Source organism: Sporosalibacterium faouarense (genome assembly GCF_016765695.1).
Lineage (GTDB): Bacteria > Bacillota > Clostridia > Tissierellales > VENL01 > Sporosalibacterium > Sporosalibacterium faouarense.
This window is the reverse complement of sequence record NZ_JAETGO010000043.1, coordinates 57,672-115,342: the sequence shown is the minus strand read 5'-3', so window position 1 is coordinate 115,342 and position 57,671 is coordinate 57,672. Positions and strand designations below refer to the sequence as shown.

54 protein-coding genes and 1 riboswitch (2 of these 55 cut by a window edge) are annotated in these 57,671 nt (G+C 31.2%); of the genes, 52 read left to right on the top strand and 2 right to left on the bottom strand.

Features of this window, described 5'->3' with window-relative positions:
- The 43 genes from yfmH to ltaE all read left to right on the top strand — a co-directional run.
- Positions 1-831: the 3' portion of an EF-P 5-aminopentanol modification-associated protein YfmH gene (yfmH, locus tag JMO20_RS08425; protein WP_202709130.1), read on the top strand. The gene continues 459 nt to the left of window position 1, outside the view; only the last 831 of its 1,290 coding nucleotides appear in the window; the start codon falls outside the window, past its left edge; its stop codon occupies positions 829-831.
- Between the two features lie 106 nt (positions 832-937).
- On the top strand, positions 938-1,693 hold the full coding sequence (lgt, locus tag JMO20_RS08420) for a prolipoprotein diacylglyceryl transferase (protein ID WP_341534013.1): 756 nt from the start codon (positions 938-940) through the stop codon (positions 1,691-1,693).
- Between the two features lie 178 nt (positions 1,694-1,871).
- Positions 1,872-2,015, top strand: a complete 144-nt coding sequence (locus JMO20_RS08415) for an aspartyl-phosphate phosphatase Spo0E family protein (protein WP_202709128.1) — start codon at positions 1,872-1,874, stop codon at positions 2,013-2,015.
- A gap of 230 nt (positions 2,016-2,245) precedes the next feature.
- A complete protein-coding gene (gene mraZ / locus JMO20_RS08410; RefSeq protein WP_202709127.1) occupies positions 2,246-2,677 on the top strand; it encodes a division/cell wall cluster transcriptional repressor MraZ in 432 nt (143 codons plus the stop codon).
- Between the two features lie 57 nt (positions 2,678-2,734).
- A complete protein-coding gene (rsmH, locus tag JMO20_RS08405; protein ID WP_202709126.1) occupies positions 2,735-3,667 on the top strand; it encodes a 16S rRNA (cytosine(1402)-N(4))-methyltransferase RsmH in 933 nt (310 codons plus the stop codon).
- 30 nt (positions 3,668-3,697) lie between these two features.
- Positions 3,698-4,180 carry a cell division protein FtsL gene (gene ftsL / locus JMO20_RS08400; RefSeq protein WP_202709125.1) on the top strand — a complete coding sequence of 161 codons (483 nt, stop codon included), beginning with the start codon at positions 3,698-3,700 and terminating at the stop codon, positions 4,178-4,180.
- Between the two features lie 12 nt (positions 4,181-4,192).
- Entirely contained in the window at positions 4,193-5,959 is a 1,767-nt protein-coding gene (locus JMO20_RS08395; protein WP_202709124.1) for a peptidoglycan D,D-transpeptidase FtsI family protein, read from the top strand.
- 128 nt (positions 5,960-6,087) lie between these two features.
- Positions 6,088-8,265 carry a stage V sporulation protein D gene (locus JMO20_RS08390; protein WP_202709123.1) on the top strand — a complete coding sequence of 726 codons (2,178 nt, stop codon included), beginning with the start codon at positions 6,088-6,090 and terminating at the stop codon, positions 8,263-8,265.
- Positions 8,266-8,366: 101 nt separating this feature from the next.
- Positions 8,367-9,845, top strand: coding sequence for a UDP-N-acetylmuramoyl-L-alanyl-D-glutamate--2,6-diaminopimelate ligase (locus tag JMO20_RS08385; RefSeq protein ID WP_202709122.1), 1,479 nt, complete (start codon positions 8,367-8,369; stop codon positions 9,843-9,845).
- Between the two features lie 35 nt (positions 9,846-9,880).
- Positions 9,881-10,840, top strand: coding sequence for a phospho-N-acetylmuramoyl-pentapeptide-transferase (gene mraY / locus JMO20_RS08380; protein ID WP_202709121.1), 960 nt, complete (start codon positions 9,881-9,883; stop codon positions 10,838-10,840).
- 97 nt (positions 10,841-10,937) lie between these two features.
- Positions 10,938-12,296 (top strand): UDP-N-acetylmuramoyl-L-alanine--D-glutamate ligase, encoded by a 1,359-nt coding sequence (gene murD, locus JMO20_RS08375; protein ID WP_202709120.1) that lies wholly within the window; start codon positions 10,938-10,940, stop codon positions 12,294-12,296.
- Position 12,297: 1 nt separating this feature from the next.
- Positions 12,298-13,401 (top strand): stage V sporulation protein E, encoded by a 1,104-nt coding sequence (gene spoVE, locus JMO20_RS08370; RefSeq protein ID WP_202709119.1) that lies wholly within the window; start codon positions 12,298-12,300, stop codon positions 13,399-13,401.
- A 7-nt stretch (positions 13,402-13,408) separates the two neighbouring features.
- Positions 13,409-14,527, top strand: a complete 1,119-nt coding sequence (gene murG / locus JMO20_RS08365; RefSeq protein ID WP_202709118.1) for an undecaprenyldiphospho-muramoylpentapeptide beta-N-acetylglucosaminyltransferase — start codon at positions 13,409-13,411, stop codon at positions 14,525-14,527.
- Positions 14,528-14,629: 102 nt separating this feature from the next.
- Positions 14,630-15,880, top strand: coding sequence for a UDP-N-acetylglucosamine 1-carboxyvinyltransferase (gene murA / locus JMO20_RS08360; RefSeq protein WP_202709117.1), 1,251 nt, complete (start codon positions 14,630-14,632; stop codon positions 15,878-15,880).
- 54 nt (positions 15,881-15,934) lie between these two features.
- The gene (locus JMO20_RS08355) at positions 15,935-16,720 is read left to right on the top strand and encodes a cell division protein FtsQ/DivIB (protein WP_202709116.1); all 786 of its coding nucleotides are present in this window, start codon (positions 15,935-15,937) and stop codon (positions 16,718-16,720) included.
- Positions 16,721-16,732: 12 nt separating this feature from the next.
- On the top strand, positions 16,733-17,473 hold the full coding sequence (locus JMO20_RS08350) for a DUF881 domain-containing protein (RefSeq protein WP_202709115.1): 741 nt from the start codon (positions 16,733-16,735) through the stop codon (positions 17,471-17,473).
- A 19-nt stretch (positions 17,474-17,492) separates the two neighbouring features.
- Positions 17,493-18,221 (top strand): DUF881 domain-containing protein, encoded by a 729-nt coding sequence (locus JMO20_RS08345; protein WP_202709114.1) that lies wholly within the window; start codon positions 17,493-17,495, stop codon positions 18,219-18,221.
- Position 18,222: 1 nt separating this feature from the next.
- Positions 18,223-18,555 carry a small basic family protein gene (locus JMO20_RS08340; protein WP_202709113.1) on the top strand — a complete coding sequence of 111 codons (333 nt, stop codon included), beginning with the start codon at positions 18,223-18,225 and terminating at the stop codon, positions 18,553-18,555.
- Positions 18,556-18,612: 57 nt separating this feature from the next.
- Positions 18,613-19,860, top strand: coding sequence for a cell division protein FtsA (gene ftsA / locus JMO20_RS08335; protein ID WP_202709112.1), 1,248 nt, complete (start codon positions 18,613-18,615; stop codon positions 19,858-19,860).
- 18 nt (positions 19,861-19,878) lie between these two features.
- Entirely contained in the window at positions 19,879-20,967 is a 1,089-nt protein-coding gene (ftsZ, locus tag JMO20_RS08330; RefSeq protein ID WP_202709111.1) for a cell division protein FtsZ, read from the top strand.
- A gap of 282 nt (positions 20,968-21,249) precedes the next feature.
- Complete coding sequence (gene spoIIGA / locus JMO20_RS08325) at positions 21,250-22,146, top strand: sigma-E processing peptidase SpoIIGA (RefSeq protein ID WP_243414685.1); 897 nt, start codon at positions 21,250-21,252, stop codon at positions 22,144-22,146.
- A 14-nt stretch (positions 22,147-22,160) separates the two neighbouring features.
- Positions 22,161-22,892, top strand: coding sequence for an RNA polymerase sporulation sigma factor SigE (sigE, locus tag JMO20_RS08320; protein WP_279380083.1), 732 nt, complete (start codon positions 22,161-22,163; stop codon positions 22,890-22,892).
- 257 nt (positions 22,893-23,149) lie between these two features.
- On the top strand, positions 23,150-23,935 hold the full coding sequence (sigG, locus tag JMO20_RS08315) for an RNA polymerase sporulation sigma factor SigG (protein ID WP_341534010.1): 786 nt from the start codon (positions 23,150-23,152) through the stop codon (positions 23,933-23,935).
- A 189-nt stretch (positions 23,936-24,124) separates the two neighbouring features.
- Positions 24,125-24,403: a YlmC/YmxH family sporulation protein gene (locus tag JMO20_RS08310; RefSeq protein ID WP_202709109.1), complete on the top strand. Its 279-nt coding sequence runs from the start codon at positions 24,125-24,127 to the stop codon at positions 24,401-24,403.
- Between the two features lie 104 nt (positions 24,404-24,507).
- On the top strand, positions 24,508-24,963 hold the full coding sequence (nrdR, locus tag JMO20_RS08305; protein ID WP_202709107.1) for a transcriptional regulator NrdR: 456 nt from the start codon (positions 24,508-24,510) through the stop codon (positions 24,961-24,963).
- Between the two features lie 58 nt (positions 24,964-25,021).
- Complete coding sequence (pgeF, locus tag JMO20_RS08300) at positions 25,022-25,843, top strand: peptidoglycan editing factor PgeF (RefSeq protein ID WP_202709097.1); 822 nt, start codon at positions 25,022-25,024, stop codon at positions 25,841-25,843.
- Between the two features lie 18 nt (positions 25,844-25,861).
- Positions 25,862-26,554, top strand: coding sequence for a winged helix-turn-helix domain-containing protein (locus JMO20_RS08295; protein WP_202709095.1), 693 nt, complete (start codon positions 25,862-25,864; stop codon positions 26,552-26,554).
- 11 nt (positions 26,555-26,565) lie between these two features.
- Complete coding sequence (gene pnpS, locus JMO20_RS08290) at positions 26,566-28,341, top strand: two-component system histidine kinase PnpS (protein WP_202709094.1); 1,776 nt, start codon at positions 26,566-26,568, stop codon at positions 28,339-28,341.
- Positions 28,342-28,546: 205 nt separating this feature from the next.
- On the top strand, positions 28,547-29,950 hold the full coding sequence (locus JMO20_RS08285; RefSeq protein WP_243414684.1) for a sigma-54 interaction domain-containing protein: 1,404 nt from the start codon (positions 28,547-28,549) through the stop codon (positions 29,948-29,950).
- Positions 29,951-30,328: 378 nt separating this feature from the next.
- Entirely contained in the window at positions 30,329-32,107 is a 1,779-nt protein-coding gene (locus tag JMO20_RS08280; RefSeq protein ID WP_202709092.1) for an ABC transporter ATP-binding protein, read from the top strand.
- An 86-nt stretch (positions 32,108-32,193) separates the two neighbouring features.
- Positions 32,194-33,612, top strand: a complete 1,419-nt coding sequence (locus JMO20_RS08275) for a radical SAM/SPASM domain-containing protein (protein ID WP_202709090.1) — start codon at positions 32,194-32,196, stop codon at positions 33,610-33,612.
- Between the two features lie 4 nt (positions 33,613-33,616).
- Positions 33,617-34,657: a P-loop NTPase family protein gene (locus JMO20_RS08270; RefSeq protein WP_202709088.1), complete on the top strand. Its 1,041-nt coding sequence runs from the start codon at positions 33,617-33,619 to the stop codon at positions 34,655-34,657.
- Between the two features lie 74 nt (positions 34,658-34,731).
- Positions 34,732-34,911 carry a hypothetical protein gene (locus tag JMO20_RS08265; protein ID WP_202709087.1) on the top strand — a complete coding sequence of 60 codons (180 nt, stop codon included), beginning with the start codon at positions 34,732-34,734 and terminating at the stop codon, positions 34,909-34,911.
- Between the two features lie 628 nt (positions 34,912-35,539).
- Complete coding sequence (gene ord / locus JMO20_RS08260; RefSeq protein WP_202709085.1) at positions 35,540-36,586, top strand: 2,4-diaminopentanoate dehydrogenase; 1,047 nt, start codon at positions 35,540-35,542, stop codon at positions 36,584-36,586.
- 9 nt (positions 36,587-36,595) lie between these two features.
- Entirely contained in the window at positions 36,596-36,910 is a 315-nt protein-coding gene (gene ortA / locus JMO20_RS08255) for a 2-amino-4-oxopentanoate thiolase subunit OrtA (protein ID WP_207753464.1), read from the top strand.
- On the top strand, positions 36,903-38,318 hold the full coding sequence (gene ortB, locus JMO20_RS08250) for a 2-amino-4-oxopentanoate thiolase subunit OrtB (protein ID WP_279380082.1): 1,416 nt from the start codon (positions 36,903-36,905) through the stop codon (positions 38,316-38,318). Before ortA ends, ortB begins: the two co-directional genes overlap by 8 nt.
- A gap of 53 nt (positions 38,319-38,371) precedes the next feature.
- On the top strand, positions 38,372-38,737 hold the full coding sequence (locus JMO20_RS08245) for an ornithine aminomutase subunit alpha (RefSeq protein WP_202709082.1): 366 nt from the start codon (positions 38,372-38,374) through the stop codon (positions 38,735-38,737).
- A complete protein-coding gene (gene oraE / locus JMO20_RS08240) occupies positions 38,737-40,947 on the top strand; it encodes a D-ornithine 4,5-aminomutase subunit OraE (RefSeq protein ID WP_202709080.1) in 2,211 nt (736 codons plus the stop codon). The genes JMO20_RS08245 and oraE overlap by 1 nt, the downstream gene beginning before the upstream one ends.
- Positions 40,947-42,314: a GlmL-related ornithine degradation protein gene (locus tag JMO20_RS08235; protein WP_202709074.1), complete on the top strand. Its 1,368-nt coding sequence runs from the start codon at positions 40,947-40,949 to the stop codon at positions 42,312-42,314. Before oraE ends, JMO20_RS08235 begins: the two co-directional genes overlap by 1 nt.
- A gap of 145 nt (positions 42,315-42,459) precedes the next feature.
- Positions 42,460-43,524 carry an ornithine racemase Orr gene (gene orr / locus JMO20_RS08230; RefSeq protein ID WP_202709072.1) on the top strand — a complete coding sequence of 355 codons (1,065 nt, stop codon included), beginning with the start codon at positions 42,460-42,462 and terminating at the stop codon, positions 43,522-43,524.
- Between the two features lie 166 nt (positions 43,525-43,690).
- Positions 43,691-44,020, top strand: a complete 330-nt coding sequence (locus tag JMO20_RS08225; protein WP_202709071.1) for a DUF4870 domain-containing protein — start codon at positions 43,691-43,693, stop codon at positions 44,018-44,020.
- A 73-nt stretch (positions 44,021-44,093) separates the two neighbouring features.
- On the top strand, positions 44,094-45,050 hold the full coding sequence (locus JMO20_RS08220; protein ID WP_202709069.1) for an NAD-dependent epimerase/dehydratase family protein: 957 nt from the start codon (positions 44,094-44,096) through the stop codon (positions 45,048-45,050).
- A 366-nt stretch (positions 45,051-45,416) separates the two neighbouring features.
- A complete protein-coding gene (gene ltaE, locus JMO20_RS08215) occupies positions 45,417-46,454 on the top strand; it encodes a low-specificity L-threonine aldolase (RefSeq protein ID WP_202709068.1) in 1,038 nt (345 codons plus the stop codon).
- 38 nt (positions 46,455-46,492) lie between these two features.
- Here the strand turns inward: ltaE and JMO20_RS08210 are convergent, their stop codons facing one another.
- Both JMO20_RS08210 and JMO20_RS08205 read right to left on the bottom strand, forming a co-directional pair.
- Positions 46,493-46,741, bottom strand: a complete 249-nt coding sequence (locus JMO20_RS08210; RefSeq protein ID WP_202709067.1) for a hypothetical protein — start codon at positions 46,739-46,741, stop codon at positions 46,493-46,495.
- 32 nt (positions 46,742-46,773) lie between these two features.
- Positions 46,774-48,042, bottom strand: coding sequence for a replication-associated recombination protein A (locus JMO20_RS08205; protein ID WP_202709066.1), 1,269 nt, complete (start codon positions 48,040-48,042; stop codon positions 46,774-46,776).
- Positions 48,043-48,397: 355 nt separating this feature from the next.
- A riboswitch (TPP riboswitch) is annotated at positions 48,398-48,495 on the top strand.
- Positions 48,496-48,619: 124 nt separating this feature from the next.
- Between JMO20_RS08205 and thiS the strand changes: the two genes are divergently transcribed.
- The 9 genes from thiS to JMO20_RS08160 all read left to right on the top strand — a co-directional run.
- Entirely contained in the window at positions 48,620-48,814 is a 195-nt protein-coding gene (thiS, locus tag JMO20_RS08200; RefSeq protein WP_202709065.1) for a sulfur carrier protein ThiS, read from the top strand.
- A gap of 115 nt (positions 48,815-48,929) precedes the next feature.
- Positions 48,930-49,736 carry a sulfur carrier protein ThiS adenylyltransferase ThiF gene (gene thiF, locus JMO20_RS08195; protein WP_202709064.1) on the top strand — a complete coding sequence of 269 codons (807 nt, stop codon included), beginning with the start codon at positions 48,930-48,932 and terminating at the stop codon, positions 49,734-49,736.
- 15 nt (positions 49,737-49,751) lie between these two features.
- On the top strand, positions 49,752-50,528 hold the full coding sequence (locus JMO20_RS08190; RefSeq protein WP_202709063.1) for a thiazole synthase: 777 nt from the start codon (positions 49,752-49,754) through the stop codon (positions 50,526-50,528).
- The gene (thiH, locus tag JMO20_RS08185) at positions 50,528-51,631 is read left to right on the top strand and encodes a 2-iminoacetate synthase ThiH (protein WP_202709062.1); all 1,104 of its coding nucleotides are present in this window, start codon (positions 50,528-50,530) and stop codon (positions 51,629-51,631) included. Before JMO20_RS08190 ends, thiH begins: the two co-directional genes overlap by 1 nt.
- Positions 51,632-51,829: 198 nt before the next feature.
- Positions 51,830-53,143, top strand: coding sequence for a phosphomethylpyrimidine synthase ThiC (gene thiC, locus JMO20_RS08180; protein WP_202709060.1), 1,314 nt, complete (start codon positions 51,830-51,832; stop codon positions 53,141-53,143).
- Positions 53,144-53,154: 11 nt separating this feature from the next.
- Entirely contained in the window at positions 53,155-53,772 is a 618-nt protein-coding gene (locus tag JMO20_RS08175; protein WP_202709059.1) for a thiamine phosphate synthase, read from the top strand.
- A gap of 280 nt (positions 53,773-54,052) precedes the next feature.
- Positions 54,053-54,850, top strand: a complete 798-nt coding sequence (locus JMO20_RS08170) for a GNAT family N-acetyltransferase (protein ID WP_202709058.1) — start codon at positions 54,053-54,055, stop codon at positions 54,848-54,850.
- 75 nt (positions 54,851-54,925) lie between these two features.
- Entirely contained in the window at positions 54,926-57,421 is a 2,496-nt protein-coding gene (locus JMO20_RS08165) for an ABC transporter substrate-binding protein (RefSeq protein ID WP_202709057.1), read from the top strand.
- 113 nt (positions 57,422-57,534) lie between these two features.
- On the top strand, positions 57,535-57,671 hold the beginning of the coding sequence (locus tag JMO20_RS08160) for an amidase domain-containing protein (protein ID WP_202709056.1). It continues 967 nt past the right edge of the window; only the first 137 of its 1,104 coding nucleotides appear in the window; it begins with the start codon at positions 57,535-57,537; the stop codon falls past the right edge of the window.

The following is a 57,671-nucleotide window of genomic DNA, read 5'->3' as shown; positions in this document are numbered from 1 at the left end:
TGGAAAGTGTTTTTTAACTGTTTAGATGGGTTATATCATAAGCATCCTGTTAAAGTCGATATAGCTGGAACTGTTGAGAGTATTTATAAAATTACAAAGGAAGATTTATATAACTGCTACAATACGTTCTATCATCCATCTAATATGATTTTATTTATGATAGGGGATATTGAGTTTGATAAAGCTTTTAGTATTATTAAAAATAATCAAAGAGATGATTTGAAGAGTATTGAAGGCGAAATAGTTAAAGAATATCCTGAAGAACCTGAATCAATAAATAAACTAAAGGTTGAAGAAAGCTTATCAGTCTCAACACCTTTATTTAATATAGGATTCAAGGATCTAGATATAGGGTTTGGAGGAGAAGACCTAGTTCGTAAACAGCTAGTAACTAGCATTCTTCTTGAGATGCTTATGGGAGAAAGCTCAGAATTTTATCAGAAATTATACGACGAAGGATTGATAAATAATTCCTTTGGAACACAATATGTTGGTCATAAAAATTATGGACATTCAATAATTGGTGGAGAGTCTGAAAAAGCTGAAAAAGTTTTATCAGAGATATTAAGTTATTTGGAAGAAAAACAGAAAAGTGGACTTAATAAAGAAAACTTTCAAAGGATAAAGCAGAAGTATATAGGCTATTACTTTATGGATTTTAATTCAATTGAGTATATTGCCACAACATTTGTTAATCAATATTTTAATGGATCGTCCTTAATGAAGTATCTAGATATCTTAGAAGGTATAAAATTTAAAGATGTAGAAAAAAGGTTTAATCAGCATCTTACATCAGATAACTACACCTTATCATTAATTACTCCAAAGTAATTAATTGACAAGATACTTTTAGAAAAATATAATTTTAATGTATAAGTATATAAAGCTACTAGATATTCCTAGTAGCTAATTTACATATTGAGGAGGACAGCTGATGATAGATCCAGTTGCATTTGAGATATTCGGGTTACCGGTGAGATGGTATGGCATTTTAATATCATTTGGGATGCTCATAGCTACTGTAGTAGCACTAAGAGAAGCTAAAAGGGTTAATTTCAAAGAAGATAATATTATTGATTTACTTATATTTGCAATACCAGCAGGTATAATTGGAGCAAGAATATACTATGTTATTTTTACTTGGGATTATTACAATGGTGATTTTCTAGAGATGATAAATATTAGAGGTGGAGGATTGGCAATACATGGAGGTATCATAGGAAGTGTTATTGCAGCAATTATATTTACAAAAGTAAAGAAAATTAATTTTTGGCGTCTTGCAGATATTTGTGCACCAAGTATAATTTTAGCTCAATCCATTGGTAGATGGGGTAACTTTATAAATCAAGAAGCCCATGGTGGTCCAACAAACTTACCTTGGGGAATAATGGTTAATGGTCAAAAAGTACATCCTACTTTTCTTTATGAATCTCTTTGGAACTTTGGAGTTTTCCTTTTTTTACTATGGTATAGTAGAAATAAAAAGAAAGTTCATGGAGAAACGTTTTTGCTTTATTTAATGCTATATTCCTTTGCTAGACTCTTTATAGAGGGTTTGAGAACAGATAAGTTAATGCTAGGCTCTATACCTATAGCCCAATTAATGAGTATTTTATTAATCTTATTAGCAGGATATGTTTTCTATAGACGAAAGAAGAAATTTGATGATAATAGTAGTAATAATGTAGAATAAAGGAAGTTTTAATTGAAAGTGGAGTGATTTAAAATCAAAATCCTGTAAAAGATGGAATAAAATGAAGATATTTATTGTCAAATCCAAAAAATAAATGTAGATAGCCTTCAAGACTTATTGACAGAAAAGAGTTTTTTGTAATAAAATGGAATCACCTCAAAAAAAAGGTGGGATTGCTATGACACTGTCAGATAAAATTATTAATTTAAGGGACAAGCTTAACAAGTCTCTAGATGAAAACAGAAAATATGAGTATATTTATAACTTAAGTGTCGAGTTAGACCAATTAATTGCAGAATATTATAGGCAGACCACAAGATAAATAGGGATAAAAGTTACTTTTTTAGATAACTTAAAATATTAAAGTTTTAAGAGTGAAGACCATGAGTAGGTTGGTCTTCACTCTTGTTTTTTTGAAAATTAGATGAAAGATAAAAAAATTAAATTTTATTAAAAAAATAAAGGATTTTAGTAATTAGCATAGAAGTAAATAAAAAGTGGTATAAAGTGGTGGGAAGTGGAGGAGTATTCCATAAAAATGGGGTGTAGGAAATGTTTATTGGTGAATATTATCATTCGCTGGACAACAAAGGAAGAGTTATAATGCCCTCTAAGCTTAGAGAAAAGCTTGGTGATACCTTTATTATGACAAAAGGGCTGGATAATTGTCTCTTTGTTTACCCCATGGATGAATGGAACATACTTGAGAATAAATTAAAAACTTTACCACTAACTAGAAAAGATGCAAGAGCATTTGTTAGATTTTTCTTCTCTGGAGCAACAGAGTGTGGGTTAGATAAGCAGGGGAGAGTTTTGATAGCGAGCAACTTAAGGGATCATTGTAAATTAGATAAGGATGCAGTTATCATAGGAGTTTCTAACAGGATTGAGATATGGAGTAAAGGAGAATGGGATTCTTACAATGATGATGACAACTTAAGCTATGAAAGTATCGCTGAAAAAATGGCTGAGTTAGGAATATAGATTTATATATATCTTCTAAATGACAAATACTATTAAAAAATATTTGAGGTGACTATATTGAAGTTTGAACACGTTTCGGTTTTGTTAGATGAGTGCATTGAAGGATTAGACATAAAAAAGGATGGTATATATGTTGATGGCACACTAGGAGGTGCTGGACATTCAAAGGAAATAGTTAAGAAGTTAGATGGAGGTAGATTAATTGGAATCGACCAAGATCTAAATGCTATACAAAAGGCAAGTGAAGTATTAAAAGATTATGAAGATAAGATTACGATTGTACATAATAATTTTAGAAATATTAAAGAAGTATTAAAGAATTTAGAAATTGAAAAAGTGGATGGAGTTTTACTGGACCTAGGAGTATCTTCCCATCAGCTAGATGAAGGAGAAAGAGGATTTTCCTATAATCACGATGCAAAGTTAGATATGAGAATGAACAGAGAGGAAGACTTTTCAGCTTGGGATGTTGTTAATAAATATTCTCAAGAGGATTTAACAAGGATAATCAAAGAATTTGGAGAGGAAAGATGGGCCCACAGAATAGCTGAGTTCATCGTTGTTGATAGAAAAGAAAAGACAATTGATACTACTGAAGAATTAGTGGAAGTGATTAAGAAAGCAATCCCTAAGGGAGCTAGGAGAGATGGACCACATCCAGCAAGAAGGACATTTCAAGCTATAAGAATTGAAGTTAATCAAGAGTTGGACATATTGAGGGATGCAATAATTGACATATGTGATGTTTTAAAGCCAGGTGGGAGAATATGCATTATCACCTTTCATTCTTTGGAAGATAGAATAGTAAAGAAAGTGTACAAGGAGCTAAATAAACAGTGCATATGTCCACCTGAGTTTCCTATATGTAAATGTGATAAAGAAAGAGAATTAAAAATTATTACTAGAAAACCTATTACATCATCAAAGGATGAATTAGAGAATAATTCAAGAGCTAGAAGTGCTAAATTGAGGGTAGGAGAGAAAGTTTAGTGTTCTAAAATGTAAAAGGGGTGAATAAATTTGTTAGTAGCAAAAAAGGAAGAAATTTATTATCCAAGAAACCATGATACGAAAAGAAAAAATCAGCGTATACAAAAGAATAAATCAAATAGAAAATCTAAATCATCTGTATCTTTTAAATTGAAACTCCTTTTAATATCTATAATGATGTTAGTATTATGTCTATCACTACTATGGAGATATACTCAAATTGCACAGTATAGAATAGAAGTATCTCAATTGGACCAACAAATTTCAGACCTAAATAAAGAGAAGAGTAGTCTTGAAGTTCAAATTGATAGAATTAAGGAATCAGAATGGATTGAGGTTGAAGCAAGAGAGAAACTTGGAATGGATTATCCAAAGAGCAGCCAAACTGTATTTGTATCTGTAGATGAAGGTGCTTTTGATAAATCAACTAAGGATAGTGCCGAAGAAAAAACAGGCTTTGTTTTTCTAAAAAGCTTCAATGGATTCTTTGATAAATTATCGGGACTATTTTAGGGGGTGGGAAGCATGAACACGCCCTTTAGGGGAATAAGAATAAGATTAGTTGTTACAATGCTTGGAATATTAGTTTTAGTTTCTTTACTTGTAACTAGATTAGGCTTTTTGCAGGTAGTGAGGGGAGAAGCTTTGAAAAAAGAAGCCTTGGAGCAGTGGGCGGAAGACATTAAAATTCAACCTGAAAGAGGAACTATATATGATAGGAAGGGTAAGAGATTATCTATTAGCATTAATGGTTATAAAATAGAATGTATACCACCTGATATAGATAATCCAGTAGAGACGGCAAAAAAACTATCGGAGTTATTGGATATAAATGAAGAAAGTTTATATAATAAAATCACTTCTAATCAAAGGTACATAAAAATAATGGATTGGGTGGAAAAAGATATAGGAGATAGTTTAGAAGAAGAAAATATTAATGGAATAATAGTAGTGCCACATACAAAGCGATATTATCCATCAGGGAATCTAGCATCATATGTTCTTGGATTTACCGATATAGATAGTAGAGGACTCTATGGGGTAGAAAAAAGTTTTAATGATTATTTACATGGTGTACCAGGTAGATTGATAATAAATACTGATATATGGGGGAGACAGCTCCCTTATGATAATGAAAGATTAATAGATGCTAAGCCAGGTTCAAGTTTAGTGCTTACTATAGACGAAACAATTCAACATTTTGCAGAGAAAGCAGCTACTCAAGCTATGGAGGACTTTGATCCAAAAAGGACTACTGTGCTAATAATGGAGCCTAGTACTGGAGATCTTTTAGCAATGGCATCAATGCCAGATTATGATCCAAATCAACCTAGAGTACCTGATGATGAAGCAACTAAAAATAGATGGGCAAACTTGTCACAAGAGGAATTAGAAAAGGAATGGAATACGTTATGGAAGCCTCATCCCATTACTGATACATATGAGCCTGGATCGACCTTTAAGATTATAACAGCAGCAGCAGCCTTAGAAGAAAATGAAGTAACACCTAATACACAGTTTTATAGTGACGGATATTTTAGAGATATTCCTGGGGTTGTTTTAAGATGTTGGAGATACTATGATCCCCATGGAGAGGAAACTTTTGCTGAAGCTGTACAAAACTCTTGTAATCCAGTTATGATTGAGGTAGCAAGAAAAGTGGGCAAAGAAAAAATGATTAAATATATAGAAGCATTTGGGTTTGGAGAAAAGACAGGAATAGATTTCTTAGGAGAAGCAAAAGGAAGCTATCCTTCAGACCCAGAGGCTATGAGAGATGTTAGATTAGCAACTCTTTCATATGGTCAAGGTATAGCTGTTACACCTATTCAATTGATTACTGCAGCTTCTGCAATAGCAAATGAAGGAAAGCTTATGAAGCCTAGAATTGTAAAAAGTATATTGGATGAAGAAGAAAATATTGCTGAAGAGTTTCCAACGGAAATGGTTAGAAAGGTTATATCAAAGGATACATCTGATACTTTACTTGGTATCCTAGAATCAGTTATTACAGAAGGTACTGGTAAAAAGGCATTTGTTCCTGGCTATAGAGTTGGAGGAAAAACAGGTACTGCTCAAAAAATAGTTAATGGAGAATACTCTGATGAGAAGTTTGTAGCTTCCTTTATTGGGGTTGCTCCAGTTAATGACCCTAAGATTGTAGTATTAGTTATAGTAGATGAACCTGATAAAGAAGTAGATATACATGGAGGTCAGGTGGCAGCACCAATCGCAGGCAAACTTATAGAAGAAACTTTAAATTACCTAGATATAGAACCACAGTTTAACTAAACTTCCCATTAAGCTTAGTAAAATACAAACACATAAAGGATTTATTGAAATCCAAGGATACTAAAGGATTAAATATATATAAATTGATGTGAAAAAAGTATTTTATCTAGCTTATAGGAGGTTTAATTGTGTCTTCACCTACTTTTACAACTAAAAAAAGATTAGTTTTTATGCTTTTAGCAGTCTCAGTAGTTGTTTTTGGATTAATGATGAGACTGGGATATATTCAAATTGTTAGAGGTCAAGGATTAAAGGATGAAGCTTTAGAGCAATGGGCTAAAGACATACCTATTGGACCTAAACGGGGAGCAATATATGATAGAAATGGTAAGGAGTTGGCAGTGAGCATAAGCTCCTACCAAGTTGATTGTATACCTGCTGATGTAAATGAGCCTGAAAGATCAGCAGAGATTATTTCTACAATACTGGATCTAGATAAAGAAGACGTACTATCTGATTTAACTAAGAGGCAAAGTATAGTAAAAATAAAAAGATGGATTAGTGATGAAGAAGCAGATGAGCTTAGAGAAGCAGATCTGGATGGGATAGTAATAGTTCCTGATAACAAAAGATATTATCCATATGGTAACTTTGCATCATATATTTTAGGCTTTACTGACTATGATAATAAAGGTCTTTATGGAGTTGAACGGACCTATGATAAGTATTTAACAGGCACACCAGGTCGGCTGATTAAAAACACTGACTCACTAGGAAGACAGTTACCTGGAGATGTAGAAAGGCTAGTGGAGCCAGAATCAGGATTAAATGCTGTTTTAACTATAGATGAAACAATTCAGCATATTGCTGAAAAAGCAGCCCTTGAAGCTCAAGTTAAAAATAAGGCAAAGAGGACAGCAGTAATAATTATGGAGCCAAAAACTGGTAATGTATTGGCAATGTCAACAAAGCCTGATTTCGACCCAAACAACCCAAGAGAACCTGTCACAGAGGAGCAAAAACAAGAATGGGCTCAATTATCTCAAGAACAGCTAATTAAAGAATGGAATAGTATATGGAGACCATATACTATCAGTGATAACTATGAACCTGGATCAACATTTAAAATTATTACAGCAGCGGCAGGGTTAGAAGAAGGAGTTGTAACTAAAGATAGCACCTTCCATTGTGATGGATATGTTAGACAAGTAAAGAGTCCTAAGCCAATTAAATGCTGGAGATACTATAATCCCCATGGGACTCAGACATTTGTTGAAGGGGCAGAGAATTCTTGTAATGAAGTCTTTGTTGAGGTGGGATTACGACTTGGTAAAGATAAGATGTATGAATATGTTAGAGAGTTTGGATTTGGTGATAAAACAGGGATAGATTTAACTAGTGAAGCCTATGGGCTAGTGATTAGACCTGAATACATAAAAGAAGTAAATTTAGCCACTATGTCTTTTGGTCAAGGTATAGCTGTAACTCCTATTCAGTTAGTAACTGCTATGTCAGCTGTTGCAAATGGTGGAGAGCTTATGGAGCCTAGAATTGTAAAAGAACTAAGGGACCAAAATGGTGAGCTAGTACATGAGTTTAAGCCAGAAGTTAAAAAAAGAGTTATATCTAAGGAAACTTCTGACACTATGATGGAGATACTTAGGTCAGTTGTCGATAATGGAACTGGCGGAAATGCATATACAGCAGGTTACAGAGTAGGTGGTAAAACAGGTACAGCTCAAAAAGTAGTAGATGGTAGGTATGCTTCTGGAAAGTATATTGCTTCTTTTGCAGCTATAGCCCCTACAGATGATCCAGAGATAGCTGTACTAGTAATAATTGATGAACCAAGTACAGGAGTTTATTATGGTGGACTTATTGCAGCGCCAGTGGCAGGAGAAGTGGTAAAGGAAACACTAGATTATTTAGATGTTGAATTAAAATATACTGCCGAAGAATTAGAGGAAGAATTAAAGAAAAAGGTTATAGTACCAGATGTAACTGGAAAAGATTTAAATGAAGCTGCAGAAATGTTAGCAGGTCAAGGATTTAAATATACAACTCAAGAGTCTGGAGCGAAAGGTAGTCTTATAATTGTAGACCAATTTCCAAAGGCTAATACAGAAGTTAATAAAGGATCGAAGATAGAGCTTTATACACAAGATAAAGTTGAAGTTGAGGATACTATCATAGTGCCTAACTTAAAAGGTCAATCTCCTGAAAAAGTAATTGAAACTCTTAATGAAATGAATCTACGGTTCAAGTTTAATGGCAATGGCCTAGTTATGGATCAAGTACCTAAGCCTGGAACAGAAGTTAAATTCAATTCATTAATAGAGGTTGAGTTCCAAAAAAGAGATTGGTAATCAAAAAAGGGCAACTTCAAGCAAAAGGTTTGAATGTTGCCCTTTGAATAGACTATTATTAATCATAAATATATGATATTATCAATGGGAGAGTGTGATGTATGAAGCTTATAGATTTGTTAAAGGGAATTAGAGTTATAGATATAGATGGTCCTACAGATATTGATATTAGCAAAGTAGTTGATGATTCTAGAAATGCATTAAAAAATAGTCTTTTTGTGGCAATTGATGGTTTTAGTGTTGATGGTCATAAGTATATATCTGAAGCTATAGACAATGGGGCCTCGGCAATTGTAATATCCAAAGAGCTTTATGAAATAGGGAATATAAGTAATGAAGATAGAGTAACTATGATAAGTGTTGAAAACACAAGAAGGGCATTAGCTAGAATTGCATCTAGATTTTATAATAAGCCTTCTGAGAAAATGGAGCTTATAGGAGTTACTGGAACTAATGGAAAGACATCAATTACATATTATGTAGAAGCTATATTTAAAGAATATGGCAAAAAGGTAGGGATTATAGGAAGTATAGGAAATTTGATAGATGGAGAATTAAAGAGAACTAAAAATACAACACCTGAGCCTTTAGAAATACAAGAAATATTTAACTCCATGGCTGATGCTGAAATCAACCTATGTGTTATGGAGGCTTCATCCCATGCATTGGACTTAGGTAGGGTTGATTATTGTCAGTTTGATGTGGGAGTATTTACTAACTTAACAACCGATCATTTAGATTATCATAAGAACTTCGATAATTATTATAATGCAAAAATAAAACTATTTTATAAGACTCAAAAATGTAATATTATTAATATTGATGATAGATATGGAAGACGTATATTTAATGAAGTAAAGAATTTGAAAACCCAGTTATTGACTTATGGTTTAGATAGTTCAGCAGACATTTTTGCTTCAAATATAGTTTATAGTGCCCAAGGAGTAAGGTATACTTTGAATACTCCTAAGGGTAAAATTACAATAGTAACAAATACACCTGGAGAGTTTACAGTCTATAATACATTGGCAGCAGCAGCTTGTGGATATATATATGAAATTGATTTGCAGACGATAAAGCAAGGAATAGAATCTATCAAGGGAATAAAAGGACGATTTGAAGTTATACCAGTAGATAGAGATTTTACGGTAATCATAGATTTCGCCCATACTCCTGAAGGACTAGAGAATGCCTTAAAAACTATTAAACAATTTGCAACTGGTAGAATAATAGTTTTATTTGGGGGCGGTGGAGACAGAGACAGATCAAAACGGCCTAAAATGGGTGAGATAGCTGCTAAAAACAGTGATGTATGCATAGTAACATCAGACAATCCAAGATCAGAAGATCCTAAAAGAATTATTGATGAAATTCTTGTAGGTGTACATAAAGTGAGGAATGATTTTATATCAATAATAGATAGGAAAGAAGCTATTAGATATGCTTTGGATAATAGCATGGCAAATGATGTGATCTTATTAGCAGGTAAAGGTCATGAAACATATACTTTAATAGAAGATACAATATTGCCATTTGATGAGAGAAAGATTGTATATGACATTTTGAATGAAGAACATTAAAAGTTAATAAACCTTAACTTGAGAGGAGAAGAAAGATGGTAGAATATAAGGATATAATTAGAATTATTGTTATTGCATTTTTTATTACATTGTTATTAGGACCTTTGGTAATTCCTTTATTGAGAAGACTTAAGGCAGGCCAAAGTATTAGGGAAGAAGGACCTAAAAGCCATTTCAAGAAAGGCGGAACTCCTGTGATGGGAGGAATAATGTTTATCGCTGCACTGTTGTTGACTACACTAACTTCAGGAGTACTAAATAATGATATGATAGTGTTGCTATTATCAACAATTGGATTTGGGTTAATAGGGTTCATAGATGATTTTATTAAAGTTGTGTTAAAGAGAAATCTAGGATTGAGGGCTTATCAAAAGCTTTTTCTTCAAATTGTGTTAGCAGTTATTCTAGCTTTTTATCAATCAAGTACTTCTTTAATGGGGACAAAATTATTAATACCTTTTATTAATACTACTATTGACTTAGGATTCTTATACATACCATTTATATCTTTTGTTGTGGTAGCTGTAGTAAATAGTGTAAATCTAACTGATGGATTAGATGGTTTGGCTTCAGGTGTCACTTTAATTGTAATGGTATTCTTTAGTATAGTTGCAATTCAAGCTGGTAATGACAGTGTTGCTATATTCTCTGCTGCATTGGTAGGTGGATTATTAGGATTTCTAAGGTACAATGTTCATCCAGCTAAGGTTTTTATGGGAGATACTGGATCATTAGCCTTAGGGGGAGCTGTGGCTGCAGCAGCAATTCTACTTAACCTTTCATTGATAATACCTATTGTTGGTGGTATCTATTTTGCAGAAGCATTATCTGTTATAATTCAGGTTACATCATATAAGTTGACAGGAAAGAGAGTATTTAGAATGAGTCCACTACACCATCATTATGAAGAAAAGGGATGGAAAGAGACTAAAGTAGTAGCAGTGTTTTGGACAATTACTTTTGTACTATGTTTAGTAGGTCTTTTTGCTGTTTAGCAATCTGAAAAAGTTTACATATGTATCTAGAGTGAAAAGGTTGTTAAGACTTATAGAGTAATATATATAAACTACAATATGTAAAGAAGGTGGCAAAATGAATCTCAAAGATAAAAATATTGTTGTTCTTGGTTTGGCTGTAAGTGGTGTATCTACTGCAAAGGCAATTAATAGACTAGGGGCAAATATAACTATTACAGATATGAAAAAAAAAGAAGAACTAGTTGAAGATATAAAAAAGCTTGAAGGCATAAAAGTTAACTATGTTTTGGGAAGTAATGACGTAGATGTGGATAGCATTGATTTAATTATAAAAAATCCAGGAGTTCCTTTAAATATTCCTTTGTTAAATAGTGCAAGAGAAAAAGGGATTGAAATAATAACTGATATTGAGTTGGCAAGTCGGTTAAGTAATAACCCTATGATTGCTATTACTGGTACTAATGGGAAAACTACCACTACTACGTTGATAGGAGAAATTTTTAAGAATTCTGGTCAGAATCCTCATGTTACTGGAAATATAGGAGTAGGAATATTATGGGAGCTTGTAAATTCGTCGGAAAATGATGTATTTGTAATAGAAACAAGTAGCTTTCAATTAGAAAGTACTTTTGATTTTAAACCTAAAATAAGCATTATATTGAATGTAACACCAGACCATATTAATTGGCATGGAACTTTTGATAATTATGTAAATGCTAAAAAGAAAATATTTAATAATCAAGATAAAGAAGATTATACTATCTTGAATTATGATGATAAAATACTTTCCAAGTTAGAAGATGAGATTAACTCAAATCTAATATACTTTAGCACAGACAGCTCGTTAAAAAGAGGAGTTTATATTGATGGTGAGTATATAGTAGTAAATGATGGAAAGCAAATCATAGAGGTGTTACCTTATTCAGAGGTTGGACTTCCAGGAAAACATATTTTACAAGATGCTTTAGCAGCTACTTGTGCTGCTTGGATTATGGGTGTAGATATAGAGATAATAGCTAAAACCTTAAGGGAATTTAAGGGAGTAGAGCATAGATTGAAATTTGTAGAAGAAATTAATGGAGTTAGCTTTTATAATGACTCAAAAGGAACTAATCCAGATTCTTCAATTAATGCAGTAAAGGCTATAAAGAGCCCGATTATTTTAATAGCTGGTGGGATGGATAAGGGAAGTGACTTTACAGAGTTTATTGAGAGTTTTAATGGAAAGGTTAAAGCATTAGTTTTACTAGGAGAAACTGCAGAAAAAATAAAAAAGACAGCAATAAGTCATGGATTCAATAATATATATATAGTAGAGGATATGAAAAGGGCTGTTAAAAAGAGCTATGAACTCAGCAGCTCTGGAGATAATATCCTTCTTTCTCCTGCATGTGCAAGTTGGGATATGTATAAGAATTTTGAAGTCAGGGGAGAGGATTTTGTAAATGAGGTAAAAGGCTTAAGGAGGGCTTAATATGGCAAAGGGTAAAGCCAGTGATTTTACACTAATGATAGCTACCATTTTACTAGTATTTATAGGTATTATAATGGTATTTAGCTCTAGTTGGCCTAATGCATTGTATAAAATGAATGATGGTTATTATTTTCTTAAAAAGCAACTTATAGCTGGAGTAATAGGGCTTTTTGCAATGTTGTTTTTTATGAACTTTCCTTACTGGAGATTAAATAAACTATCCAAGTTGATATTTTTAGGGTGTATTGGGCTAAGTTTGCTTCTTTATACTCCCTTAGGAATAGAAATAAATGGTGCTAAAAGATGGATAAATTTTGGAATTACAACTGTTCAACCTTCTGATGCAATGAAGTTAGGTTCAATTATTTATTTAACATCATTTCTAAGCAGAAGGAAGGAAGACATTAAAAGTATAAAGAAGGGTGTTTTACCAGCATTGGTCATAATCGGTATTGGAACAGGAACTATACTTATGCAAAAAGACCTTAGTACTAGTGCTGTTTTAGGTATGGCTTTAGTAATAATACTCTTCATTGCGGGAATGAAAATGCTACATTTAACTGTCTTAGGGGTACTTGGCTTGGGAGCAGTGGCAGGAGCAATTGCACTAGAAGATTTTAGACTTAATAGAATTATGGCTTTTTTAAATCCTTTTGAATATAAGAGTGGAATAGGTTGGCAGGTTGTTCAGTCTCTATACGCTTTAGGCTCCGGTGGAGTTTTCGGGGCTGGACTCGGTAAGAGTAGACAGAAATTTTTTTATATACCTGAACCCTACAATGACTTTATATTTGCAATTATTGGTGAGGAGTTAGGTTTTATTGGTTGTATTACTGTAATAGTTCTTTTCCTACTAATAATATGGAGAGGTATTAGAATAGCATTGAATGCTAAGGATTTATTCGGTTGTCTATTAGCTTCAGGAATAGTATCATTGATTGCAGTTCAGACATTAATACATATAGCTGTAGTGACTTCATCTATGCCACCAACAGGAATTCCGTTACCATTTATAAGTTATGGTGGTACATCACTGATGGTGTATATGGCTGCAGTTGGAATTCTACTTAATATATCAAGACATACTGAACTAGATAGGAGTTGAGAGTTAATTGAAGGTTCTAATAACAGGTGGAGGAACTGGGGGACATATATATCCAGCCTTAGCCATAGCAAAGAAAATTAAAGAGGAACATCCTGATTCATCTATAGTGTATGTGGGTACAAAGAATAGTATGGAATCAGAAATAGTGCCTAAAGAAGGATTTAACTTTAAAAGCATAAGAGTTAAGGGTTTTAGAAGAAAGTTATCAATGGATACATTGAAATCAATAAAGGAATTAGCATTAGGACTAAATGATGCTAGGAAACTTATAAAAGAGTTTTCGCCAGATATTGTGATAGGAACTGGAGGTTATGTTTGTGGACCTTTAGTCCTTATTTCCTCGCTAAAGGGAATACCAACCTTGATACACGAACAAAATGCATTACCTGGTATTACTAATAGAATACTATCAAAGTTTACTGATAAGATAGCAGCTAGCTTTGAAGAATCTAAAAAGTATTTTAAAGATTCAAGTAAAGTAATTATAACTGGTAATCCAATTCGTAAGGAAATTGTAAATATAAAAGAAATAAACAAGAGTTCCGCCTATAGATCATTAGGGATTACTTCTCAAAAGAAAACAGTCTTATCTTTTGGTGGTAGTGGTGGACAAAAAAGTCTTAATGATGCAATGGAGGAAGTAATAGCTAAGAATATAAATAATGATGATATTCAAATTATTCATGTAACTGGAAAGAGATTATATGATAATTTTGTTGAAGGAATCAAATCTAAAGGAATTAATTTATCTACTCATAAAAATATAAAAGTATTACCTTATTTATTTGAGATGCCAAAGGCACAGTCTATTGCTAATTTAATAATAACTGGTGGTGGAGCATTATCCATAGCAGAGATTAATGCCATAGGGAAGGCTAGTATAATAATCCCTAAGGCTTATGCTACTGATAATCATCAAGAATTTAATGCTAAGGCATTAGAGGATGAAGGTGCAGGAGTTATGGTACTTGAAAAGGAGCTATCAGGAGAGAAATTAAATAATTTAATTATAGATTTATTAAAGAATGAAAGAAAGCTAAGAAGAATGGAGCAAAATAGTAAGCGAATAGGCATAACTGATTCTGCTGATAGAATTATTGCAATAATAAATCAGATGGTTAAATAAAACATAAACATATTAGAATATTACTGATGTAACACCTTACAAGGATATGCATATTATGGTTATATACTTATTTTTTTAGACATATTCTTTGGAGGTGAAAGGATGGGAAAGTATATAATTGAAGGTGGCAAAAGATTAGTAGGAGAAATAAATGTCACTGGAGCTAAGAATTCTGTTTTACCTGTATTGGCCGCTACAGTAATTAATAACGATACAAGTACTATTTTTAATTGTCCTAATTTAAGAGATGTAGAAGTTATGGAACAGATTTTAAAAACTATTGGTTGTAAGGTTAACAGAATGGATGATATGACATATGTAGATTCAAGACCTATAAATAAGATGAGAATTTCAGAGGAACTAGTAAGAGAAATGAGGTCTTCCATTATATTAATGGGAGCAATGCTAGCCAGGTTTGGTGAAGTTGAAATTAGTTATCCAGGAGGCTGTGAAATCGGGCCTAGACCAATTGATTTGCATCTAAAATCCCTTAGAGAGTTGGGAGCAATAATAGAAGAATCTCATGGTTTTTTATATTGTAAAGCTGAGAATCTTAGAGGTTGTGAAATTCAACTAGACTATCCTAGTGTTGGTGCCACTGAGAACATAATGATGGTTGCAGTTAAAGCTAAGGGAACAACAATAATTAGAAATGCTGCCCGTGAGCCTGAGATAATTGACCTGCAAAATTACTTAAATGTAGCAGGGGCAAAGATTTATGGAGCAGGAACAAGTGTCATAAGAATAGATGGAGTGGATAGCTTCAATAGTGTAGAGCATAATATAATCCCTGATAGAATTGTTGCGGGTACTTATATGGTAGCTGCTGCTATAACAGGAGGAGAAGTTGTGCTTAAAAATATTGAAGTAGAACATATACAATCTATTATTGCAAAGCTTAGAGAAGCTGGTTGTATGGTATATAATAACTGCACTACACTAAAAGTTATTGGACCAAGAAGACCAAATGCAATCGAGACTGTTCAGACTCTTCCGTTTCCAGGATTTCCTACAGATATGCAAGCACAGATGATGGCGTTACTATCATTGGCAAATGGAACAAGTATTATATCTGAGACGGTTTTTGAGAATAGATTTAAACATGTTGAAGAATTAGTTAGAATGGGAGCTAATATAAAAACAGTTGGAAAGGCAGCTGTAATAAAAGGAGTTGAAGGACTAACTGGAGCTAAGGTTAGTGCTAAAGATCTACGAGGTGGAGCAAGTCTTGTATTATCAGGGTTAGCTGCAAAAGGAACTACTGAGGTTGATAATATATATCATATTGAAAGAGGATATGATGGTTTAGAAAAAATACTTCAATCGCTAGGAGCTGATATTAAGAAAATATAATAGCAGCTTCTGCTGCTTAGATTAAATTGGACATGCCCTAGAGGAGGTGTATCATTGAAGAAAACTAGTAAAATTGAGAAGAAAATAAGAAAGAAAAAAATTGGACTTATGATTGTCATTCTTTTTTTAATTACTAGTGTTTTTCTTATTTTGCTTTCTCAAACTAATATTTTTAATATATCTAAAATTCAGGTAAATAATGATGGAATACTTAAAGATAATGATGTTATACTAGCTTCTGGTATACAAAAAGGAGAAAATATTTTTAGAGTAGATACGTCTACAGCCATTGAAAGCTTGCTATTACATCCATATATTAAAGAAGCAAGGGTTGACAGAAAATTTCCTAATAGGATAGATATAAATATAGTAGAAAGAAATAGACATATGGTCTTACTTAATGTGGGTTCCTATATACTTGTAGACGATGAAGGAATGATTATAGATATAGCCCAGGCTAAAAGTGCATTTCAAGGGGATATCCCTCAAATTAATGGATTAAAAATTAAGAATGCATCTATAGGTGAGAAGGTAATAATAGAAGAAGATAGAAACATAGAGGATATTATAAACTTTCTAGAACTTTGCAATACTATTGATATATATAGTAAGATTTCTGAAATTGAAGTTAATGACGATTATAGCATTAATTTTAGATTTAATTCTGGAACTAAAGTTGCATTTGGTGACCTAAATAATGTAAAATATAAATTAAGCTTTGTTTTTAACATTATGGAAAGTTTAGAACAAAGACAAGATTTCAATAAGGAGCAGATTTCAAAGGGTTTGATAGATTTGACACAAGGAGAAGATGCTATATTTACTTTTGAAACCGATTAGGAGGAAAATATAATGAAAAGCTTTAGAAATAAATTAGCTTTAACATTAGTATGTATTATACTAGGGATTATACTAGCTATTCAATTTAAAACAGTAAAAAAGACCTTTGGAGAAGGAGACTATATACCTACTCAAAGAACAGAAGAGTTAATTCTTGAACTAGAGAAGCTCAAAGATGAAAAAGACACTTTAAGAAATGAACTTGATAAGCTTGAGACTAAGGTTAAGCAATATGAAAAAGGAGAAGCTGATAAAAACACCTATGTTGAAAATCTTTATAAAGAGCTGGAAAAGTACAGGATGCTTGCAGGCTATGAAGATGTTAAAGGCCCAGGTATAATATTGAAAATAGATGATACTAAAGAGAATTATCAGTATTGGGACGGATCTAGTGCCGTTGTTCAAAATTATGACTGGATTCTTCAAATGATTAGTACATTAAATGCTGCTGGAGCAGAGGCTATTTCTATTAATGGACAGAGATATACTAGTTTTACAGAAATAGAAGCAGCAGGTAATCATTTAATGATAAATGGTGAATCTTCAACTACTCCAGTAATTATAAAAGCTATTGGTAACCCTGAAAATTTAGAAAATGCTTTAAGAATGAAGGGTAGAATTATATGGATAATCACAAATGAAGATTATGCTATAGATATTCAAATAGATAAACAAGAAAACGTTGAAATACCTAAATACACTAAGATTAGAGAATTTAGGTATGCTACTGAAGCTTATGATATAAGCAATTAGCCCTTGGGAGGGTTAGCCTATGAAAACAAAACTATCATATAAAATAATCATTTTTGTCATGGCAATTTTATTGGGAGTCTTATTATCTAGTCAAATGAAGCAGGATTTGGAAGGCTATTCTCAAGTTTCTTTAAAGTCTGTTCAAATGGTGAAAAATGAGATAGAGAATTACAAGAGTCAGATATCAGACTTAAATAAAATGATTGAAAAAAAAGAAGAAGAAGTCAATATGTATGAAAATACTTTGAATGATAATGGAAATATTTCCGATGTTTTAAAGGAAGAAATTGAACATATGAAGTTTTTAGCAGGATATAAAGATGTTCAAGGACCTGGAATTATTCTTACGATTTCAGATAGTGTAAAGGAAATTAATTATGGTGAAAACATAAATCAATTCTTAGTTCATGATATGGATGTACAAAGGCTAGTTAATGATTTAAAAATAGCAGGTGCAGAGGCAATAAGTGTTTCTGGACAAAGAGTTTTATCAAGCTCTGAAATAGAATGTAATGGACCTACTATTAAAATTAACGATAGAACTTATGCTATTCCATTTGTTATTAAAGCTATTGGTGATCCTAAGGTTTTAAATGCTGCAATAAATGCACCAGGAACATATGGATATCAGCTTAAAGAAGTATATGAATTAGAATTAAACACAACTGTAAGTGATTTTCTTTTAATTCCTAAGTATAAAGAAGATATTGATTTTGAATTTGTAAAACCGTTGGAAGAAGGTGAATAATTTGATTTTTGCTTTAATTGGTATTTTAATTGGTGTTATTATTGGATTTTTCTTACCTATAACATATGCTACAAGTTATTCTTTATATATCTCCGTTGCCATACTTGCCTGTATGGATTCGGTTTTTGGAGGTATTAGAGCAACTTTAGATGATGTATTTGATGCAAGAATTTTTATTTCAGGTTTTTTTGGTAATGCGATTTTAGCAGCTTTTCTTGCCTATATTGGAGATAAGCTAGCAGTGCCTTTATATTATGCTGCTATATTTGCTTTCGGAGTAAGATTGTTCCAAAACTTCGCTATTATCAGAAGACATATTTTTAGTAGGGATTAGTTTTAAAATTAGTAAAAAAATCTCAACATATGCCATACTTAAAAGGAGCTAGATATTATGGATAATATTATAACTTCAATAGATCTAGGAACATCTAAAATATGCGTTTTAATTGGACAAGTTGACAATAATCAACTACACGTATTAGGATTAGGAAAAAGCGAAAGCAATGGTATTAAAAAAGGTGTAGTAGTTGATATTGAAGCTGCTGCTAAGGATATTGCAAGGGCTGTTGAACAAGCTGAAAACATGGCAAATGTTGAAATTGAATCTGTATATATTAACATACCTGGTGGTTACTCAAAACTATTGAATAATAAGGGTGTTATAGCTATATCTGGAGATAATAGTGAAATTGATATAGAAGATGTGAACAGAGTCTTAAATTCTGCTACAATTGTCTCGATACCTCAAGGTGAGCAGATAATTGATATAATACCCAACCAATACATAGTTGATGGATACGATGAAATAAAAGACCCAATAGGAATGTCCGGTATTAGATTAGAGGTTGATGCCAATATTGTAACTAGTTCTTCTACAACTTCCTTAAATTTAATTAAGAGTGTAAATAAAGCGGGATTAGAAGTTTTGGGAATAGTAATGGAACCCTTAGCCTTATCTGAAGCAATAATAACTAAGGATGAAATGGAACTAGGCGTTTGTATAGTTGATATAGGAGCAGGAAATAGTGATGTTTCTATATTTAAAGGGAACAAACTAATATATTCATCTGCTATTCAAGTTGCAGGGAATCATATTACTAATGATATATCCATTGGACTTAGGATGCCCTTTGATAACAGTGAAGAGATAAAAAAGCATTATGGTATAACCTATACACCTTCTGCTGATGATGAAAAATGTTTTGATATTAAGCCTATAGGCAGAGATGAAGAAATAAGTGTATCTCAGCTTCAATTGGCTGAAATTATAGAAGCTAGAGTATCGGAGATATTTGAATTAGTTAATCAGCAGCTAGTAAGGTCCCATCTTAAAAATAGTATACTTGCCGGGATTGTAATCACAGGCGGTGGTGTTAGTTATTTAGATGGAGTACTAGACTTGGCAAAGGATATATTTGATTTGCCGGTAAGAATTGGCAGACCTGCCTATCTAGGTGTGGAGGAACCAATATTTTCTACATCTGTTGGATTAATAAATTATTCTTTTAAAAGGAAATTTAATTATTATGTAGAATATAATAATGTGGATGTTAAAAAAAATGGATATAAAGGTAATATGAAAAAGCGTAAAAACAATGTAGTATCTACTATAAAAAAAATATGGGATGAATATTTCTAAAGATAAGGGGGTCATTATGTGTTTGAATTTGATGTTGATATGGAGCAGTTTGCGCATATAAAAGTAGTTGGAGTTGGCGGTGGAGGAAACAATGCTGTCAATAGAATGATAGAGAGTGATGTACAAGGAATAGAATTTATTGCTGTTAACACTGATAGACAAGCTTTATATTCTTCTAAAGCTGAGATAAAAGTACAAATAGGTGATAAGCTTACAAGAGGATTAGGAGCAGGTGCTAACCCTAATATTGGAATGAAGGCTGCAGAAGAGAGTAAGAATGAAATTATTGAGAGTCTTGAAGGAGCAGATATGGTTTTCATCACAGCAGGTATGGGTGGTGGAACTGGAACAGGTGCTGCACCTATTGTTGCTGAGGCTGCAAAAGAATTAGGCATCTTAACGGTTGGGGTAGTAACTAAGCCTTTTATGTTCGAAGGTAGAAGAAGAATGCTTCATGCCGAGCAAGGAATAGCTAGATTAAAGGAAAAAGTAGATACTCTTGTTACAATACCAAATGATAGACTACTTCAAGTAGTAGAAAAGAAAACTTCTATTATGGATGCATTTAAAATAGCTGATGACGTGCTAAAGCAAGGTATTCAAGGTATATCAGATTTGATTGCAGTACCAGCTTTAATTAACTTAGACTTTGCTGATGTTAAGACAGTTATGGAAAACCAAGGATTAGCCCATATGGGAATTGGCAGAGCAAGTGGAGAAAATAGAGCTACTGAAGCAGCAAAACAAGCAATACATAGTCCGCTTTTAGAAACTTCAATCGAAGGAGCTAAAGGAGTTTTATTAAATATAACTGGAGGACAAAACTTAGGATTATTTGAAGTTAATGAGGCTGCTGACCTTATCAGACAATCTGTAGATCCAGATGCTAATATAATTTTTGGTGCTGGAATTGACGAAAATCTTAAGGATGAATTAAAAATTACTGTTATTGCAACTGGTTTTGAAGAAAATGCTGAGTCTAGCAATAATAATAAAAATAATAATAAAAAGTTAGATGAAAAGAAAAAAAATGATTCAGGAGAAAAACCTAACTATGAGCCTGACGATTTGGATATACCGACTTTTTTGAGAAAAAGATATAAGTAAAATAATTTTAGAAATAAAAAAATATTGTGAAGACTTAAGAGCATAGAATATTCTATGCTCTTAAGTCTTTTTTGTTGTAAAAACTGTAATAGGCGATAATTCAAGAAAATATATATAAATCAGATAGCATTTGAGCTGTTCTTTTTTGAGGAAATTACAGCTTTTTCGACTTCAACAACTGACATATTTTTAATCCTATATATTATATAATAGTCATAAAAATAGGGACAAATGAATAATAGTATTGTAATAGGAGTTCTATGCAAAAAAGGGGGCAGTAGCTTGTATATATATGCTGAATACTTATTGATTGAAAATATAGTTATTAACTACATAATATTATATGTTACAAAAAGATTTACAAGAACAGATACAAGCAGGTTAAGATTAATTTTAGCTGCAACTCTAGGAGCATTATATGCTTTTGTAGTATTTTTTCCTTCTTTAAGGTTCTTGGCTAAGTTTATAGTGAAAGTGGCTGTTTCTATATTAATTATTATAGTTGCTTTTAGTCCTTCAAAGTTATACAAGTTTATTAAACTATTTGCTACTTTCTATATAGTCACATTCGTTTTTGGAGGAGCAGTTTTTGCGTTTTTTTATTTTTTCAATGTAGATGCTTTTATGGGGGGAGGTATTTTTTATATAAGAGATTTACCAACTCTTGTGAAATTACTGATAATAGGAATATTTGCTTCTTCAATACTTCTTAAGTTTACTTGGGGTTATATACAAAATATTATTAGCAAGGAGAGAGTATTTATCCCTATTACAATCAATCTTAACAATAAAAAAGCTAAGATCATGGCACTAATGGACACAGGCAATTCCTTAAAAGATCCTATTTCTGATATACCAGTAATTGTAGTAGAATTCTGTGCAATAAAGGATTTACTTCCTGATAATGTACAGAGAATATTTGACCAATACAAAGAAAATAATTTAGAAATAATCTCTAATGTAATGTCTAAGTCAACAGAGGAAGTTAAGTTTAGACTTATTCCTTTTAAATCATTAGGTTTAGAGAACGGAATGTTGTTAGGATTTAAACCTGATACTGTAGTTTTAAATGAAGAGGATGAAAGGGTTCTATCAAATATTGTTGTTGGAATATATAACAATACTTTATCTCCAGACAATAAATATATGGCTTTACTACATCCTGAAATATTAAAATAAAGGGGAGATTCACGTTGTTAAAATTTACTCAAAGAGCTAAATTAATGTTGCAATTATACTATATAAAGATATTAAAGAAGTTTAAATTATATAAAGAGGAAGAAGTATTTTATATTGGAGGTAGTGAGGTTTTACCTCCTCCTTTGTCTAAAGAAGAAGAACAATATTATATATCTAGGATGAAAGACGATGATGATGTTAAAAGTATTTTGATAGAAAGAAATTTAAGACTAGTGGTTTATATTGCAAGGAAGTTTGATAATACAGGAGTTGGAGTAGAAGATTTGATTTCAATAGGAACTATTGGACTAATAAAAGCAGTAAACACTTTTAAGCCTGACAAAAAGATTAAACTTGCTACATATGCATCTAAATGTATTGAGAATGAAATTCTTATGTATCTTAGGAGAAATAGTAAGACAAAATCAGAAATATCATTTGATGAGCCATTAAATATTGATTGGGATGGAAATGAACTATTACTATCAGATATATTAGGAACAGATAGTGATATAATATTCAAATATTTAGAAGAAGAAATAGATAAAAATTTATTGAAAGAAGCTATGATAAATCTTTCAAATAGGGAAAAGAAGATCATGCAATTGAGGTTTGGTTTGGGTAAAAATGAGGAAAAGACTCAAAAAGAAGTTGCTGATATACTAGGAATATCACAATCATATATTTCAAGACTAGAGAAAAGAATTGTAAAAAGACTTAGAAAAGAAATCAATAGAATGGTATGAAGCAATAATAAATATGCTCCTCTTGCAGTATACAGTTGAGGTAATAGGCTGTAACTGAGAAGAGGAGTATTTTTATGTGAGGAAATTGCATGAAATTTTAATATGCAATTTCCTCATGTAATAAAAATATAGTATTTGTTCATTTTTTAAATAAAAAGTTCATAAAAAAAGACTTAATCTATTTACATTAATTATTGAATAAAAAAACATTAAAAGGCAATAATTTTTATTGAAAGGGGCAAAACATCTAGAAAGGAATGGATAACAGAATGCATATAAATAAAGTTGAAATATGTGGCGTAAATACTGCTGAATTACCTGTATTAACTAATAAGGAAATGAGAGCTTTATTTGATAGAATACATGCTGGAGATTTAAGTGCTAGAGAAGAATTTATTCAAGGTAATCTTAGACTAGTTCTAAGTGTTATTCAGAGATTTAACAAAAGAGGAGAGCATGTTGATGATTTGTTCCAGGTGGGTTGTATTGGACTTATAAAAGCTATTGATAATTTTGATTTAAGTCAGAATGTTAAGTTTTCAACATATGCTGTACCTATGATAATAGGTGAAATAAGAAGATATCTTAGGGATAATAATTCAATTAGAGTTAGTAGATCCTTACGAGATATAGCATATAAAGCCTTACAGGTTCGTGATCAACTAATTAATAAACATTCTAAGGAACCGACAATATCTGAAATATCTAAAGAGTTAAATTTGCCGAAAGAAGATGTAGTGTTTGCACTAGATGCTATTCAAGATCCAATATCTTTATTTGAACCGATTTATCATGATAGTGGAGATGCCATATATGTAATGGACCAAGTAAGTGATGAAAAAAGTGAAGATGAAACATGGTTAGAAGGAATAGCTCTAAGAGAAGGACTAAGGCGTTTGAATGATAGAGAAAAGCTAATACTTAACTTAAGGTTTTATGAAGGTAAGACACAAATGGAAGTAGCAAATGAAATCGGAATATCGCAAGCCCAAGTGTCAAGACTTGAAAAAACAGCATTAAAACATATGAGAAAGCTAATTTAAAAAATCATATAAATGAGGAAATTGCATATTTACAAATTGAATATATTTTTGCATAAAATTTTAATATGCAATTTCTTCAAATATAAAGACCTAACTACTTCATTTTAAATTTCTTATAAAAATAGGAATATTTTTAGACAAGTTTTATGTATATATATAGTAGAACAAATAATAAGAGAAGGTGATGAGATGGTTAGGACTTCAGGATTAAGAGAAAAGGAAATTGTTAATGTTAAGGATGGTACTAAGCTAGGGTTAATATCTGATATAGAGGTCAACCTAGAAGCTGGCATGATAGAAGCAATTATTATACCAGGGCCAGGAAAGGTGTTAGGACTCTTTGGAAAGAATGAAGATTATGTTATCAAATGGGAGGATATTGTTAGGATAGGAGTTCATGTAATATTAGTTGATTTAAAAACTGAGTGGGATCGAGATAAAGAGTATAGAGTTGAAGCAGATTACTAATTAATCCCTTCAATTAGTCAATAAATTAGACATTTAAAATAAAATATAATATAATATAATTCAATCATCATTGAGAATACTATATTTCATAAAGGGGGAGTTAAATGAGATGTCCCTACTGTGATTTTTTTGAAACAAAGGTTATAGATTCTAGACCTACAGAAGAAGGACAAACCATAAGAAGAAGAAGAGAATGTACAAAGTGTAACAAAAGGTTCACTACATATGAAAAAATAGAGGAGATTCCTTTAGTTCTTGTTAAAAAGGATGGCACTAGGCAATCTTATAATAGGAATAAATTATTAAATGGTATTATACGTGCTTGTGAGAAGCGACCAGTATCAATAAAGAAGATTGAAGGAATTGCCGATGATATAGAGAAAGAATTATATAACTCTATGGAAAAGGAAGTAACTACAAGATATGTGGGTGAAAGAATTATGAGTAAGCTTAAGGACATTGATGAGGTTGCATATGTTAGGTTTGCTTCAGTATATAGGCAATTTAAAGACATAAATACTTTCATGGATGAGCTAAAGAAATTATTAGATGAGAAGTAGGATAGGACTCAATTAGAGTCCTATTTTTTAAATAATTTTATAAGGAGTTGGTTTTCTGATGAATGAAGGTAACTTTATATTAAGAGAAAAAAAGGGAATAAAGTATTATACTATACCTACTTTTGATAAAACAGGATTAGTTAAAAATATTTTTACTACTAGAATTAAGGGTGTAAGTGAGAAACCTTATAATAGTTTAAATCTCGGACTAAATAATGAAGACAATTTAAGTAAAGTCAAGGATAATTTTAAAATTCTATGTGATGCTGTAGATATATCAACTGAAAGCTTAGTTTTTTCAAATCAAGTTCATGGGACTAATATAAAAGTAATTAATGAGAAAGATAATAGTAAATGTTTTCTAAGTAAATCAGACTCTGATGGAGTAGATGGTTTAATAACGAATAAAAAGGGATTGACGTTATGTACCTTTTATGCCGATTGTGTTCCTATTTATTTTTTAGATACTAAGAAGGAGGTTATTGGTTTAGCCCATGCTGGATGGAGAGGAACAGTAGAGAAAATTGCAGAAAAAATGATAGACATAATGGAAGAAAAATTTCAAAGTGATTTAAATGATATAATTGTAGCAATAGGACCATCTATAGGGCCATGTTGTTATGAAGTAGATAGATATGTATATGATAAATTTAACAGTAATTTTACAAATCTTGAACAATTACTGATTCCAACGGACAGAGACAAGTGGTACCTTAACTTATGGAATGCAAATGTGGTAATATTAAGTGGAAGAGGTGTACCTATTAATAATATATTAGTAGGGGAACATTGCACTAGCTGCAATAATGATTTATTTTTCTCATATAGAAAAGAAAATGGAAAAACTGGTCGTATGGCTGCATTATTACAGTTAGTATAACTTTGGAGGTGGATATAAGTGAGCTATGGAAAAGTATTAGTAGTTGATGATGAGGAACATATTGTTGAATTAATAAAATTTAATTTAGAAGGTAATGGATATGAAGTAATAGAAGCCTATGATGGTATTAGGGCTATAGAATTAGCTAAGAACGAAAAGATTGATATAGTTATATTAGACCTAATGCTTCCAGGAACAGATGGAATTGAAGTATGCAGAACCCTTAGAAAAGATCCCTCTACTGAAAAACTACCAATAATAATGCTTACTGCAAAGAGTGAAGAAACTGATAAAGTATTGGGCTTAGAAATTGGTGCCGATGATTATATCACTAAACCTTTTAGCGTGAGAGAGCTTATTGCAAGAATGAAAGCTGTTTTAAGAAGAAGTAAAGATGATAAAAAAGAAGAGAAAAAGATTATAGAGATACATGACATTATAATAGATGTTGAAAAGCATGAGGTTACAAGAAATAATGAAAAAGTAGAATTGACCCTTAAAGAATTTGAGCTTTTACGAATATTAGCTGAAAATAGAGGTAAGGTATTGTCTAGAAATATGCTCCTAGATGAGGTATGGGGTTATGACTATTTTGGAGAAACTAGAACAGTGGATGTTCATATTAGACATTTAAGAAAAAAGATAGAAGAGAATGATAAAGCACCTAAATATATTGAGACTATTAGAGGTGTCGGATATAAAATGAAATAAGGGAGACTGATATGCAAAGAAGAATATTTATTGCATTTATTACGCTATTATTAATTGGCGTTTTAACTACTGGGATTCTTGCTCTAAGCCTATTTAGAGTACAGTATTTTAATGATATAGAAGACAAGCTAGTTACTAACTCTAATTTGATCAGTGAATTTATATATCAACAAGAAGATTTAAGCAAGGATAGGTTGAATGAGTTGGCATCAGTTTATTCAAAAAAAACAGATGCTAGAGTAACTTTAATTGATAAGAATGGATGGGTTGTTGGTGATTCCCATGCAGATTATAGAGAATTAGAGAATCACATTAATAGACCAGAAGTTCAAGAAGCTATGAATGGGGAAATCGGTGTAGTTAAGAGATTTAGTAAGTCTGTGGATACTGATATGTTCTATGTTGCAATACCATTCTCGAGAGAGGGAAGTGATTTATCAGCTATAAGACTTTCGGTTTCAATAAAAGAATTGGAAGAAATCAATAAAACAATATTGAAGTATATTGTAATATCTATTTTGGCTGGACTATTTGTAGCATTCATATTAGGATTTAGATTTGTTCATACAGTAACTGAACCTATAAAACAACTTACAAATGCTACTAAGAAAATATCACAAGGTAACTTTGGAGAAAAGGTCTATTTTAGAACTGAAGATGAATTGGGAACTCTTGCTGAAAATTTTAATGTTATGAGTCAAGAGTTGCATGATACAATCGAAGAACTACAGCAAAGTAATACTAAGATTAAAGCTACTTTAACTAGTATGATTAATGGAGTTTTAGCATTAGACAGCTCTAAAAAAGTAATGTTTATCAATCCAACAGCTGAAAAAATATTTGACTTAAAGGAAGAAGAAATTAAAGGGAAGCACATATTAGAGATTATTAGAAATAATGTATTAGATGATTTAATTCATAAGCTTTTGCATGAAAGTGTAACATCAAAGGAAGAAATAGAAGTATTTGAACCTGAGCATAGAATACTAAATGTTTACACTAATCCTATAACTTTAACTACAGATCCTAATAGGTCAATTGGAGTTTTAATTTTAATCCAAGATGTGACGGAAATACGAAAGTTAGAGAGAATGAGGAAGGATTTTGTTGCAAATGTGTCCCATGAGTTAAAGACACCATTAACATCTATAAAAGGGTTTATTGAGACTCTTAAGAATGGAGCAGCTGAAGAAAAGGCTGTTAGAGACAAATTTTTAGATATTATTGATATTGAAGCAAATCGATTAACAGCTTTGATCCATGATTTACTATTATTATCTGAAATAGAAAATAAAAATAATAGATTTAATGAACAAGAAATTGATACAAATAAAGCAATAGTTGAAGTGATTCAGTTCTTAAGCGGAATGGCTAAGCAGAAAGGTATTACTATAGTGGACAAAATTAATAATAACCTACCTTCTATTTGTGGAAATAGAGGCTGGTTTAAGCAAATGCTTATAAATCTTATTGATAATGGAATAAAGTATACCCCGGATGGAGGCAGTATTACTATAACAGGGTATTCTACTAATAGAGAACTGATTTTTAAAATTAAGGATACAGGTATAGGAATAGATTCTGATCATATTAATAGATTGTTTGAAAGATTCTATAGAGTAGATAAAGCTAGGTCAAGACAGGTAGGTGGAACTGGACTTGGATTAGCTATTGTAAAACATATAGTTTTATCATTGAAGGGAAATATCAGTGTGAAAAGCGAAATTAATAAAGGTACAGAGTTTACTATAGCATTACCTTTAAAAAAAGAGCAGACTAATAAATAAATTAAAAATGATGATGAAAGGAGCTGATTATCTTTTAGTTATTATATCAGCTTCTTTTCGTATGTAATATAACTAGATTTTTAGTATAAGCTACTTAAGATTCTAAATTGAAAAAAGGGTTATATTCTAATATAATATTATAAAAGTGAAGAATTAATAGGTAAAGTTAAATAAGCCTAACAATAAGATAAAGGAATTGATATATATGAAAAAAGATAATATGAATAATATATTGATGCAAAATATTTTGCAGTCCATTGATGAAGGGATACATGTTATAGATAGCAATGGAAAAACAATCATGTATAATGATGTGATGGAGAAATTAGAAGGACTAGAAAAGGAAGTTGTACTAAATAAAAAATTTTCAGATGTCTTTCCATCATTAGATGAAGAGACTAGTACTCTATTTACAGTAATGAAGACAGGTAGACCTATTTTAGATAGAACACAGACTTATTTTAATTATAAAGGACAAAAAATAACTACTATAAACACAACAATTCCTCTTTTTGATAATGGGAGAAAGCTTGGGGCTGTAGAGATAGCAAAAGATATTACAAAGATTAAGAAATTATCTGAAAAGCTTTTGGATCTTCAAGAGGAGCTTACAAAGCAAAATAAAGAGAATACAAAAAAAACTATTCCTAAGTATACATTTGACAATATTATTGGAAATAGTGAGGGAATTAAGAAGGCTATTAATATTGCTAGAAAATCATGTAATACTTCTTCCAGTGTTTTAATTTATGGTGAAACAGGAGTAGGTAAAGAGTTATTTGCTCAAAGCATACATTACGAAGGGGTAAGGAAAAACAAACCATTTATTGCTCAAAATTGTGCAGCTTTACCAGAATCTTTATTAGAAGGTCTTTTATTTGGTACTGTTAAGGGAAGTTTTACAGGGGCAATTGATAGGCCTGGATTATTTGAGCAAGCAAATGGTGGCACCCTATTACTTGATGAGATAAATTCCATGGGAATGAATCTTCAAGCAAAATTATTAAGAGTGCTTCAGGAAGGATATATTAGGAGAGTAGGTGGACTTAAGGATATCCCAATAGATGTAAGGATTATTGCTACAACTAATGAAGATCCCAAAAAAGCAATTGAGCAAGTAAGTCTCAGGAAAGATTTATACTATAGGCTGAATGTAGTTTCACTGACTGTGCCTCCCTTGAGGGATAGGACAGGGGATATAGAGCTATTATGTGATTCCTTTATTCGTAAGTATAATAAGAAATTAAAAAAAGATGTTTGGATGGTATCACAGGATATTATGAATGATTTTGATAATTATATGTGGCCAGGAAATGTTAGAGAATTAGAGAGTATGATAGAAGGAGCAATGAATTATATTAATCAAGATGAAAATGTATTAAAGAAATATCATTTTCCATTATATATTGATGAAGTTAGAGAAAAGGATATTAAATTAGGTAATGATATAGATATGACTAAGTCATTACCAGATATAATTAGTAAAATTGAAGAAAAGTTAATAATAAATGCTATGATGTATTCAGATAGAAATATCTCAAGGGCAGCTAAATCATTAGGAATTAAAAGGCAGACATTACAACATAAGCTAAAAAAATATAATATTTAAGTTTTAAAATCTATATTATCATTTGAGGAGATTGCATATTTAATTTGTAAATATGCAATTTTTTAATTAATCTAATGATAGTATAGGTTTTATTTTGTTACGAAGAAATTCTATTAAAAACAAATGTAGAAATTTAAGGAAATTTAACGAGGGAAAATTCTTTATTAAACTCCAGTATTATGATAGAATATACATAAACAAGTAAAAAAATTGACTTAAATTCAATGGACAAGCTGTTTTAAGATCTATTAAGTGTACAAGCTCAAAAAGGTTAGTACTACTACATAACTATATAAATTTAAAGTTTTGTTTAGATTATTTTATTTAATAAATATTGATGACTCTGTAGAAATTACAATGGATTAGGGGTAGATTCAAATGAAAGAAAATGGATACAAGAGGATGAAAAATACTATAAAGAGAATTATGAAATATATATATATAATCTCGCCTAAATACTTTATTATAAGCATTCTATTAACCATTGCCATAGGTTTTTCATCTGCCATGTCAATATGGGCGACAAAATTATTAATTAATGGGATTGTGGAAGTTAGTACAAGTAAGAGTAATAAGTTTATGGAAATAATAATTATCTATGTTGCAGTTAATATTTTTATACAATTAATAAAATCACTAAATAATTATGTAACTTCAAAACATCAATTGAAGTTAGAATATAAGATGAGTATGGATATTTTAAATAAATGTAAATTTTTAGGCTTAAAAGATTTTGAAAATTCTGAAATATACAACACTTTGAGTAGAGCTAAAATAGAGGGACAAACAAAGGTTTATATAGCATATAGAAACATACTATCGATAATAACCCAAATTGCTTCAATAATATCTGTAGCAGCAATTATTCTTTCTTGGAACTCTTATATTTTCTTACTGGCATTTATAACGCCAATTATATCAACCTTAATAAATACAAGAATAGGATATCGAAATTATAAGATGAGAATGGAACGAATGAATGAAGTAAGAAAAACTACATATATAAACTATCTACTTACTAATAATATTGCATGCAAAGAAATAAAAACATACAACGTAGGATCATATTTAGTTAATACTTTCTCTAAAATAAAGCGTAAAATTCAGAGTCAGGACTTGCATATAACTAAGATAAGAACAATTTGGTCTATGGGGCTAGGTTTAATAGATGAACTAATTAGTCTATTTATTATATTCAAAATTGTTGAAATGGCAATGTTAGGGAGAATATTGGTGGGAGATACAGTCGCTTATATAGATAGTATTAGTATAATACAATCAAATGTTAGTAGATTTTTAAAGAGTTTGTCAGAAATATACAGTGATATTTTGTATGTAGAAGAATTTTATAAATTACTAGATTTAGAAGTGAAAGATGATTATGAAATAGGAATTGAGATACAAGAGATAAGAGAAATAGAGTTTAAAGATGTTTCTTATACATATCAAGGTGCAAATAATTATACACTTTCAAATATTAATATCAGCATATGTAGAGGAGAGTTAATAGGTATAGTAGGAGAAAATGGCTCAGGAAAGACTACTTTTATAAAGCTTCTATGTGGATTTTATGATAATTATAAGGGAGAAATTTTAATTAATGGAATAGAGTTGAGAGATATAAACACTAATAGTTTAAGAAAATGTATGGGAATTATTTTTCAAGATTTTAATAAGTATGAATTAACTTTAAGAGAGAATATTGGGTTTGGTAATCTAGATGAAATTTACAATGATAATAAAATATTAATGTCTTTAGAAGAGGTTGCTTTAAAAGAGAAAATTGGCAAGTTTCCCAATCATTTGGAAACTCAAATGGGTAAATGGTTTGATGGAGAAGAGCTATCAAGGGGACAATGGCAAAGAATAGCTTTAAGCAGGACATTTATGAGAGATGCAGATGTTTATGTATTAGATGAACCCACTTCATCCCTTGATCCAATATCTGAAAAACAAATATTTTCATTAGCAAGGGAAAAGAGTAAAGATAAAATAGGAATTTTTATTACCCATAGAGTTGAAAATATTGCGGAAATGAACCCTAAAGTTATTGTATTTTCAGAAGGGAGAATTATTGCATCTGGAAGTAATAATGAATTAATTGAAAATTGTGAAGAGTATATTAGGCTATTAGGGTTAAAGGAGGAATGTATATAGGATACTAGTGGACAAGCTAACTACAAGCATAAAAGAAAATTTAATCAACAGTCTTTAAATCTTCTAATTAGAAATGGAGGTTAATTATGAAACCATTGATTCATATGTTTAAAACAGAAAATAATTATTACTTTTATGATGTAAATAGAAATGAAAATGTTCATATAGATGAAGAAGTATATCATAGCCTAGATAAAATTCTTAATGGTGAAATAGATGAGATTAGTATAGATGAGAAATTTAAAATGCAATTCGATGAATTAAGAAGAGAAGGCTATCTTTCTACTAATCGAATTAGAGAAATCAAGCATCCAGCTACAGATTTATTAGATACTTATTTAAGTAGAAAAATGAAAATGATAACAATTCAATTAACTCAAAATTGTAATTTGCGTTGTGAATATTGTCCTTATACAGAAAACAATGGAACTGAAAGAAAGCATTCAAATAAAAAAATAGATTTTGAAACTATAAAAAAGGCCTTGCTTATTTTCAGAGATAATTCTATAGATAATGACAATGTTTCAGTGACCTTTTATGGTGGAGAACCATTATTGGAATTTGATTTAATTAGAAAAACTGTTGATTACTGTAAGGAACTATTTAGTGGTAAGCATGTGAAATTTTCATTGACCACAAATGCCACATTGTTTACTAAAGAGATAATGGAATTTTTTGAAAAAGAAAAATTTAACTTGCTTATTAGTCTAGATGGACCTAAACACCTAAACGATAAAAATAGAAAATTCTATAATAGCAATAAAAGCGTATTTGATAAAGTAGTTAAAAATATACAAGTAATGAAAGACAGCTATAAATCTCTTTTTAATAATCTTTCGTTAAATATGGTAATAGATCCCACAACAGATCTCAATGATTACTTATCTTTATTTAGAGAAAATAAAATATTGGATGATGTTAGAGTAAGAACAACAATACTAGATGATTATACTGAAGACAATAGATTCAAATCTCTAGATTCATTTGTTGAACAGTATTGTGAATTGGAGAATAAATATAGCTCACATATTTTTGAAAATAAAGAATTAACGGATGAGAGATTTATTGAATCATTGTTTTTTAGAAAAACACAAGATTTATTAGAGGATATAGAAAAAACAAATAGTTTGGGAAATGTAGGGTGTCCATCTGGTCCTTGTGTACCAGGTGCACAAAGATTATTTGTTGATGTTGATGGAAAGTTTTATCCCTGTGAAAGAGTTAGTGAGTCAAACAAATTCAATATTATTGGGAATGTAAATGAGGGTATTATGATTGAAGAAGCAGAGAAAATTCTTAATATTGCTAAATACAATAGTGAAAAGTGTAAAAATTGTTTTGCGTTTAGAGAATGTGGTTTTTGTATAAATAGTTACGAAAAAGAATTGGACAAGGTCAAAGTATCAAACCAAATGTGTGAAAGCAGAAGGAACACTTTCCATAAAAAATTGATCAATTTACAGACAATTAAAGAGAAGAAGTACAATAAAAGCTTTAGAGGGTGATGTTATGAATGATAAAAGATATTTATTTTATCCATATTCAAATGACTCATATGGTTTTATTAGAGGGCTGATATCTCTTAATATTGATTTTGATGTAATATCCCCTGATGGATATGGGTTAATAGGTAAGGATGTGGGATATGCCATAAATGGAAAAGATATTGGCAAAAAAGTAAAGGGTTTTAATGGCGTTAACTTTAGTGCTTATGATGCAATAATTATATCAGAAGACATAAGTGAATCAAATAAAAGTGAACTAACAAAGATTATTGAAAAGAGTAAAAAAAATAATTTGGAGATTTTAAATTATAATGATGATGCAGAATATGAAAAAGAACTAATATTAAGAAAATCTATGAAAAGATATGATAAATTTAGTCTGCCTTTTTATACACCTGAGAAATTAATTATACTTGTTGGAGGGATTGTAGAAACAATCGATAATTTCTATGTTTCTCTTCAAACTAAGATTGGTTTGGAAAAAATGGGTTATAGAGTTGAGATGATAACGAATTCAAATGATGGTAGATTTTTTGATTGTATTAAATATCCAAAAGAATTTATGAGTAGTAAAATTAGTTCAGAAGAACAGATTCATAAATTAAATAAGTATATTAGAGGAATAGAAGATGAAATAAACCCACATATAATTATAATGGATATACCTAAAGGGATGATTAAATATGATAAGTATTACGATAATTCCTTTGGCATGTATACTTTTATGATTGGACAAAGTGTTAGACCTGATTATTTAATAGTGAATACTTTAAACAATTATATTAATGAAGAATATTTTAATAAGCTCAGTGACTATTTTGAAGTAATACTAGGAAAAAGAGTTGACATATTTAATATATCAAATTCATTTTTTGAAAATGACAGTACTGTGAAGTCTATGTTAGAAAAACCTATGTATTTAAAATATGATAATCTGCAAAAAATACCTGCTTTGTTTGAAAAAATGAATTTTAAAGTAGAGTGCTTATATGAACAAAAGAGAGTTGATAGTATGGTTAAGGAATTAATAGGTAATTTTACTTAATTATCTATTAATATATAAAGCCCGTGGATAAAAAAATTGTTATTTATATAAAAATGTATTTGGGAGGTGAAAGAATGAAAGAACTTAAATTAAAAAAGAAAAGTTTTAATGAAGTAGAAGCTTATGCTAATAGCTGTAGTTGCCGTTGCTCTTGTGAGTGTTACGGAGATCCATATATGACTACCTACGTTAATGATTATAATTATGACAACACATATACAAGAGCTTATGATCATAATGTTGGGGTAGAATAGTAATAAGATATAAATAATATTATATACGTTTAAAGGCAAATAAATATTTTATAATTTGAGAAATTATTAAATTAAATCCACGGGTTTTAATATTTGAGGAAATTGCATATTAAAATTTTATGCAAGAATATTTTTTCTTTATAAATATGCAATTTCCTAATTTATAAAGAAAAAAATATTAGAAAGTATAAATTAACAGAACTAAAATTTACTGAGGTCAGTTGAAATATTTATTGTTACTAATCTTATAATAACTCTTTATGGAAATTGGAAGTTTTATCAGTTATAATTAAATTAAGAAAATAAGGATATCGCAAAATATTTTGCATAATTAATGCAAAATTATTTGCGTTTTTATTTTTTTTGTTTTGCAAACAGTTAATATTTTTTTATGTAAAATTCAGAAATGTTGAAATTTACACGTTAGCAAAAAAATATTTATATATTCAAAGTTGGCTTAGATTTTGCAACTATATAAATATTGGATATAATTAACATGATACAATTAAGCATATCTCAAAGTTTAGTTGTATGTAATGCATTGATGGAAGTTGGAAAGTATATAAAAACCTATAATGACTATACTTTCTTATATGAAACTAAAATTAAAATTTTGGAGGTGTCTTTGATGGAAAATGTTAAAGTAGTGATTTGGGGATTTGGAGCAATGGGTAGTGGTATGGCTAAGATGTTATTAAAGAAAAAAGGTGTAGACATTGTTGGAGTTTGTGACAGACATGAAACTAGAGTAAACAAGAGTTTATTCGAAGTATTAGGTGTAGAAAAGGGAGATAGACCTGAAGTAATTATCAAAGATAATATTGAAGATATTATTAGTGAAGGTAGTGCAGATATAGCTTTAGTGGCTACTGATTCATTTACTAAGAAAACCTTTCCAAAGCTAAAGCTTATATTAGAAAATAAGATTAATATAATTTCAACAGCCGAAGAAATGGCATATCCAAAGGCTCAAGAGCCTGAGTTAACACAAGAGCTAGATAAGATAGCTAAAGCTAATGGAGTTTCTGTATTAGGTACTGGAATTAATCCTGGACTAATCATGGACTTATTAGTAGTTTGTCTAACAGGATGTATGACAGATGTTGAGCATATTGAAGCTAAAAGAGTTAATAGCTTATCTCCATTTGGACCAGCTGTAATGGAAGAGCAAGGGGTAGGAATTACAGTTGAAGAATTTGAAAATGGAGTTAAAGACGGTAGTCTTGCTGGACACGTTGGATTTGCTGAGTCAATTAGAATGATAGGTGATGCAATTGGCTGGAATGTAGAAAAATTTGAACAACAAATGAAACCAATAGTTACAAATGTAGATAGAAAATCACCTCATGGATTTGCTAAAGCTGGAAATGTGGCAGGAGTAAATATGACTGGTCAAGGATATGTAGATGGAGAAGCTAAGATAGATATGATTCATCCACAACAGATTGAGCCAGAAATGGAAGGAACTTATACTGGTGATTATATTACAATAAAAGGAACTCCAGAAGTTAATATGTCAATCAAGCCAGAAGTTGAAGGTGGATTAGGAACTATAGCTATGTGTGTAAATATGATTCCTCAAGTAATTAATGCTGACCCAGGTCTTAAAACAATGATTGATTTACCAGTTCCTAGAGCAATAATGGGAGATATGAGACAATTAATTAAAAGGTAGGCGATTTTGATGAATATTGCTAAAAAAGGAGATTGGGTGAGAATACATAATATTGTATTAACCCCTGATGAGAGGGCACCTCAAGTGCCAGAAGATACGAAAAAAGTACCACTAGAAATGTGGGACAAAGGGTTTTTATTAAACGATGAAGCTAAGATCGGTGAAGAAGTAGAAGTGGAAACTTATATTGGAAGAACAATTAAAGGGGAATTGATTGAGATAAATCCTTTTTATGACCATGACTATGGAAAATGTGTAACAGAGTTACTTTATATAGGTAGACAGTTACGTGACATCCTAAAGGATGGTGAATCTAATGAGTAAAGATATGAGCTATAATGCTGTGATGGGTAGAAGAAATGATATAATGAAGAAGGCAGTAGGTTTAGATTATGAAAAATTTGAATCTAAGGGTATTCTGTTTGATTACGATGCCATGATGAGAGATACTGGTTATAGTCTACAGGAAATACAAAATATACAGGAGGAAACTGGCATAGGAAATACTCCTATATATGAATTAAAGAATATAACTAACCTAGCAAGAAAATTTGCTCCAAAGGGAAAAGGTGCCAGAATATTTATTAAGGATGAAGCAGCAAACCCATCTGGAAGCTATAAAGCTAGAAGAGCAGCAACAAGTGTGTATCATGCTAAGAAAAATGGGTATAAGGGAGTAATAGCAGCAACAAGTGGGAATTATGGTGCAGCTGTGGCAAGCCAAGCTGCTATGCTAGGCTTGAAATGTATAATTGTTCAGGAATGTTATGATTCAAGAGGATATGGTCAACCTGAAATAGTTGAGAAAGCTAGAAAATGTGAAGCCTATGGTGCAGAGGTATTACAGTTAACTGTAGGCCCAGAGTTGTTCTATACATTCTTAAAGTTATTAGAAGAAACGGGGTATTTTAATGCTTCTTTATATACACCATTTGGTATTGCAGGGGTAGAAACCCTTGGGTATGAATTGGCCATGCAATTTAGGGAAAGAGAAGGAAGAGATCCTGATGTAGTAGTTGCTACCAATGCAGGTGGTGGAAACCTGACAGGAACTGCTAGGGGATTAATAAAAGCTGGAGCAGAAAATGTTCAAGTTATTGGTGCCAGTGTAAATCTTAAGGGTTTACATATGGCTAGTGATAAACAGTTTAACAGAAAATCCTTTACCACAGGACATACAGGATTTGGGATACCTTTTGCTACATGGCCAGACAGATCTGATGTGCCAAGATCAGCTGCAAGAGCTTTAAGATATATGGATAGATATGTAACTGTTAATCAAGGCGAGGTATTCTATATGACTGAAGCTTTAGCTCAGCTAGAAGGACTTGAAAGAGGTCCTGCTGGGAATACATCGTTGGCAGCTGCTTTTGCCTTGGCTCAAGAAATGGATAAGGATAAGATTATAGTAGTTCAAGAAACAGAATATACTGGGGCAGGCAAACATATTCAACCTCAGTTATCATTTGCTAAAGATAATGGTATAAAGATTATTATAGGTAATCCTGAGGACGAAGTACCCGGTGAAAACATCGTATTACCTAGGAATCCTAGTTTGATCAAGGCTAGAGATTTAGACCTTAATAAGATTAGAAAATCTTATATCAAGAATTGCTTAGCAAATAATCCAAATGCAGAAATAACTAAAGAAGATATAGAATTTCTAGCAGAGGACACTAAATCAGATGCTGAGTTTATCAAAAGTATTATTAATGAACTTAAGGAAAATTAAGAATAATAATGACATAATAAAAGTTGATTTATATTTAACAGGAGGTGCAAAATTTGAAAAGACAAGACGATTTTCAAGATAGAAGACAACATTTAAAGGACTTAACAGAAGAGCAATTAGAAGCTAAATTTTGGGAATTGGCTGAAAAGCTTGTTGATCCGTTAGTTGATTTAGCTAAAAAGAACACTACTCCTTCAATAGAAAGATCTGTATTAATTAGAATGGGATTCTCAAGTATTGAAGCTAAAGGAATAGTTGAAGGTGTCGTAGATAGGGGACTAATGGGAAAAGGTGCAGGACATGTAGTTTATAAAGTAGCAAAAAATAAAAATATGGACATAAGAGAGGCAGGACTCAAGCTTCTAGAAGGAGAATTGTGGGACGAAGCTGTTGCCGCATTTAATGGAGGTGACAAATAGTGAAATTACAACCAAATGAAAAACTAGATATAAAAAATATTCTTAAAGACTTAGATAAGTACAAACCAAGAAGAAGAGGATGGACTTGGAGAAAGGGCACTGGAGAGCATAGAAAAATTGGAGATTTTGAATACTATGATACTGCTGAAAATCTAGAGCAAAGTCAACCACTTCCAGGTGGACATTACTTTAATGAGATGGATCCACAGCCACAAAATGTAATTACTACAGAAATCGCTTCTGGTAGATTTGAAGATGATATTAGAAGAATGAGAATGGCTGCTTGGCATGGAGCCGATCATCTAATGGTTATTAGAACTGCCGGCCAAAGCCACTTTGATGGATTGATTGAAGGAACTCCACAGGGAATAGGTGGTATTCCTATAACAAGAAAGCAAGTTAGAGCACAAAGAAAAGCTTTAGATTTAATAGAAGATGAAGTGGGTAGACCAATAAACTATCACTCATATGTAAGTGGAGTTGCTGGTCCTGAAATAGCTGTTATGTTTGCAGAAGAGGGAGTTAATGGAGCTCACCAAGATCCTCAATATAACGTATTGTATAGAAATATAAACATGGTGAGATCATTTGTTGATGCTGCCAATGCTAAGAAGGTCATGGCTTGGGCAGATATGGCTCAAATAGACGGAGCACATAACGCCAATGCAACAGCTATGAAAGCTTGGAAGGTAATGCCTGAGTTAATGGTACAGCACGGACTTAACTCAATATTCTCAGTTAAATGTGGTATGGATAAAGAAAATATATGTTTATCAAGTGTACCACCAACAGCACCACCAGCACCTTGTATGAGAATTGACTTACCTTATGCAGTAGCATTAAGAGAAGTATTTAAAGACTATAAAATAAGAGCACAGCAAAATACTAAATATATGGGTTCTTCCACTAGGGAAGCAACTGTAACCCATGTACTAAATCTATTAATTTCTAAATTAACTAGGGCAGAAATACAATCTACAATTACCCCTGATGAAGGTAGAAATGTACCATGGCATATATATAATATAGAAGGTACAACTACAGCTAAACAAGCTCTAGTAGGTATGGATGGACTTCAAGAAATGGTTGAAATCAAGAGAGACCATGGAGAATTAGCTGGTAAAGTTAGAGAGCTTAAAGAAAGAGCAGTATTATTTATGGAAGAAATGATTGAAGTTGGCGGATACTTCAAGGCTGTTGAAGAAGGCTTCTTTGTTGATTCTGGTGAGTATCCAGAGAGAAATGGTGATGGTATCGCTAGAAAGATTGAAGGAGGAATTGGAGTAGGTACAGTATATGAAAGAGATGAAGAATATATGGCTCCAGTAACTGCATTCTTTGGTTATAACAATGTTGAACAATATGACAAGAATGCAATAGATAATCCTGCTTCATTAATCGGTGGATGTTCATTAGAAGATCCAGATAAGATAGTTTATATAGATGAATTAGATGAGAACGACAATGTTAATGTTAGATTAGAAGAAACTAAAGAACTTAGAGAAACAACAAAAATTAAGCCTGAAATGGAATGGGCAGGAGATGGAATAGTTCAAACTACTCTATTCTTACCTGTTGACGAGAGAACTGCAGAGTTTGCTGCTATAGAGGTTGGTAAGAAGATGGGCTTAGAAGATGTTGAAGTTATTCATAAAGAAGTTATGCAAGCAGCTGAAGGTACTAGAATAGAAATAAAAGGTAGAGTACCATTTACGATAGATACTGCTGATTTAGTTATACCACCAAAGCCTAAGGTAATGTCCGACGAAGAAATTCGAGAAGATATAGATAAAAAACCAATGAAAATTGTAGCTGGAACTGTTGGAGAAGATGAGCACTCGGTTGGATTAAGAGAGATTATTGATATCAAGCATGGTGGAATCGAAAAATATGGTATCGAATGTGAATACTTAGGAACTTCTGTACCTGTAGAAAAGCTAGTAGATGCTGCAATTGAGCTTAATGCTGATGCGATATTAGCTTCAACTATTATAAGTCATGATGATATTCACTATAAGAATATGAAGAAAATCAGTGACCTTTGTAGAGAAAAGGGAATTAGAGATAAAATTGTTTTATTAGCTGGTGGTACTCAAGTTTCTAACGAATTAGCAGTTGAAAGTGGAGTAGACGCAGGGTTCGGAAGAGGAACTAAAGGAGTTCATGTTGCCACATTCCTAGTTGAAAAGAGAAGGGAAATGAATAAATAATGAAAACCAATGTTCTCGTAGCTGAAATTGGCAGTACGACAACAGTAGTTAATGCTTTTGATGGAGTGAATGGCACCTGTCCTAAATTTTTGGGACAGGGGCAAGCTCCTACCTCAGTTTTAGAGGGAGATGTGAACATAGGTTTAAAAGGAGCAATAGATGACCTAAAAAGGAACCTGAATGTTGAAGAAATAGAATATGATGAGCTAATAGCTACTAGTAGTGCTGCAGGTGGTTTAAGAATGACTGTTCATGGTTTAGTTTATGATATGACAGTTAGAGCTGCAAAAGAAGCTGCTCTAGGTGCAGGTGCTAATATTAAGCAAATCACCTCTGGGCGTTTAAGAAGAACTGATATAAAAAAATTACAAGAGATAAATCCAAATATTATACTTATAGCTGGAGGAGTAGACTATGGTGAAAGAGATACTGCTATAGAAAATGCTGAAAAGATTGCTGACTTAGATCTTGATGTACCAGTTATTTATGCTGGCAATATAGAAAATCAAGAAGAAATTAAGCTAATATTTGAAAATACTAAATCCAAGCTATATATTGTTGACAATGTTTATCCTAAAATAGATCAGCTTAACATTGAACCAACAAGAAGAGTAATTCAGGATGTATTTGAAGAGCATATAATTCATGCACCTGGTATGACTAAGGTAAGGGAAATGGTAAATGGACCAATAATACCAACTCCTGGAGCAGTAATGCTTGCTTCAAAGCTACTCAGAGAAGAACTAGGAGACTTGATAACTCTTGATGTAGGTGGAGCCACTACCGACCTTCATTCAGTAACAGAAGGTAGTGAGGAGATAAGTAGGATTTTAATAAGTCCTGAACCAATGGCAAAGAGAACAGTTGAAGGAGATTTGGGAGTATATGTCAATATGAGAAATGTAGTAGATAGAATTGGCAAAGATGAGTTGATTAGTACTCTTAATATTTCTAAGGAAGAACTTGATAGTTTAATTGAAAATCATAAACCTATACCAAGCACTGATTTAGAACGAAGTTTCGTAGAAGAATTAGCTCTTGAGGCTGTATTGACTGCCGTAGATAGACATGCTGGAAAGCTAAGACATTTATATGGTCCAAATGGAAAGAAAACTGTGGCTGAAGGTAAGGATTTAACAAATGTGAAGTATATAGTTGGTACAGGAGGTGCCTTGACTAGGCTTCCTAATAGAATTAATATAATGAAACAAATAGCATTAAGCAATAAGGGTAATAGCTTATACCCAAATAAAGAAGCAAAAATTTTAGTAGATAATAAATACATAATGGCTTCTTTAGGTGTATTATCTAAAAGATATGCTGAAGCAGCCCTTAGCTTATTAAAGAAAAGTCTAGAAATACAATAAATATATGATAAAATTTTAGCATACTTGAGCCTAGATGAAGATTATATTACAATATAATAATACAGTATATGTACACTAAACTGGTTGTATCAATATAATAAGTTTGTTGATGCAATCAGTTATATTTTTAAAGGGAGATGATTAAATGAGCTATCCTAGAATAGAAGTCGATTTAAATAAAATAAAACACAATACAGAAATTCTTTCAGCCTTATGTGATAAAAATAATATTGATGCTATAGGGGTTACAAAGGTATTCTGTGCTTATCCGCCAATTGCACAAGCAATGGTTAAGGGTGGAGTTAAGATGCTTGCAGATTCCAGAATTGAAAATTTAGAAAAAATAAAGGATATTTCCATTCCAAAGCTACTTTTAAGACTTCCAATGATTAGTCAGGCTAATAAAGTAGTAGAACTAGCAGATATTTCTCTTAATTCTGAATTAGAGACAATACAAGCATTATCTAAGGAAGCAATAAAAGTAGGCAAGAATCATAAAATAATATTAATGGTTGATTTAGGTGATCTAAGAGAGGGTATATTTAGAGAAGAAGATATATATAGTAATGTAGAGAGTATTTTAAAGCTTAGTAGAATCAAGCTTGTAGGGTTAGGAACCAATTTAACTTGCTATGGTGGAGTTATACCAAGAAAAGAAAATCTAAATAAGCTCTTAGACTTGAAGAAAAAAATAGAAGAAAAATTTGATATTCAGCTTGATATTATTTCAGGTGGCAATTCAAGTAGTATCTACCTACTAGAGAATGGTGAAATGCCACAAGGGATAAATCAATTAAGATTAGGAGAATCTATCGTATTGGGGAGAGAAACAGCTTTTGGTGAAAAAATTAAAGATACCTATGAGGACGCTTTTAAGTTAATCGTAGAGATAGTTGAAATAAAAGATAAACCATCAATACCTATTGGGGAAATTGGAATGGATGCATTTGGTAATAAGCCCACATTTGAAGACAAAGGAATAAGAAAAAGAGCAATATGTGCCGTTGGTAGACAAGACATTGATACAGATAATGTTATACCTGATGATGATAAAATTTCAATTTTGGGGGCTAGCAGTGACCATTTTATCTTAGATATCACAGATTGTGATAATGAATATAAGGTAGGAGATAAGGTATACTTTAATTTAAGTTATGGTGGTATATTGAGTACTATGACTTCTGAATATGTTAACAAAGTTTGTAAATAAGGACTTTCATAGTTATAAAATAAATATGTCTTTGCAAAATTTTAAAAATTTATCAGACTTATTGTATTAAATTTCGTAGTAATTTTATGTAGAACAAAGCTATTAAGTTTGTGGATATTTTATGTCATTTATAATATAATGGCTATTATCAATAGGGGGTGTAAAGATGTTGACAACTGAACAAAAACTATTATGTGCTTTATCTCATTTGGGGACTTTTGTTGGAATTCCTATAATAGCTCCATTGATAGTTTTATTAGTATCCAATGATCCCTTTGTAAAGACTCAAGCAAAGGAAGCATTAGGTTTTCAAATAATGTTAGCTATAGGTGCTGCTATTTCTGCTATTTTAACCATTATTTTAATAGGTATTTTAGGATTTGTAGTGATTGTTATTGTTGGAGTAATTTTCCCAATCATAGCTATGGTTAAGGTGGTTGATGGAGTAGACTATTCTTATCCAATCTCAGGAAACTTTATAAGAAGAAATTTCTAATAATGAATAACTAAGTACAAACCTTCATTCATATATTATAAATAAGGACATATGAATGGAGGTTTTCTTTGTTATGATATTAGTCACTGGAGCAGCTGGATTTGTAGGGAGTAATATATGTAAGGTCTTATTACACAAGGGATATAATGTTCTTGGAGTTGACTGCTTTTATAACAATTATTCTAAAAGTATAAAGGAATTCAATTTAAGACATCTATATGGAAACCCAGAGTTTACTTTTCTAGAGAGTAATATACTAGACCCAAATATTTCAAAACTAATCGAAGGATTAAAAATAGATTCTATTATTCATTTAGCTGATATACCTGGTGTAACCACATGTAGCGAAGTGAACTTTGATGAATATATAAAATATAATATTACTGGAACCCAAAGATTATTGGAAGCAGTAAAAAACAAAGGTATTAAGAAACTCATTTATGCATCATCGTCAACTGTATATGGAGACACTGGTGAAATATCTATGTCAGAGCTTCATAACCCTAAGCCTATATCCTTATATGGAGTATCAAAGCTAGCAGGTGAAACTCTTTGTCATTACTATGGAAAAACCTATAATATTGATATAGATATTTTTAGATTCTTTACCATCTATGGACCAAATCAAAGACCTGATATGGCTTTCCATAAGTTTATTAGAAATATGCTCATGAATGAAGAGATTAATGTGTATGGAGATGGCAGACAAAAGAGGGATTTCATATATATAGACGATATATGTGAAATTTTACTAGAGGCAGTTGAAAATAACATTAAAGAAGAGATAATTAATATAGGTGGGGGTTTATCTTTAAGCGTAAATGAGTCAATCAAAATCATTGAGAAAGTTTTGAATAAAGAGGCTAAAGTTAATTATATTAAGCCAATACAAGAAGAACAGTTAATCACTCATGCAAACGTTGAGAAAATGAATAATATCATGTCATCTAAGAAAAGGACTGATATTTATGATGGAATAAAGGGAGAAGTAGAGTATATTAAACAACTTTATAATTTACATCATACTTAATAAATTGATTCAGTTCAGACAAAAGAATAATATTATGTAAATAGCCAAAAAATAAAATTTTAAAAAATTACAACGAGAAAAATTCATATTAGAAGTCATTTTAAAAACTAATAAGAAATAATATATGCATCAATAAAATTGCTAAACAAGTCTTTGTGACTATATTTACTGGTCGTTAAATTCTTGATTTAGCTATTTTTATATGCCTTTGCATAAGATTCTTAGTTGTTAACTATGATTAATTAAGTGTAGACTGTATTATTAAGTAGTAGTATATATTTAGGGATGCTAAAGATTATACTTTTAACTTCTTAATTGATATTATATAATTATAATATCGAATTTAATAAAAGAGGAGTTGAAATGATGAAAACTATAGATTTTAGAAGTGATACTATAACAAAGCCAACAGATGAAATGAGAGAAGCTATGTATAAGGCAGAAGTTGGTGATGATGTTTATGGAGAAGATCCGACAATAAACAGACTTGAAGAGCTTGCTGCAGAAAAGGTAGGAAAAGAAGCAGCATTATTCGTTCCAACAGGAACTATGGGAAATCAACTAGCTTTACTTTCTCATACTACGAGAGGACAAGAAGTGATCCTAGGTGATTGGTCTCATATTTTTAGATTTGAAGTTGGAGGTTTAGCTTTCTTATCAGGTCTCCAAGCCAGAACTATAAAAGAGTATAATGGTGCCATGGATGTTAATGATGTAAGACAAGCAATAGTTAAAGACGATAATATTCACCATCCTCAAACAGGACTTATATGCATGGAAAATACTCATAATATGGCTGGTGGGGTAGTAGTTCCTGTAGAAAAAATGAAAGCTATTTATGACTTAGCAAAAGAAAATGAATTACCTGTACATTTAGACGGAGCTAGAGTTTTTAATGCAGCTCTTGCACTAGAAAAAGATGTAAAGGAGATAACTCAATATACAGATAGTGTTATGTTTTGTTTATCAAAGGGTTTAAGTGCACCTGTTGGGTCAATTTTAGCAGGTGATCGGGACTTTATTAATAAAGCAAGAAGATTTAGAAAAATGCTTGGTGGAGGAATGAGACAAGCTGGAGTTATTGCAGCAGCAGGAATTATAGCTCTTGAAAAAATGACTGATAGATTATATGAAGACCATGAGAATATTATTAAATTAGCCAATGGACTAGAAAAGATTGAAGGGATTTCAATAGATAGAGATACTATTCACACCAATATTCTAATGATTAATATCAAAGATACAGGATTTATTTCTGAAGAACTTGTTGAGAAAATGAATGAAAAAGGAATTCTAGCATCATCGATAACCAATGAGATTATTAGATTTGTTACCCACAGACATATAAATGAAAGCGATATTAATGAATCAATAAATAGGATTAAAAATATATTTAATTTGTAAATATACAATTTCTTTAGATAAGAAAAATGAGGGACTTTTTATAGTTCCTCATTTTTTAAGCTACCATCATTTGAATTATAAATATCATCATAATCTATAGGGATAGAAACAAATCCATACTGGTTAAATAGACTATGATTTATTTCTTGGTCGGTTTCGTAAAGCACATAATCTACTGCTAACTCATCTTTCATTTCATATTTAATAAACTTTCCTTCAGCCTCTTGGTTAAAGGCTATGTAATCCCAAATATGACTTGGATTTCTAGACCAAATTTTATAGTACATAAAATCACCTCAGTAGGTAGTATACCTATGAATTATTTCTTTATACCATTAAGAAAGTCCATAAATCTATTTTCAATTTTATTATTACAAGGTTCATAGTATTTTGCATCAGACAATTCTTTTGGCAGATAATCTTGTTTCACATAATGATTTGGGAAGTCATGAGGGTATTGATATCCTATGCCTCTACCTAATGACTTGGCATTTTTATAATGTGCATCCTTTAAGTAATAAGGAATATCACCAATGTTTTTAGTATCTAAGTCCTTTAGTGCCTTATCTATAGCAGATATAGCAGAGTTAGATTTTGGTGAGCTAGCTAGTAATATTACTGCTTGAGCTAAAGGAATTCTGGCCTCTGGGAAACCTAGCTTCATAGCTGCATCTACACAATTATTAACGATATTAATTGCCGTGGGATAGGCTAAGCCAATATCTTCAGATGCAATAACAAGAAGTCTTCTACAAATACTTTGTAAATCTCCGGCTTTAACTAATCTAGCAAGATAATGAACTGCTGCATCAGGGTCACTCCCCCTAATGGACTTTTGAAAAGCACTTAAAATATCATAATGGTTGTCTCCAAATTTATCATAGGCAAAACCTGTAGTAAGGGTACACTCTTTAGCTATTTCAATATTTATAATAAAATCTCCATCGTTAATTTTCTCTTTATTAGAAAGCAAAGCCAATTCCAAATTAGTAATTGCCCTTCTTAAATCTCCCCCTGCGATTTGAGCTATGTAAATAAGTGCATCTTCATTATATTTTATTTCTCTCTTGAATATCTCTTCTTCAGCGATAAATAATGTTCTTTTTAAACCCTTTAAAATATCTTCTTCATCTAACTTTTTAAACTCAAAAACTGTTGATCTACTTATAATTGCTTGAAATATAGTAAAATAGGGGTTTTCAGTAGTGCTTGATATAAGAGTAATTTGTCCGTTTTCAATGAATTTCAATAGAGATTGCTGTTGCTTCTTATTAAAGTTTTGAATTTCATCCAAATATAGTAATACGCCGTTTTGAGTAAAAAGCGTATCTAGATTATTTACGATTCCCTTGATATCCTTAAGAGAAGCGTCGGTGGCATTTAATTTATATATTTTCTTGTTTGTAGCATTGGCTATGATATTTGCTACAGTTGTTTTTCCAGTACCAGGCGGTCCATAAAATATCATGTTTGGAATATGTTTGGAATCAATAACCTTTTTTAATAGCTTATTCTCTCCCAAGATATGCTCTTGCCCAACAACATCTTTGAGACTTTGGGGTCTGACTAAGTCTGCTAAGGGTTTCATACAATCACCTTCTTTATATAGAATTATATCTTATATATATCACTGTTTAAGCTATTTATCAAATATATTTTAGATTCACTAAAAAAGTTTTAGCAAAATTTCATTATGTAATTTATCACTTTAATCTTATATATGAAAAAACATATATAAGATTTTATGCAAGATTATATCCTGATGACGTAGGTGTTTATCTACATTAATGTTTAATTTAATGTAGGTTAGATTGAATAATTAACAACCCAGATATAATTTTACAAATTTGTTTAATATACCACTTACTATGGACATGAAAAAAATTTTGATATATAATGAGTGTTAATTAGAATAATATTTTAAACAACTGAATAATATATATTAAGTTTGCTAGGGGGGCCACATGGCTGAGAAGGTTTAACCTGACCCTTTGAACCTGATGTAGTTAATACTACCGAAGGGAAGCAGTTTATTTCCAGGCATGATTGAAGTAAATGGCTTACCCTAAGGGTAAGCTTTTTTTATTGCAATAAGACAAAATACAATGTGTTTTGAATTTAACTAAAGAAAGTGATAAACCCAATCAAATGAAAGGAGTGATAATGTGATTGTAAATGGAAAAGAAATGACATTTGAAGAAAATAGTAATGTTATAGATCTACTTAATAAGTTGAATCTAGACGAAGAAAAAGTAGTGGTTGAGATAAATATGGAAATTATATCTAAGGAAGTTTATTCAGAAAGAATTTTAAATGATGATGACAAGATAGAGATAGTTGGATTTATAGGTGGAGGTTAAGGAGAGAAGGATAGAAGTTTTTAAACAAAAGAAATTGTATAGTAAGTTTTATTAACAAAGATATTTGTTATTAAATATGAAATTTCTTAAAGTAATAAAATGTTAGGGTGATAATATGAAAATCTATGTAAATGAAAAGGAAATGAAGTTTAATGAGAGAAAAACAGCATTTCAAATAAGAGATGAAATCAAACCTGAAGGCGATATAGTTATTTTAAATGGTTTTATCATAAAAGAAGATAGTAAGTTAGAAGAAAATGATAGATTAGTTCTTATTAAAAGAGGAGAAAAGCCTAATGAAGATGAGCTTGAGCATTTATTAGTTTCTAGACATACTCCAGGGGTACATGGAAAAGTGAAAAATGCTATTGTAGGAATTGCTGGATTAGGAGGGTTAGGGTCTAACATTGCTATATCCTTAGCTAGATTGGGGATAGGAAAACTAATATTAGTCGATTTTGATGTAGTTGAACCAAGTAATCTAAATAGACAGCAGTATTTTGTAAAACATATAGGAATGCAAAAGACTCGAGCAATTAAGGATATAATTTCTCAAATTAATCCTTATGTTGAAGTGGAAACAGTAAATACTTATTTAGATAAAAGTAATATTAAGGAAATATTTGAAGGTGTTGATATAGTTGTAGAGGCTTTTGATAATCCAAAATGCAAGGCAGAGCTTATTAATACAGTGTTAACAGAGTGTAAAGACAAATATATTGTTGCAGCTTCAGGTATGGCTGGTTACTTCTCAAATAACATTATTAAAACTAGAAAAATTAGAGATAAATTTTATCTAGTAGGAGATGGAGTTTCAGAGGCTAAGCCTGGATGTGGATTAATGGCTCCTAGAGTTTCTATAGCAGCTAATCATCAAGCTAATACTGTTTTAAGGATAATTTTAGGGGAGAAAGAAGTTTAAAGGAGATGAATATGTATGAGTGATTTAGTAATTGGAGGTAACAAGCTAGAAAGTAGGCTATTGATTGGATCAGGTAAATTTCCTAATCATGATGTTCTACCAAATGTGATTGAGAGCTGTGGAACTCAGGTAATTACAATGGCAGTAAGAAGAGTAAATTTAGAAAGCAAGGAAGAAAATATCTTAGATTATATTCCAAAGGACTGTATTTTACTTCCAAATACTTCTGGAGCAAGAAATGCAGAAGAAGCAGTAAGAATTGCAAGATTAGCTAAAGCCATGGGATGTGGTAATTGGGTAAAGATAGAAGTTATTTCTGATAATAAATATCTTTTACCAGATAATCAAGAAACTATAAAAGCTACAGAAATCTTAGCAAAGGAAGGATTCGTAGTTTTACCATATATGAGTCCAGACTTAATGTCAGCAAAAAGAATGGTAGAAGCAGGAGCAGCAGCTGTAATGCCATTGGGAGCTCCAATAGGTACTAATAGAGGAATAAGAACTAAGGAGCTTGTACAAATATTAATTGATGAAATAGATATACCAGTTATAGTAGACGCTGGAATAGGCAGACCTTCACAAGCAGCTGAAGCTATGGAAATGGGAGCTGATGCAGTATTAGTTAATACAGCTATAGCAACTGCAGATGATCCAGTAAGGATGGCAGAAGCCTTTTCACTAGCTGTAAAAGCAGGAAGAACAGCTTATGAGGCTAAGTTAGGGGCAGAAAGTGTCTACGCAAAGGCTTCATCACCCTTAACAGGATTTTTAAATGAAGGTGATAAGTAATGGGGTTCTATGATTTATTAAAATCTTACGATGACCTAAACTATGATGATATTTTCAATAGTATGACAGATGAAGATATACTTAGAATAATTAGAAAAAGAAAATTAAGTGATGTGGACTTTTTAAAGCTATTATCTCCACAGGCTGGTAAACATTTAGAGGCCATGGCTCAAGAGGGATATAAAAAGACATTACAGCATTTTGGTAAAGCAATTTTGTTATATACACCAATGTATTTAGCAAATTATTGTGTTAATAAATGCGCTTATTGTAGTTATAATCTAGAGAATGATATAACTAGAAAAAAACTAACTGAAGCTGAAATAGAAGCAGAGGCCAAAGCTATTGCAGATACAGGTCTAAGACATATTCTAATTTTAACTGGGGAATCTAGAAAACATTCTCCTATTAGTTATGTGGTTAAAGCAGTTAATATATTAAAAAAATATTTTGATTCAATTACAATTGAGATATACCCCCTCTCAGAAGAAGAATATGGTGAGTTAATCGAGGCAGGTGTGGATGGGCTTACCGTTTATCAAGAGGTGTATAATCCAGAAATATATGATAGGGTTCACATAGCAGGACCAAAAAAGAACTATAGGTTTAGACTAGAGGCTCCAGAAAGGGCTTGCTTGCAAAAAATCAGGAGTGTAAACATAGGAGCACTACTGGGGTTAGATGATTGGAGAAAAGAAGCATTCAAGACTGGTATACATGCTAGATATTTACAGGATACATATAATGATGTGGATATTAGTGTTTCGTTACCAAGGATTAGACCCCATGTTGGTGTTTTTGAAGAAGTGCATGATGTAACTGATAAAGATATTGTTCAAATAATGTTAGCCATTAGACTTTTCTTACCTAATGCAGGTATTACAATTTCTACAAGAGAGAATCAAGCTTTTAGAGATAATATTATACAACTAGGAGTAACTAAGATGTCTGCTGGGGTATCGACAGAGGTTGGAGGGCACACTTCAAAGGAAGATGATACTAGTCAATTTGAGATATCCGATAAAAGGACTGTCGAAGAAGTAAGAGAAGCCATTTTGTCTAAGGGATATCATCCAATATATAAGGATTGGATGAAAATATAGTTGAATATAATTGATATTTATAGATCCATCTGTTTTAAACATTATATCTGTACCTTGACCTATTTAGTCGTTTTTTCTAAATTAATTAACAAAACGACTGAATGCTTAAGTCACAAAAATATAATATTGCATAAAATTTTAATATGTATTTTTATAAATAAATAAAAACTTATAAATAGTAAAAAGGGGATGAATTAAATGAATTATACAACTCAAATGGATGCAGCAAGAAAAGGTATTGTAACTGAACAAATGAAAATGGTAGCTGAAAAGGAAAAGATGAATGAAGAAGTTTTAAGAGATTTAATAGCTGAGGGGAAAGTTGTAATACCAGCTAATAAGAATCATAAATCTTTGAGTCCTGAAGGTGTAGGAGAAGGTTTAAGAACTAAAATAAATGTAAATTTAGGTATTTCTAAGGACTGTTGTAATATTGACGTAGAGATGGAGAAGGTTGAAGCTGCTTTAGACCTTAAAGCAGAGGCTATTATGGACTTAAGCTCCTATGGTAAAACTGAAGAGTTTAGAAGAAGACTAGTAGATACTTCAAATGCTATGATAGGAACAGTGCCTATTTATGATGCAGTAGGCTTCTATGATAAAGAGCTTCAAGATATAACTGCAGAAGAATTTCTAAAGGTTGTTGAAAAGCATGGAGAGGATGGAGTAGACTTTGTTACTATTCATGCTGGTATAAATAGAGAAACAGCTGAGATATTTAAAAGAAATAAAAGATTAAACCATATAGTATCAAGGGGAGGCTCCCTAATGTATGCATGGATGGAATTGAATGATAGAGAAAATCCATTCTTTGAATATTATGATGATTTATTAGATATATGTGCTAAATATGACATTACTTTAAGTCTAGGAGATGCATGTAGACCTGGAAGTATAAATGACTCTACAGATCCTAGTCAGATACATGAATTAATGATTTTAGGAGAGTTAACTAAGAGAGCTTGGGAGAAAAATGTTCAGGTAATGATTGAGGGTCCAGGACATATGGCTTTAAATGAAATAAAAGCTAATATGTTACTTGAGAAAAAGTTATGTCATGGAGCTCCTTTCTATGTATTAGGACCAATCGTAACTGATATAGCTCCAGGATATGACCATATAACAAGTGCAATAGGTGGAGCTATTGCAGCAAGTAGTGGAGCAGATTTCCTTTGCTATGTAACTCCTGCTGAGCATTTAAGATTACCTACTTTAGATGACATGAAGGAAGGTATAATTGCATCAAGAATAGCTGCCCATGCTGCAGATATAGCTAAGGGTATAAAGGGAGCAAGAGATTGGGATTATGAAATGAGTAAAGCTAGACAGCAATTAGACTGGAATAGAATGTTTGATCTTGCAATAGACCCTGAAAAGGCTAAGAGATATAGAGCAGAATCTCAACCAGAGCATGAAGATAGCTGCACCATGTGTGGTAAAATGTGCTCAATGAGAAATATGAATAAAGTTATGGAAGGGAAGAATATTAATATCCTTAGGGAAGATGACTAATAATGCTTTGTTTGATAACAAATAGAAAACTAGTAGAGGAAGAAAATTATTACAAAACTATTGAAGAAGCTATTGAAGGTGGAGTAGATATTGTTATTTTAAGAGAGAAAGACCTAACTACTAAAGAATTAACGCCAATAGCTATTAAAATAAAAAGCATAATTGATTCCTATAATGATAAAATTGCAGATAGTCATAAAAGAACTCTTCTTATAATAAATAGCAATAAAGAAGTAGCAGAAAAGGTCAGTGCCGATGGCTATCATATTAGTTTTGAGAGTTTTGAGGAAGAAGGAAAGCAATATAATGGACTATTAGGCGTTTCAGTACATAGCTTAGAAGAAGCAATCTATGCTGAAAAAAATGGTGCAGACTATGTATTGGCAAGCCACATATTTCCAACAAAGTGCAAGGAAGGGTTGGAACCAAAGGGAGTGGACTTTATTAAAAAGATAAAGACTCATCTAAAAATACCCGTGATTGCTTTAGGTGGAATAAATAGTGAAAACTGTTATCTATTAAGAGAAGCAGGAGCTAATGGCATAGCTGTAATGTCATATATTATGTCCTCATCAAAACCCAAAGAAGATACTAAAATAATAAAGAAAAATTTATTTGGAGAGCTTTAAACTATTCTAAGCTTAGTTGATTATATGGTTGCTTAATAACAGATGACTTAAAAAGGACTAGAAAAATATTTTAAAATATTTTTCTAGTCCTTTTGTATTTTCATTAGAGAAATTTTCAATAGTTATTGTATAATATACAGAAATAAGACAAATGTATATTTAAAAATTATAAGTTGATTATATAAATGTAACAAATAATTGTAGCAAATATGATTTTTATACAAATTGTGATAAAATTAGAATATGGTTCCTATAAATTTCATTTGGAGTAGGTGAATTAATGATAAAACTATTAGATGAAAGCTATAACGAAGAATTAATGGATTTTCTACAGAACAATTCAATAGTTAATTATTTTATATTGCAAGGACTTGAAAGAGAAAAATATAAAATGGTTTTTGATAAAAAATGGGGAGAGTTTGATAATAAAGGAGACCTTATATCAATTTTATTTAAAAGAAAAGCTGGAAATATGCAGTTTTTTTCTACAGGAGAATATAACGTTAATGATTTTATTGAGCTAATAAATAATGAGGATTTTAAGAAAATAATTGGAGAAAAATCCATATTGAATAAGCTAGTAAACAACTATAACTTCTCGAAGATTAAGAAGGGTTCCTATATAAGTGAATTGAGTGATTCCAAGGATTTGTATAATATTAAAGCACATAGAGAGTTTTCTATGGATAGCATAGTTAAAAAAGTTTATATTAAAGATATTGACAGAATACTTGAGCTATATTCAAAAGTCTTTACAGGCTTTACGCCAAGAGAACTAATAGTTGAAAAATATTTCAATAAAACGGGGCGTGGATATTACATTGAAAAGGATGGTAAAATCATATCAATTGCACAATCATCATATGAGAAAAAAGATTCAGCAATAATAGTAGGAGTTGCAACTGATTTTGAGTATAGAAATAAAGGGTTGGCCACTGAATGTTTATTAAAATTATGTGAGGAACTCATAAAAGAAGGAAAGAAGTTATATCTACAATATGATAATAAGAGTGTAAGAGAGATATATATGAAGCTTGGATTTAATGAAATAGGCAGAATGATAGATTGTTATAAATAAAAACATAAAAGATGTTAAAAAGTTAACAAAAAAATGTTACAATGTAGTTAAGATTTTAAAAAAGGGGTGGGTGCATTGCTTAAGAAGTTCTTTAAAAAGGAGAACAATAGCTCTGAATTAAAACAAAATATACATAAGGAAAATGAAATAGGTAAGACAAAGACAGCTGAAAAAAAGCTAGAAACATTACTTTGTCATAATCAAAGAATTACTATTAATAAGATGAATACAAGAATAGAAGAAACAGGTTTTGCTACTGAAAACCTCATGAATAATATCCAGTACATATCAGTTAATGTTGAAAAACAAAAGCAATTTATTAATGATGTGGTAAATCAAATAGAAAGTTACTCTGCTATGGCTGAGGAAGTAAGTGCAAGTACTTCTGATTCTCAAAAAATTGCGGATAAAACTTTAGATGTAGCTAAAGAAGGACATTCAGCTATAGAAGAGTCTATTGGAGCGATGAAAGAAATCGCTAATTCAGTTGATTATATGAAGGAAATGGTTAATTCTTTAGGGAAAAATGCTGTGCAAATAGATAATATGTTAAAGGTAATCAAAGAAATATCAGGTCAGACTAATCTTTTAGCTTTAAATGCTACTATTGAAGCAGCTAGAGCTGGAGAGCATGGAGCAGGATTTGCCGTTGTAGCAAATGAAGTTAGAAAGTTGGCTGATAAAAGCGATGAATCAGCTGAAGAGATCTCAAAAATAATTAAAGAGATAGACGAAAGCATAGAGAAAACAATACTAGCTATGGATGATAGTTCAAATAAAGTAGATAAGGGTGTTACTATAGCTAATAATACTAATGAAGTATTTAATAAGATTATTGATTCAATAAACACCACAACTGAGGTAACAAAAGAAATTAATAATGCAATGACAGAACAAACTACAAGTCTTGAAAGTGTAATATTATCAACTGAAGATTTAAATCAAATATTTTTTGATTTTACTTCAATGATAGAGATAATGTCTATGAATGCAGAACAAACTAAATCATCATTAAATTTTCTTTATGAAACATCAAAGGATTTAACTAAACTAAATGATAGAATCATGACTATAATAGATAAGCGTGATAAGAATAAGGATAAATATGTTTTAAGTACAAGGATGGGAGAACTTTCTACACTAGATCCAGCCATATGCTTTGAAACAGGAACTAATAAAATATTAGAAAATATTCATGCCAGACTCTTAAACAAAGGATCATCAAATGATATTTATCCAGGAGTTGCTAAAAGCTGGTATCTTAAAGAGGATAATGTAACTTGGGTTTTCAATTTAAGAAAAGGAGCAAAATTTCACAATGGAAGAGAGATTACAGCAGAAGATGTGGAGTATTCAATTAAAAGAATGTTGTCTCCTCAGCTTAAATCACCTAACGTTTGGTTTTTAACAGATATTGAAGGTGCACAGGAGTATAACAAAGGGAAGAATGATTATATTGAAGGCGTAAAGGTACTTGATAAATATAGGATAGGGATAAGGTTAACTAAACCTTATAGTGGTTTTATACTTAATTTAGCAGAGGTATGCTGTTCGATTTTACCAAAAGAAGATATTGAAAAAGGTATCTTTTCAGGTGCAGGACCTTTTATATTAGGAGAAAAGGATGATGAAAAATATTCTTTATTAGCCTTTAAAGATTATTATGGTGGACAACCATATATTGATAGAGTTGATATTTTCTATAAGAAAGAAGAGAATGAAGAAGTGGCTAATAACTTTATTAATGGGAAATATGACTTCTTAGTGTTGAACTCTAATACTATGGATATTATTAAGAATAAAGCTCAAGACATAACTATTGAATTAAAAGATATATTAAGTACAAATTTCTGGGGATTTAATTTTAGCTCTAAATCGATTTTTGCACAAAATAAAGATGTTAGAAGAGCTTTAAACTTGGCGATTGATAGAAAAAAATTAATTTCAGAATTTCTTAATGGAATAGCATCTGAATCCAAAGGAGTATTCCCACCAGCATTAATAGATAATAGTGATTTAGATGGATTTAAATATAATCCAAATGAAGCGAAGAAGATTTTAAAGGAAAATGGATATTATAATAATAAAGAAAAATTGAAAATTTTAGTTAGAGAAGGTGGTTTATCAAAAAATACTGAGTTCATTATAAGCTGTTTAGAGGATATAGATGTGGCTTATGAAATAGTTACAGTGGATAGGAAGAAATATATGAGTCCAGAAAGCATTGCTAAGTGTGATGTATTCTCAATGGGATGGATAGCTGATACAGGGGATTCAGATAATTACCTTAGACCTTTATTCCATCCTGATAATTATACTAATTTTGGTAATTATAATAATTCTAAAGTTGTTGAAAAGATGGAAGAAGCAAAAGAGATTGTTAATCCTAATAGAAGAAAAAAAGTGTATAAAGAAATACAAAATATGATTATCGACGATATTCCATGGATATTCTTGTACCATAAGAAAGAACCTTTTGGCTATAAGAAAAATGTTAAAAATGTAAGGGTCAGTTCCTTACAAAGAATTAGATTTGAAGATATTGTTATAAATGAACCAAAGGGAAAATAAGGGGTATTTACTCCTTATTTTTTTCTGTAGGAATTTCCTCAACTTATTAAAAAAATGTCTATATTCCAATAGAATTTCATATAATTTTATGAATAGGTTGTGGAGGTAATAGCATGATAATAATTTTAAGGAAATCTAGACTTTACTTAATTCTAATCATAATAGCTTTTTTAATAATAGCATCTTTTTTATTTAAGAAAGCTCCAATTACTGCATCTGTCTTTAATAAAAATCAGGCTTACGAAATTGT

Excerpts from the sequence above, each read along its gene's own strand:
- JMO20_RS08415 (WP_202709128.1), top strand. The coding sequence starts at position 1,872 with ATGACACTGTCAGATAAAATTATTAATTTAAGGGACAAGCTTAACAAG.
- mraZ (WP_202709127.1), top strand. The coding sequence starts at position 2,246 with ATGTTTATTGGTGAATATTATCATTCGCTGGACAACAAAGGAAGAGTT.
- JMO20_RS08395 (WP_202709124.1), top strand. The coding sequence starts at position 4,193 with ATGAACACGCCCTTTAGGGGAATAAGAATAAGATTAGTTGTTACAATG.
- JMO20_RS08385 (WP_202709122.1), top strand. The coding sequence starts at position 8,367 with ATGAAGCTTATAGATTTGTTAAAGGGAATTAGAGTTATAGATATAGAT.
- mraY (WP_202709121.1), top strand. The coding sequence starts at position 9,881 with ATGGTAGAATATAAGGATATAATTAGAATTATTGTTATTGCATTTTTT.
- murD (WP_202709120.1), top strand. The coding sequence starts at position 10,938 with ATGAATCTCAAAGATAAAAATATTGTTGTTCTTGGTTTGGCTGTAAGT.
- spoVE (WP_202709119.1), top strand. The coding sequence starts at position 12,298 with ATGGCAAAGGGTAAAGCCAGTGATTTTACACTAATGATAGCTACCATT.
- murA (WP_202709117.1), top strand. The coding sequence starts at position 14,630 with ATGGGAAAGTATATAATTGAAGGTGGCAAAAGATTAGTAGGAGAAATA.
- JMO20_RS08350 (WP_202709115.1), top strand. The coding sequence starts at position 16,733 with ATGAAAAGCTTTAGAAATAAATTAGCTTTAACATTAGTATGTATTATA.
- JMO20_RS08345 (WP_202709114.1), top strand. The coding sequence starts at position 17,493 with ATGAAAACAAAACTATCATATAAAATAATCATTTTTGTCATGGCAATT.
- ftsA (WP_202709112.1), top strand. The coding sequence starts at position 18,613 with ATGGATAATATTATAACTTCAATAGATCTAGGAACATCTAAAATATGC.
- sigG (WP_341534010.1), top strand. The coding sequence starts at position 23,150 with ATGGATAACAGAATGCATATAAATAAAGTTGAAATATGTGGCGTAAAT.
- JMO20_RS08310 (WP_202709109.1), top strand. The coding sequence starts at position 24,125 with ATGGTTAGGACTTCAGGATTAAGAGAAAAGGAAATTGTTAATGTTAAG.
- nrdR (WP_202709107.1), top strand. The coding sequence starts at position 24,508 with ATGAGATGTCCCTACTGTGATTTTTTTGAAACAAAGGTTATAGATTCT.
- pgeF (WP_202709097.1), top strand. The coding sequence starts at position 25,022 with ATGAATGAAGGTAACTTTATATTAAGAGAAAAAAAGGGAATAAAGTAT.
- pnpS (WP_202709094.1), top strand. The coding sequence starts at position 26,566 with ATGCAAAGAAGAATATTTATTGCATTTATTACGCTATTATTAATTGGC.
- JMO20_RS08285 (WP_243414684.1), top strand. The coding sequence starts at position 28,547 with ATGAAAAAAGATAATATGAATAATATATTGATGCAAAATATTTTGCAG.
- JMO20_RS08280 (WP_202709092.1), top strand. The coding sequence starts at position 30,329 with ATGAAAGAAAATGGATACAAGAGGATGAAAAATACTATAAAGAGAATT.
- JMO20_RS08275 (WP_202709090.1), top strand. The coding sequence starts at position 32,194 with ATGAAACCATTGATTCATATGTTTAAAACAGAAAATAATTATTACTTT.
- JMO20_RS08270 (WP_202709088.1), top strand. The coding sequence starts at position 33,617 with ATGAATGATAAAAGATATTTATTTTATCCATATTCAAATGACTCATAT.
- JMO20_RS08265 (WP_202709087.1), top strand. The coding sequence starts at position 34,732 with ATGAAAGAACTTAAATTAAAAAAGAAAAGTTTTAATGAAGTAGAAGCT.
- ord (WP_202709085.1), top strand. The coding sequence starts at position 35,540 with ATGGAAAATGTTAAAGTAGTGATTTGGGGATTTGGAGCAATGGGTAGT.
- ortA (WP_207753464.1), top strand. The coding sequence starts at position 36,596 with ATGAATATTGCTAAAAAAGGAGATTGGGTGAGAATACATAATATTGTA.
- ortB (WP_279380082.1), top strand. The coding sequence starts at position 36,903 with ATGAGTAAAGATATGAGCTATAATGCTGTGATGGGTAGAAGAAATGAT.
- JMO20_RS08235 (WP_202709074.1), top strand. The coding sequence starts at position 40,947 with ATGAAAACCAATGTTCTCGTAGCTGAAATTGGCAGTACGACAACAGTA.
- orr (WP_202709072.1), top strand. The coding sequence starts at position 42,460 with ATGAGCTATCCTAGAATAGAAGTCGATTTAAATAAAATAAAACACAAT.
- JMO20_RS08225 (WP_202709071.1), top strand. The coding sequence starts at position 43,691 with ATGTTGACAACTGAACAAAAACTATTATGTGCTTTATCTCATTTGGGG.
- JMO20_RS08220 (WP_202709069.1), top strand. The coding sequence starts at position 44,094 with ATGATATTAGTCACTGGAGCAGCTGGATTTGTAGGGAGTAATATATGT.
- ltaE (WP_202709068.1), top strand. The coding sequence starts at position 45,417 with ATGAAAACTATAGATTTTAGAAGTGATACTATAACAAAGCCAACAGAT.
- JMO20_RS08210 (WP_202709067.1), bottom strand. The coding sequence starts at position 46,741 with ATGTACTATAAAATTTGGTCTAGAAATCCAAGTCATATTTGGGATTAC.
- JMO20_RS08205 (WP_202709066.1), bottom strand. The coding sequence starts at position 48,042 with ATGAAACCCTTAGCAGACTTAGTCAGACCCCAAAGTCTCAAAGATGTT.
- thiF (WP_202709064.1), top strand. The coding sequence starts at position 48,930 with ATGAAAATCTATGTAAATGAAAAGGAAATGAAGTTTAATGAGAGAAAA.
- JMO20_RS08190 (WP_202709063.1), top strand. The coding sequence starts at position 49,752 with ATGAGTGATTTAGTAATTGGAGGTAACAAGCTAGAAAGTAGGCTATTG.
- thiH (WP_202709062.1), top strand. The coding sequence starts at position 50,528 with ATGGGGTTCTATGATTTATTAAAATCTTACGATGACCTAAACTATGAT.
- thiC (WP_202709060.1), top strand. The coding sequence starts at position 51,830 with ATGAATTATACAACTCAAATGGATGCAGCAAGAAAAGGTATTGTAACT.
- JMO20_RS08170 (WP_202709058.1), top strand. The coding sequence starts at position 54,053 with ATGATAAAACTATTAGATGAAAGCTATAACGAAGAATTAATGGATTTT.